Here is a 43,216-nt window from a genome sequence, read left to right on the forward strand (position 1 = left end):
CCCAACGTCTTCTTCCAGCGCACCCACGCCAACGGCAAGCTGGGCACGCCCAACCTGGAGAAGGAGGAGTTCGGCACCGCCACGGTGAAGGACCTCACCTGGAAGCAGGGCTTGGACCTCTACTCCTGCACCGAGTGCGGCCGCTGCCAGACGCACTGCCCCACGTACATCACCGGCAAGCCGCTCACGCACAAGGGCGTCAACCAGGACCTCAAGCACTGGATCTGGGACCACGAGCGCTGGGTGGAAGAGGGCTATGGCCCCAACGGCGTGAAGGAGGCCCTGCCCGAAATTGTCGGCAGCGCGCTGAAGGCCGAGACGGTGTGGGCGTGCACGAGCTGCGGCTGGTGCGAGACGGCCTGCCCGGTGTTCATCGAGAACATCCCGCGCCTCATCGACATGCGCCGCTACCAGGTGCAGGTGAAGGCGGAGTTCCCGCCGGAAATCCAGCGCGTCTTCGAGGGCATTGAGCGCCAGGGCAACCCCTGGGGCCTGGGCCAGGACCGGCGCGACGAGTGGGCGGAGGACCTGGCGCTGCCCACCTGGGGTGACGGCGGCGGCCCGTACGAGTACCTGTTCTTCGTGGGCTGCGCGGGCAGCTACGACGACAAGCAGAAGAAGGTGAGCCGCGCGCTGGTGAAAATCCTGCGCGAGGCCGGGGTGAGCTTCGCCACGCTGTCCAAGCAGGAAGTCTGCAACGGCGAGTCCGCGCGCCGCATGGGCAACGAGTACCTGTACCAGACGATGGCGAAGACGAACGTGGAGACGTGGAACGGGCTGGGGGTGAAGGCAGTGATTACCCAGTGCCCGCACTGCTTCAACACCATCAAGAACGAGTACCCGGAGTTCGGCGGGGACTACCGCGTCATCAACCACACGCAGCTCATCAACGACCTGCTGAACGAGAAGCGCATCAAGCTCTCGCAGGTGATGAACTCGAAGCTCACCTACCACGACCCCTGCTACCTGGGCCGCCACAACGGCGTGTACGACGCGCCGCGCGAGGTGCTCAAGGCCATCCCGGGCCTGGAGGTGGTGGAGATGCAGCGCAGCAAGCGCGAGGGCTTCTGCTGCGGCGCCGGTGGCGGACGCATGTGGATGGAGGAACACATCGGCACGCGCATCAACCACAACCGCATCAACGAGGTGGCGCTCACGCTGCAGCACGCCACGGACGCCTCCACGCCGTACCCGGACGCCACGGACAAGAAGAAGCCGGGCCAGGTGGGCGACTACAAGGAGAAGGGCGGCACGGGCGTGGTGGCCGTGGCGTGCCCGTTCTGCTCCACGATGCTCAAGGACGCGGTGAACGACACCGGCCGTGAGGAGAACATCCAGGTGAAGGACATCACCGAGCTGGTGGCGGACGCCATGGAGATCCGGCGAAGCCCCGCCACGGTGTCGCCCAGCGCCACGGTGAGCCCCAAGCCCGAGTAGCCGCGCGGGCAGGCTGAGAAACTCCAGGGGCCCGGCCGCTCGAAGGGAGCGCCGGGCCCTTCGTGTTTCCGGGGACAGGAGGGCGCCCTCCCTGCCAGTGTGCGGCGCTCACCCGCCGTGCCTGGAGAAGCCGATGCGCAAGCTCAAGTACCATGTGGCCACCACCGCCGATGGGCTCATCTCCCGGCGGGATGGGTCCTTCGACTTCTTCCCCACCGAGGGCGGCCACATCCCCGAGTTCATCGAGGCGATGCAGGGCTACGGCGCCGTGCTGATGGGGCGAAAAACCTACGAGGTGGGCCTGAAGCTGGGGGTGGGAGATCCCTATCCCCACCTGGACAGCTACGTCTTCTCACGCACGCTGAAGGAGAGCCCCCACCCCCGGGTGAAGCTCGTCGCGAGCGAGCCCGCCGCCACGGTCCGGACGCTGAAGGCGCAGGAGGGAAGGGATCTCTGGCTGTGCGGCGGCGGGGAGCTCGCCTCGGGGCTGTTCGCCGAGGGGCTCGTCGACGAGGTGCTCCTCAAGCTGAACCCCGTCCTGCTGGGCGAGGGCACCCCGCTCGTCTCCGTGCTGAAGGCGCCCTCGCGGCTGGAGCTGCTGTCCACCAAGGTGTACCGCGGGGGCGTGGTGCTGCTGCACTACCAGGTGCTGCGCTGACGCGGGGCTACTTGCGCCCCTTCTCCGAGCGGAACAGGCGCGCCAGCCGCTTCGTGGGCCCGTCATCGCCCAGCTTGTTCGCCACGTAGGCGCCCACCGAGGCGAGCTTGCGGCGCGAGTCGCTGGGCCCGGGGCCCTCGTCCGGAGGCGCCGGGGGCAGCTCCCCGGGGGGCCGGCCGCAATCCCTCAGCAGGCGCCGCGCCAGATCGCTGTCATCCTCGCTCGCGTGGGGCAGCAGCAGCTCACACACTTCGGCCTGGCCGTGGGCCGCGGCGATGAGCAGCGCCGTCTCGCCCAGCTCATCCGTGAGGAAGGGCTCGGCGCCCGCGGCCAGCAGCGCCCGGACCACCGCCACATGCCCGGCTTCTCCCGCCACCATGAGCGGGGTGCGGCCCCGCTCTCCCGGGAGGTTGGGGTCCTCGCCCTCGGCCAGCAACGCTTGTACGCGGGCCAGCTCACCCGCGCTCACGGCATTGAACAGGGACATCCGCTCTCCTTACTGAAGAAGGCAGCATCGCCGCTCCGGGCCCCCGGGCGCCAGCACCCCGCGGACCGGGCTGGCGGCCCACCGGCCGGCCGTCAGAGGCCTCCGTACGAGGGCTCGGCGGCCGTGGGGATGAGGAACGTGCCCGCGCCGGTCACGGCCCCCACGGTGATGCGGTAGATGCTCTGGGTGTTGCCCGCGTTGGAGAGGAAGCCCACCTGGTTGGCGCTCATCCAGCTCGGGTAGGTGTCCTGCGCGCGGGGCTCGCCCGGGTGGTCCGTCAGGCGGGTGGGCGTCCCGAACGAGGGGCGCAGCGAGGCCACGTAGATGCGGGAGCCCGAGACGGGGCCGCCATCGAACACCACCTGGGAGCCATCCGGCGACACCACCGCGCGGTTCACCACCTCGCTGTTGAGGTTGTCGGCGATGTTGGCAATCACGCCGTTGGCCAGGGTGACGCGCTTGAGCTGGTTGAGGTAGCCGCTGTTGAGGCCCGCGGGCACCAGCACGCTCAGCCCGTCCGGGTAGAAGGACGGCGCCCCGAAGGACACGGAGGTGTCGGGGGTGAGTTCCTGGAAGCCACTGCCGTCCACGTTCACCCGGCCGAGCGACAGCGCGCCCGTGCCATCATTGAACGAGAACACGATGACCCGGCCGTCCGGGCTGAACGTGGGGTAGCGGAACTGGGTGCAGGCGCGGCACGCCGTGTCCCCCGAGGCGATGACCGTGGAGGGCGCGCCCGTGCCCGCCGTGGGCACCGTGCGAATCTCGGAGGTGAAGTCCGAGGTCTGCTGCACGAAGACGGCGAGGCGGCCGGAGCGGTCCACCGAGGGGTGGGAGACGCCGCCCCCCGTGGTGAGCCGCTGGGGGTCATTCGCATCGCCCCGGTCGTCCACCACGTAGAGGTTGCGGTCCTCGCGCACGAAGACGAAGCCGCGGCTGAACAGCACGCTGCCGCCGCCACCACCGCCACCACCGTCACCGAACTGGAGGTCCTCGCACGCCGTCAGTGCCAGCGCGAGCACCAGCGCGCCGGCCTTCCATCCAAGTTGCTTCATGGGCTCCCCGCCTTTGCTGATCCGCGCGCCACTCTGGAGGGCACCGGGCGCGCCGTCAAACCTCCGGCGGGGCTTAGCGCTGAAGCTTGTTCAGCTCGTTGCGGCACGGGTTGCAGAGCGCCAGCTGCTTGCGGTCGACGTCCTGCGGCGTCTGCGCCAGCGACATGAGGCAGCGCGTGTCCTCGCAGAAGGACAGCCCCAGGAGGTGCCCCACCTGGTGGAGCGCCTCCACCTGCGCGCGGCGGCGCACCAGCTCGGGGCCCGCGCCCGCGCGCAGCCGGGCATCGCTCACCACGGCGCTCCGGGACTCGCGGTCCGCCTCGCCGAAGACGAAGGCCGTGTCCGGCACGAAGAGGTCCACGTCGGTGATGCCCAGCACCATCGCGTGCGAGGGCTCCTGGAGCGTCACCAGCCGGCGCAGGATGGCATTGCAGTGGTACTGGGACCGGCTCTTGTTGAAGGCATAGTCCGGCCGGGACAGGGCCGTCTTGCCCGCCACCGCCTGCACGCCCAGGTGCGTGGACAGCGGCTCTTCGAAGTCCTTGAGCAGGGAAGTGGCAGGCTGACCCACGGTGACCAGGAGGAGCACCTTCCGTGTCATCAACGCCACCGTCCTTTGCGCAGCTCCCAGGCTACCGGAGGCACTCCGCCCGGGAGAAAGGTGGCTGGGGCGCAAGGATTCGAACCTTGATAATCAGATTCAAAGTCTGACGTCCTGCCATTAGACGACGCCCCAGTAATCTCGCGCTGTCCGAGACCGGAGTGTAGGCCATCCCGGTCCTGGCGGAAACTTCTCTCGCATGGATCCCCGCAGGTTTCCAGCCCTCCGGTGGGGCCGCCGCCCCCCGGAGGCGTTCAGTGCGGAACATCTGCCCGCGCGCCGGGGGGAAAAGCAGGGGAGCCGTGCCCTGCTCAGGCGGTGTGCAGCGCGCCGTTGACCGGCTCGGCCTCCGCCGCGGCGATGGCCTCGGGCGAGGCGCCATCGGCGAACAGTTGCGCGCTGGCGCGGGCCTTCGGCGGACGGCCCCGGCGGCGCGGCGCGGCATCCTCTCCGGGCGCGGCGGCCTGCGTGTCCTGCACCAGCGTGCCCTCCACCCGGGACGCCTTGCGCACCGGCCGGGGCAGGCTGATGGTGTCCAGCTTCGCGCTCAGCTCCGCGTCCTCCTCGGCGAAGATGCGCGCGTAGGCCAGCGCCCGCTGCCCCTTCTGCAGGAGCGCCTCCTGGCCCTCGTACAGCGACTGGCGCGCCGCCTCGAGCGCCGCCTGCGCCTTGGCCACCTCGTCCGCCTTCTGCTTCACCCGCGCTGCCGCCTCTTCCAGCACCCCGCGGTCCACATCGGGGAACTTCACCGCGGCCAGCTCCTGGCCGAACAGCTTCAACAAGTCCTGCATCGAGGGAGAAATGGGATCATTTCCGGACGGATCGAACATGGTGGACCTCCGAGGTAGGCCCACCATCTGCACAGATGTTCAGCGCCTTTTCAAGGGCCCCGAATTTGGGGCCGAGAAATCGGCCCCGGCTGGATCCATTCCCGCGCCCGCCAGCGGCGCCTTCAGTCCACCCGCACCAGCACCACGTCCTTCACCCCCGCCGCCGGATCCACCTCCACCGCCAGGTAGTGCCGCCCCACCCCGTCGAAGCGCTCGGGGATGGCGCCGCCACCGCCCGAGATGAAGGCCGGGATGCCCGCGTTCGAGAAAGCGTAATACGAGTGCACGTGGCCATAGAGCGTCAGGTCCACCCCCGCCCGCGCCAGCTTGCCCACCAGACTGGCCGCTTCGTTGCGGCTGCTGAAGGAGCCGTTGCGCACCCCGATGGGCTCCAGCGGCGCGATGTGCATGCCCACCACGTGCACCGCGCCGCGCGCCGCCTCCAGCCACGAGTCGAGCTGCTCCTCCACGAGCGGATCCACCGTGCCGTCCGCCGAGTCCACCATGGTGAAGTGCACCCCCTGGAAGCCGAAGTGGTGGCTGGCCCGCCCCACCAGCGCCTGGTACGCCACGTCCCCCGTGCTGTAGGTCTCGTGGTTGCCCAGCGTGGCGAACAGCGGAATGCGGGACTCGGTGAGCCGCTCCTGGAACTCCTCCAGCTGCTCCCGGGTGCCCCGCTCCGTCAAATCCCCCGAGAAGAAGATGAAGCGCAGCGAAGGGTCCTCGTTCATGCGCGCGTAGATGTCCCCCACCTTGGGCAGCGCCTCCTGCACGTCCGCCAGCGCCGCGAACCGGAAGGGCCGCGCCTCGTTCCACCCCGGCGGCGCCACCGTGAGCCGCGCCGCCACGCCGGGCCGCAGCCGCACCCGCCACGTCTTCACCGTGGGCACCGGCGTGGGCCCGCCCTCCACCGGCAGCCGCTCGCCCGTGCCCTCCACCTCCGCCGTCAGCGCCGCGTCCGGCAGGGCGTTGCGCACCACCACCGTCCACCCCTCGGGCGCATCGGCCGCCGCCACCGCGCGCACGTGGAGCACGGGCGCGTTGCCCCACAGCGTCAGCGCCCCGGACTCCAGGCCCCGCACCGCCGCGAGCCCCTCCTCCACCCGCACGGACAGCCCGCCCGCCTCGGCGCGGCCGATCTCCAGATCCTTCTGCGCGCGCCCCTCCGCGGGCCGCACGCACCCGGCCAGCAGACACCCCAGCACGGCCCACCCCAAGCGTCTCACCGCTCACCTCCCAGCGCGTACACCGCCGCCACTCGCGCCACGTAGGCCGAGCCCGCCTGCATCTCCGCGGACACGCCCCACCGCTCGCTCCAGAACAGCCGGCCCCGCAGGCCGAAGAGGCCCAGCACCCCCACCGCCGCCTTCACGCCCCCGGCGAAGTCGTCCTTGCGGTGGTTGTAATAAAGGAGGGCCTCGCCCCGCACCGGTCCGCCCCGCCCCAGGTACACGCCATAGCCGAACGAGAAGAGGAGCTGCTCGTGCAGCGCGTCCTCGGACACCGGGCCGAAGTAGCTGTAGCCCTGGTAGGCGAAGCCCGCCCCCACCTCCGCGAACGAGCCCTCCAGCCGAGGGCTCAGCCGCGCCATGTCATACCGCCCGCGCAGGCCCGCCTCCGCCCCGCCCATCGCGAAGCCCTCCGGGCCAAAGCGGTGGAACACCACCCCGCCCTCCACATCCAGCGCCGTGCCCTCCGCGCCCGCCCGCGCCCCCTCGGGCGCCCCCAGCAGCCGGTACGCGCCGCCCAGCCGCACCCGGGTGTTGCCCTCGCCCGGCGCCACGTGCAGCGCGCCCTCCAGCCGCACCGCGTCCCGCCGCGCCGTGGCCCCCAGCGACAGGAAGTGCCGGTAATCGAAGGCCGGGTCGTACACGTGCTGGTAGCCCAGCTCCACCTCCACCGGGGGCAGGGCCCGCGCGGGCGCCCCCGGCGGGAACGCCGGAGACACCGCCGCGTACAGGTTCGCCGCGGCGGAAATGGACACGAGGCTCGCCCCCGTCAGGGCCACCGCGTACAGCGGGCCGATGGTGCGCCGCGAGGCCCCCGTGAGCGCGATGGGCACGCCCCCCACCGCCAGGAGCCCCAGCCCCGCGCCCTCCAGGGCGAACAGCCGCTTCGAGCTCCCCGTGTCCCCGGCCACCCACGTCCCCAGCCCATGAAACACGAGCCCCGGCACCACCGAGAGCGCCGCCGGCAGCGCCTGGAACGGGGGCCGCGGGGCCTCCGTTACCCCGGTGGCGAGCGGAGCCTCGGGGGGCGCGGGGGGCCCCTCCTCCCCGGCCCTGGCCCCCAGCGGCCAGGCCAGCAGCGCCAGCGCCACGCGCAGGGTGCGGGTCCAGCGGGACAGCGGTTGCGTCATCCGTTCACCTCGGCCCTCCCTCGCGGGGGCGGAGAGGTGCCTATGCGCTTTGTCCCCCCACGTCCACCGGGGCGCACCCGGGGGGGCCGGGAACTTTCGGTTTTTCGCACGGACCCGGGGTATGCTCCGCCCAGCTCACCCCTGCCCCCACTGCATCTTGGCGGACCACGGCCCCCTGGAATTCGGCAAATACGTCCTGCTGTCCAAGCTCGCGGCGGGCGGCATGGCGGTCACCTACCGTGCGCGCATGACGGGCGCCGCGGGGGTAACGAAGCCCTGCGTCATCAAGCAGATCCTCCCCCACTTCGCCGACGATGCGGACTTCGTCGAGATGTTCATCAGCGAGGCGCGGGTGGCCATGGGGCTGAGCCACGGCAACATCGCCCAGGTCTTCGACTTCGGCGAGGTGGACGGCCAGTACTTCATCGCCCTGGAGTTCGTGTACGGCCAGCCCCTCTCCAAGGTGCTGCGCCGCACGGCCAAGTCCGGCCTGGGCTTCCTGCCCATTCCGCTCGCCCTGCACGTGGTCAGCAAGCTGTGCGACGGGCTGGACTACGCGCACCGCCACGTAGGCGAGGACGGAGAGCCCCTGGGGCTGGTGCACCGGGACGTGTCCCCGGACAACGTGCTCCTCTCGTACGAGGGCGAAGTCAAAGTCATCGACTTCGGCATCGCCAAGGCCACGAGCATCGTCGAGTCCAAGACGTCGCCGGGCGTGGTGAAGGGCAAGTACCCCTACTTCTCCCCGGAGCAGGCGCAGGGGCGGCAGGACCTGGACTTGCGCACGGACGTGTACGCCGCGGGCGTGGTGCTCTACGAGGCGGTGTGCGGCCGGCGCCCCTACGAGGGCGAGTTCGTCACCGTGCTGCCCCGCATCCTCCGCGGCGACTACACCCCGCCCTCCGAGCTGAACCCGGCCATCTCCCCGGAGCTGGAGGACATCATCACCGGGGCCCTGGCGCTGGACCGGGACGAGCGCTACCCCACCGCCAAGGCGCTCAGCGACGCACTGGTGGAGCTGCTCTACCGCGAGAACCCGCGCTTCACCCCCACGCTGCTCTCCCAGTTCGTGGCGCACTTGTTCAGCGAGGAGCTCTCCGCCGATGGGCGCAAGGTGGAGGTGCCCGCCGCCTTCCGCGAGCAGCTCGCCTCCTGGCAGAAGATGGGGGTGGACCCGGCGCTCACGCGCGCGAAGACGCCCTCGGTGGGCAGCGCCCCGCGCAGCCGCTCCAACCCGGGCACCACCCGCGCGGCGGGCTCCGGCGCGCGGCAGGTGAGCTCCGGCGCGCGCTCCCCGAATGACAGCGGCCCCCGGCCCGCGAGCAACGGCTCACGCAAGAGCGACCCGCGGCGGTCCACCGGCCTGAACGTGCCCACCTCGGGCGTCCGCCGCGCGCTCGGCTCCGACCGGCCCGGCCCCTCCCTGCCCGACGCCAGCGATGAAGACGAGGTGACGCCCGCGCACCCCTCGCTCATGGCCCCGCTGGACGGGGGCACCCAGCCGGCCCAGGCCTCCCCCAGCAAGACGGTCATCCCCCCCACCCGCGGCGCCGACACCACCCTGGAGGTGGCGCGCGCGCTCAAGGCCCATGAGGAGCAGGAGCGGGCAGAGCAGCGGCAGACTCTGGTGCGGAAGATCAGCCTGGGCATGCTCGCCCTGGCCCTCGTCATCGGCGTCCTCTACGGCCTCAGCTCGTTCCTCACGAGGGACCCCAACGCCGGCCAGCCCCCCACGGCCACCGTCTGGGTCACCTCCACGCCCCCCGGGGCCGAGGTGGCGCTCAACGGCCGCATGGTGAAGGGCAAGACGCCGCTGTTCGTCAACGGCTTCGTCATCGACGAGGCGAACACCGTGGTGCTCACCCTGCCCGGGCGCCTGCCCTGGACGAAGCGCTTCACGCCCGATGGGCGGGATGATCCGCCCCTCCACGCGGAGCTCCAGAAGGACCCCAGCGCCGGGGAGCCCGCCCCCGCGCCCGCCGAGGGGACCCCGCCCGAGCCCGGGAAGGCCAGCCCCGCCGATGCGGGCGCGGCCGCCGTGGTGGAAGCGCCGCCCCCGCAGGCGCCGCCCCCGGAGGAGCCGCCCGCGCAGCCGGGGAGCGACCCGGAGCGGGAGTTCCAGGAGGTCCTCTACCCCACGCGGCTCCTGGTGCTGCGCACCCAGTACAACGCCCTGCCCGTGCCCGAGTACACGACGGCCAGCATCGAGCTGAACCCGGGCACCACTTACTCCCTGCACACCGAAGGGGGCGCGGCGTACACGGAAGGCAGCCCCACCTCCAACACCCTGGCGTACTTCCTGGAGGGGGACATGCCGGCCGATGACAGCTTCGGCCTGCTGTCGGGCGCCGCCCGCCCCATCAAGGGCGCCAAGCGCATCCACGTCTTCGCCCTGGACGAGACGGGCCTGGAGGACAACCGCGGCACCGTGCGCGTGCAGCTCTTCGAGTCCAAGTGGAAGCCGCCGCGCTACCTGCTCTTCGAGGCGCAGAAGCACGCCCTGCCCCTCAAGCCCGGGCACCAGATGGCCCTGCGCGGCCTCAACCCGAAGTCCACCTACCTGTTCACCGTGCGCGACGACTTCGCCGAGCTGCGCTCCGGCACCAAGGGCCGCGTGCGCCGCGTGCTGTGCATGGAGCGCGGCGCGGACGCGGAGAAGTCCCGCCGCACCTACCGCGTGCTGGAGGTGGGCAAGCGCTACCAGCTCGACGGCCTCGAGACGCTGCGCTGCACCTTCCCCGACACCCGCGTGGAGGACAACGCGGGCGCGCTCGCGGTGGACCTCGTGGACGTGACGAACATGACGCGCCGGGAGCGCGAGGAGTACATCCGCAACTCCCGCCGCACCCAGCGCTAGGCCCTCACCGGGCAGCAGGCAGCCAGCCGGGCCCCCGGCGTGTCCCCCGGACAGCAGCCTCTCTTCGCGCGGCGATCCACGAGAAGTGCGCGCAAGCGCTCCCCGCCAGGAACGCGATGCGTACCCTGAGGACATCCACAACTTACCTGGAGTCACTCAATGGTCCCTGTTCTCTCGTCGACCGGTCTCGTGCTGCACAACCTCGGCCTCGCGGCGGGCTTCGGCGGCTCGCTCTTCGGGAAGATCGCCCTCAACCCGGCGGTGAAGGTGATTTCCTCCACCGAGGAGCGCGGGCAAGTCACGAACCTGGCCTGGAACGGCTTCAACATCGTCAACGCCGCCTCCATCGGCACCGCGGCGCTCACCTGGCTCTTCGGCCGCTACAAGCTGTCGGGCAAGGAGATCGACACCACCACGCGCGCCCTGGTCATCGCCAAGGACGTGCTGCTGGGCGCCACCGTGGCGCTGGGCGCCGCCAACATCGCCAGCGGCAAGTACCTGGCCGCCCAGGCCCCCGAGGGCCGCGTGCCCTCCGAGACGGGCCTGACGCCCACCGAGGAGACGCCCGAGAACGCCGTCAAGGCCATGAAGGCCATCGACGTGATGGGCATCGTGAACCTGGCCTGCATGGCGGGCGTCATCGGCGTGACCGCGATCCTGAACATGCGCGCGGGCGCCTCCAACAAGTGGTCCGTCCTCGCTCGCTTCCTGCCGTAAGGGCTTTCAGGAGCCCCGGCTCCAGCTCAACAAGGACGGGAAAGGCGCGTGGGCGCGGTGCCGAGGATGGGCGCCGGGCCCACGGGTCTTTGCGGGGCTACACGCGTGCGGCGTTGATGCCTGACTCCACCGCCTGCAGCTCGTCTCCGAACGTCACCTCCACCTTCTCGCCCGTGGGCGGCTCGAAGGGCGCGCGCCCCACCTGCTTCGTGCCGAAGCGGGGGAAGAAGGGCGCCAGCACGTAGTTGCGCACGCAGAAGGCGAAGAAGCTGCGCGTGCGCAGCGCCGGATCAATCTCCGGGGCAAGCTTCCCGTGCGCCTCCCACAGCGTGCTCCAGTGCGCCCCCGGCATCTCGTGGTGCGCGGCGTGCAAGGCATTGTTGAAGAGCAGGTAGTTGATGGCCCGGCCCACGAAGCTGCGGCTGTGGTTGTGCTCGCTCCACGGGTCGGTGTGCACGTGCTGGATGTAATTGAAGAACATGATGGTCCACAGCGCGAACAGGGCGGGCAGCAGGAACGCGAGGCCCCACACCTTGGCGCCCAGCAGGGGCCCGTGCAGCGCGATGGCCAGCCCCAGCAGGGCCAGGTGCACGCCGGCCCACACCGCGTACTGGGTGACGATCTGCCGGAAGAGCGGGGGGTTGTTGGAGCGCGCCTTGCGGATGAAGGCCTTGATGGGATCGCTCTGGAAGTAGCTGGAGACGAAGAAGTACGAGAAGGCTACCCAGGGGGTGTGGCGGTTGGTGTAGCGCCAGGTGATGGTGGCGTCCCCCGCCTTGTTCACGAACTTGTGGTGGTTCAGGTTGTGCGTGGGAATCCACGCGAACGTCGGGTAGCCGTAGAAGATGGACAGCCACATGCCGAACGTGTTGTTGAGCGTGCGGTTCTTGAAGGTGGGGCAGTGGTTGTGGTTGTGGGCAATCACTCCCGCGGACAACGCCAGGTAGCACGCCAGCGGGCTCATCCAGGGAATCAGTGCCGGGTTCGCATACATCGACAGGGCCACGACGGGCATGGCTGCGCACCACAGCAGCGTCCGGCGATCGGCGGAGTATCGGAGCATGGGGCCTGCTGTACCCCACCTGGATGTTCACTGGCTACCATCAACCCAGGCCTTGCTGGCTGCTGAACATCCGATTTGGCGGGGGCCCGGCCAAAAACCGCTTACCCCCCTGGATTTTGCCCCTCAAAGGTGTCAGGAAATTTCCAACCCTCATCGGGTTGCGAGGGTCTTCCGGCGCCATTCCAGCGCACGGACGAACGAGGATGCGGAAATGGCTACTGGTGTCGTGAAGTGGTTCAATGATGCGAAGGGCTTCGGCTTCATCACCCAGGACGGCGGGGGCGATGACGTGTTCTGCCACCACACGGCCATCCAGGCCGATGGCTTCCGCAGCCTCGCCGAGGGGCAGCGGGTGGAGTTCGAGGTGAGCCGCGGCCCCAAGGGCCTGCAGGCGCAGAACGTCCGGCCCATCTGAACCGCTTCACCCCAGGCCCTCCGCGGCCTGTGGCTCAGGGCCTGTCCTTCGCTTGAAGGACGGGCCCTTTGTATTCCTACATCGTATTCCTACATCCTCCCTGCACCTACCCGGCTGAGAAGGTGAGAAAAAATGATCCAGGGGGAAGAAACTCGGAAAGCCCCGCGCGGATAATAGGGAGGTCTGGTGTACCTGTGGGTACGCCCCTTGCCCCCAGAGGCCTCATGGCTGGCATCAACCCGAACCGCCCGACGACGACCCCCACCACCCCCAACACCCAGAAGCCCGCGCAGCCCCCTGCGCAGCCGAAGAACCGGGTGGAAACCAACGTCGAGGGCAGCGCCCCGATTGCCCAGCGCCAGGTGAGCGGCGGCTACGAGTCGGGCTCGGCGTTCGAGGCGAGCACCTCCGGCACGCTGCCCGGCGGCGTCCAGGGCGAGGCCCACGTGTCCGGCCCGAGCTTCTCGGTGGAGGGCAACGCGGAGGCCAGCGTCGGCACCGGCGGCATCGACGTGAACCTGTCGGTGGACGTGAACGCCACCCTGGCCGAGGGCGGCGCCAGCGCGACGAAGACCTTCGAAGTGGAAGTGGCCGGCGAGAAGCTGGACATCACCGTGGACCTGAGCGCCGAGGGCGTGGTGGGTGCCGACGGCAGCCTGAACCTGGACATCCACATCGGCACCGACGGCCAGGTGTCCATCAACGCGGGCGCCGAGGGCTTCGCGGGCGCGCGCGCCTCGCTCACCGGTGGCGTGAAGGTGGAGCACGAGGGCCGGGAGCTGGCCAGCGGCAGCGTGGAGCTGAGCGCCACGGCGGGCGTGAGCGGCGATGCGCACGCGGACATCGAGCTGACGAGCGAGGGGCTGTCCTTCGACGTGGGCGCGGAGGCCTCGGCGGGCGTGGGCTTCGGCGTGGACGTGCAGGGCAACATCAACGCGGGCAACACGGTGCGCTTCGCGGGCGAGGTGCTGGGCGGCCTGGCCGAAGAGGGCGTGGAGTGGGCCGGCGAGCAGCTGGAGAACGTGGGCGAGTGGGCCGGGGACCGGCTCGAGGATGTGGGCGAGTTCATCGATGACCTCATCCCGGACATCGACCTGAACCCGTTCAACTGAGCCCGGCTTCCTTCCGGGGCCCTCTTTCTGATTGCATGCGGTGCACATGGCGACCGAGCGCACCGCGAAAGAGGGCTACAAGCTGATGAAGATGGGGCTGCTGCCAGCGGCAGCCCGTGAATTCCAGGGGGCTCTGGCCAAGAACCCCCAGGACACCGCGGCGCTGCTGGGCCTGGCGCGCCTGCACCTGGCGCAGCAGGAGTCCGAGCAGGCCCGGCCGCTGCTGGAGAAGGTGCTGGCGCTGGAGCCCGCCCACCCCGAGGCGCGGGGCTTCCTGGCCCGGATGAAGGCCGAAGGGCAGAAGGACGAGGCCGCGCTCGACGAGCTGCGCGAGCTGGCGAAGAACCCCGAAGCCGGCTTCCTCGAGTTCTACAACCTGGGACACGCGCTGCTGCTGTTGCCCGGCAAGGAAGCCGAGGCCGCGCAGGCGTTCGTCCAGGCCCTGAAAGTGGCTCCCAAGAACCCGCACGCCACCACGTACCTGGGGGTGGCGGTGTGGAAGCAGGGCCAACTGCCCCAGGCGCTCAAGTGCTTCAAGTACGCGGCCACGCTGGCGCCCCGCGAGTCGCTGCCGCTGCAGCTCGCCTCCAAGGTGCTGGTGCAGCTGGGGCAGGTGGGCAAGGCGCAGCTCGCGCTGCAGAAGGCCCTCCAGCGCGCCCCCCAGAAGCCCGAGCTGCACGAGGACTTCATCAAGCTGTGCGTCTTCGCCAACAAGCCGAAGCTGGCGCTCAAGTCCGTCATCGACTTCCGGCAGCTCGACCCGAAGAACCCCAACGGCCCCTACCTCCAGGGGTTGGTGATGCTCCTGTCGGGCAACCTGAGCGAGGCGCGCCGCACCTTCCGCGAGGCGGTGGCGCTGGCGCCCAAGGCCTGGGAGCCCAAGCTGGGCCTGGCGCGGGCGCTGCTCATCGGTGAGCAGAAGGAAGTGGCCGAGGCGCTCCAGCTCCTGGAGGAGGCCGTGGCGCTGGCCCCCACCGAGCCGGGCCCCTCGAACGAGCTGGCGGTGCACTACCTGGCCCGGCCGGAGACCACCGCCAAGGCCAAGGAGCTGCTCGCGCGCGTGCTCGCCGCGCACCCCGAGGAGCCGGGCGCGAACCTCAACATGGGGCTCGCCCTGGTGAAGACGGACAAGGCCGCCGCGGCCGGGCATGCGCACAAGGCGCTCAAGAGCACCGACCCCGCCGTGCGCGAGCAGGCCGAGCGGCTCCTGAAGCTCGTGTCCTGAGCGCTCACGGCCGCGAGAGCCGCCGGAGCACCTCCGCATGCTCCGGGTGGCGCGCCACGAGCGCCTCCCGGGAGGGCATCTCCCAGTCCGCGAAATCGAAGCCGGGCGCCACCGTGCAGCCCACGAGCGTGTAGGCCCCCTGGGGCACCGCCGCCTGGAGCACCCCGGCCGGGATGACCACCTGGGGCCGCTCCCCCCGCGCCACCTCGCGGCCGAGCACCACCTGCTCCAGCCCGCCGTCTCCCAGCAGGTAGAGCGTCAGCGGCTCCCCCTCGTAGAAGTGCCACACCTCGTCCGAGGCCAGCCGGTGCCACGCGGAGAACGTCCCGCGCGGCAGCAGGTAGTAGATGGCCGTGCCCGCCGGGCGCCTGCCCCGGGGCGTCTCCACCTGGGCCGTGGCCCGGTACATCTCCCGGTAATACCCACCCTCGGGATGGGGCTGGAGCCCCAGTGCCCGCACCAGCGCGTCACTCATGCGGCCCGAGCCTACCCCAGGAACCCATCCAACCCAGCACCTCCTCTGTCGGACGTGACCTGGTGGGTCACGTCTGTGCTTGAACGACCCTGCCTATCAGGTCATACTGGGTTCAGCCGTCCTCCTGGGTCACCTGTCCGTGCGTTCCCACCCCTTCCATCTTCAGCCGGACATGTGGGTCGGCCCCTGGCGCATCGTGTCCCGGCTGGGCTCGGGCGGATTCGGCGCCGTGTTCCGGGTGGAGGCGGGCGGGGAGTTCTTCGCCCTCAAGTTCGCCGTCCATGGCCCGGACAGCCCGGACCTCAACCGCACCGATGGCCGCGCCCGGCGCGAGCTGGCCTGTCTGGTGCTCACCAGCCACCCCCACGTCGTGCGCGTCTGGGGCCATGGCCGCTGGCCGCACCCGCGCACCGGCTACCACTACGTCGTCATGGACTACGTGGAGGGGCCCACGCTCACCGGCTGGGTGCGCCACCACCGCCCCACCCTGCGCGAGGTGCTCGTCCTGTTCGACACCCTGGCGCGCACCCTGGATGCGCTGCACGCCCAGGACATCCTCCATAGGGACTTGAAGGGCTCCAACATCCTCGTGCGCGCCGCGGACCGCGCGCCCCTGCTCGTGGACTTCGGCGCCGGGGACCATGCCGACTCCGTGCCCCTCACCGAGGGGCCCCTGCCCCCCGGCACCCCCCACCTGCGCACCCCCGAGGCCCTGCGCTTCCTGCGCCAGCAGTACAGCAACCCCCTGGCCCGCTACGCCTTCCGCCCCGGCGATGACCTCTACGCCCTGGGCGGCACCCTCTACGAGGCGCTCACCGGCGTGCCGCCCTTCCCCCCGAACCTGCCGCGCGAGGTGCTCGTCCACCGGATCGAAAACCAGATGCCGGTCCCACCCGAGGTGCTCCACCCGCTCATCCCCCCCGCCCTCTCGCAGCTCGTCCAGCGCCTGCTCGCGAAGGACCCCGCGGAGCGCCCCAGCAGCGGCTGGGCGCTCCATGAGCAGCTCGAGGCCCTGCTCCAGGATGAGCGCCTGGCGCTCGACATCCCCCTGGGCGTGGGCGCGGAGGCCGCCACGACCGAGGGCATGGAGGAGGCCCTCCTCATGGTGGGAGCGGATCCGCCCGAGGGCCGCCCGCCCCCGGTCCGCACCTCCCGGCCCCCCTGGTCCGAGCCCCAGGAGCCCCCCGCCGCGCCGCCGCCTCCCATGCCGCCCCCGCCGCGGCGGACGCGCAGCCCCGTGCTCCTGGGCGGGCTGGCGCTGCTGGCCGTGGGCGGTGTGGGCCTGGGCCTCTGGCACGCCGCGCGGCCCTCGGGAGCGCCCGCGCCGCCGTCCGCCGCCCCGGCGGGCCCCACGTTCGTCGAGGTGCCCTTCGCGCCCGCGGAGGCCTGGGATGCGGGGCCCATGCCCCCCGTGCTCCCGCCCGTGGGGGCGGAGCCTCCGCCCTTCGCCGCCGCGCCCCCGCCTCCCCCCGCCCCGAAAGGTCCCGCCATGCCGAACAAGAGCCCCGCGAATCCGTCCCCCGCTTCGCCCGCGCCCGGGGCGAGCAAGCGCCTGCCGCGGCTTGTCGGTGCCACCGTGGCCGCCTGCGCGCTGGCCGGAGGCTGTGCCAGCTCCGGCGGCGCGCTGCGCCTCTCCGTGCCCCGGGAGCCCTGCCCTCCGGGCTCGCGCGAGGCCATGGAGCCGTACCGGCTGAACAAGTGGCGCGACACCTTCTACGTCCGCCTCGGGGACACGGGCGACTACCACCACCCCTTCATCGCCCCCGCGCCCCCGGAGGGCCCCCTCGAGGCGCTGGTGGTCTGGCCCGGCAAGGAGGGCGCCCTGCCCATGCACACGGTGCTGGTGGGCCAGGCGTACCGGACCCAGCGCATCTTCATCGGCCGGTTCACCGAGGCGCGCCTGCCCGATGGGGAGCGCATCCCCGTGTGCTACCAGCTCTTCCACAGCCAGGACGTGGACCCGTACAACCCGAACTGGACGCCCGAGGGCTGGCTCTACGAGGAGCCCGTGGAGGCCCGGAAAATCGACATGGTGGGCCGGGCCTTCCGGGTGGAGAAGATGTTCGGGGACGCCAAGGACGTCTCCCGGATGCCCCCGCCCGGCAAGCTGCCCTGATTCGTCTCCCCGAGACTCCGTGCCATGTGCCCTGTTCTTCGCACCACCGTCCTGGGACTGGTGCTCGCCTGGGGGATGGCGGCCGCCGCGCGGCCCGCCCCGCCCCGGTGCGAGCCCGACGTGCGCCACCTCCGCCTGGAGCCCGGGGTGGCTCCCCCCGAGGTGTGCATCCAGGCGGGGAAGGCCACCACCCTGCTGTTCGACCGCGCCCTGCGCCCCGGCGAGCTCCACCTGGAGGACCGCTTCCGCTTCCGGCAGGTGGAGGCCATGGGCAGCCTCCTCGTGCTGGTGCCCGGCGAGACGCTCGCGCCCGGCATGCGCCTGCGCCTGGAGGTGCCCTTCCGCGAGCCGGGCGTCTCCGCCGCCTTCGTCCTCGTCGCCTCGTCCCTGGCCGAGCGGCAGGTGGAAGTCTCCCTGGCGAGCCGGCCCGCGGAGGGGCTCTCCGGCACGGCGCTCCGCGGCGAGCTGCGGCAGTGCCGCGAGCAGCTCGGCGTCTACGAGGCCTGGTGGCGCCGGGGGCGGAACCTGGCCGGCGCCATGGGGCACTTCTGGATGACCGACAGCCTCCGGGTGGTGGACTTGCGCTCGGAGGTGCGGGCGGACCCGGGGCCGGGGTTCCCCCGCATCGATGAGTTCCTGGCCTACCGCGCGAGCTCCCTGGAGCGCGCCTTGCGGATGAGCGTCTTTCCCCCTGCGGGGGCCCCGCCGTGGAAGCCCCTCCAGGCCACGCTGCAGGGCCACCCCGGCGAGCCCCCCCTGCCGCTGGAGCTGCTGGAGCCCCCCGTGCCCCGCGGACCGGGCCAGGAGCTGCTCCTGCACGTGCCCCCCTCGGGTGGCCTGGACGGCCTGGGGCCCTACACGCTCGTGCTCGTGGCGCAGGACACCGCGCCGTGGATCATCCAGAACGTGCGCTTCCCGTGAGCCGGCCTCGCCCCTACTTGCCGCGCGCCTTGCCCGGGCGGTTGCGGTTCGCCATGGCCCCGGCGATGAGGCTCAGCAGCTTCACCTGATGGGTGGTGAGCTTGCGGAGCCGGCGCAGCAGCCGCCGCAGGTCCGCGGTGTCGTCCGGCCGGGGGCGGAGCTCCTCCCCGCCTCCCGAGGCCGGCGTGCCCGCCAGCGCCTCCAGCCCGAGGAACTCGTGCGGCGCCACCTTGAGCACCAGGCACAGCCTTCGCAGGTTCTCCACCCGCGGCAGCATCTGCCCCCGCTCCATGCGCCCGTACACCTCCGAGGCCATGCCAATGCGCTCGGCCACGTCCTCCTGCGTCAATCCCGCACGGACCCGGGCGTTCCGCGCCGCGGTTCCCAGAATGCTCGCGAGAGGTTTTTCCATGGCTGCGGCAATCCAATCGATCGGGGGTTCGCCGGGCGGAGACGGCCAGGCGAGGTGACCCTCAGGGTTACTTCGGGCCATCATACCTCAAGCGTTCACCAAGGGGTGCAGGATGCTGCGGGTCCGCCTGCCGGAAGGCCCCGGGCGCGGGGGTGGCCAGCGCGCCCCCGGGCCGCGAGGAGGGGGGTGGCCATGCACGCCGCCGAGGCCGTGCGTTGCCTGCCGAGGGCGCAGCGCAGGGCTGAAAAACACATCGGGGAGGAGCCGCCCCCAGCAGCTCCTCCCCGACGTGTTTCCCCATCGCTCGCTTCCCCCATCCCCCCGTTCTGCCCCGTCCCCCTGAAATCTGTCTTGAATTGCGAAATCGAGTGCTGCCCCAACCCCAACCCGCCCAACCCCTTGCAGCCTTTAAGTCTCACCTGCGCACGAAATGACTCGCCCGTACCGCCCGCTGTCCTGTCCCGTCCCTCCGTCCTGCCCCGCCCGTCCTGCCCCGCCCCGCGCTCGACCCTGTCCTGCCCCGTCCCCGCCCGACCCCGTCCCGCGATTAACCGACCCCGTCCCGCCCCGTATTGACTGTCCTGCTCAACCCAACCCCGTCCCGCCCTGTACCGCCCGTCCTGCCCCGTACCGCTCAACCAGCCCGCCCTACCCGCCCTGCCCCGCCCTACCCCGTACCGCCCCGTCCTACCCGCCCTACCCCGTACCGCCCCGTCCTACCCGCCCTGCCCCGTACCACCCGTCCTGCTCCGTCCAACCCGCCCTACCCCGTACCGCCCCGTCCTACCCGCCCTGCCCCGTCCTACCCGTCCTACCCGTCCTGCTCCGCCCGACCCGCCCTACCCCGTCCTGCCCGTACCGCCCGACGCCCGACCCGCCCTGCCCCGTACCGCCCCGTCCTACCCGCCCTGCCCCGTACCACCCGTCCTGCTTCGCCCGACCCGTCCTGCCCCGTACCACCCGTCCTGCTCCGCCCCCCCCCCCCCAACCCCGCCCGGCCCCCCCCCCCCCCCCCCCCCCCCCCCCCGCCCCCCCCCCCCCCCCCCCCCCCCCCCCCCCCCCCCCCCCACCCCCCCCCCCCCCCCCCCCCCCGCCCGTCCTGCTCCGCCCGACCCGCCCAGCCCCGTCCCGCCCGTCCTGCTCCGCCCGACCCGCCCTGCCCCGTACCGCCCCGTCCTACCCGCCCCGCCCTGCCCCGTACCGCCCCGTCCTGCCCCTCGTTCGCTTCGGGAAAGAGTCTTAGCATCACGCGTGCCAGCAGGCCCCAGAGGGCCGGGTCTCGTGATTTCAACCACTTGCTGGGTGGATTGGGCTCGTGCTCGCCGCGACGGAGGGCAAAAGTTACAACTCGCCCCTCACGCTCTGCTGCAGATGCTGCCCTCGGCTACTGGATTGAAGTCCTAGCCCCCGGGTCTTGATAAGTAGGCACTGGTCCTACATTGGCGCCAGCGGGGGCCGGCGCTTTTTCGCCCCGTGCCACCTTCCGGACGGACCGCGCCCGGCCCCCGCCTCCCCACGCCGGGCGCAAGGGTTCACCGCCTCCGCTTTCCCTGGCGCTTTGCCCTTGAACCCAGCCGCGCGAGGGCCGCGCAATCCCAATCCCTGACGCGGTGCGCTCAGCGCGAATGGCTGTCAAAGCAGTTGCCCGGGGTATCCACGCACCCGACAATCCCCGGCCCCGTTGTCCGTACCTCTTCTGAGGAAATCCACCCCCCTTATGGCCCATCGCTTGCTGCTCCGTCTGGGGACGGCGTGCTCGCTGTCCCTGTCGCTCACTGCTGCCCAGGCTCAGCCCGCTCCCGCCGCCCAGGCCCAGGCGCCCCGCGCCACGCCTCCCGCCGCCCCTCAATTCCTCACCCAGGCCACCTCCGTGCGCGCCCTGGACGAGGGCCTGGAGGCCCGCGCCGGCGAGGCCACCCTGCGCATCAGCGCCCTGAGGGACGACGTGCTGCGCGTGCGCATCAGCCCCAGCGCCACGCTGCCCGAGGACGCCTCCTGGGCCGTGCTCCCCGAGGCCCGCACGCGCCGCATCAAGGTCTCCGCCCTGCCGGACACCGCGCAGGCCGCGGGCTTCCGGACGGCGGCCCTGGAGGTCCGGCTGGAGAAGAACCCGCTGCGGCTCGTCATCCTCGACCGGCAGGGCCAGGTGCTCTCCGCCGATGCCCTGCACCGCCCCACCCAGTTCGTGGGCGGCGGCTTCCAGGTCACCAAGGAGATGCCCCTGGACGAGCACTACTTCGGCCTCGGCGACAAGCCCGGCCCGCTCGACCGCCGGGACATGGCCTTCACCCTGTGGAACACCGACGCCTACCGCCACCAGGAGTCGACCGACCCCCTCTACAAGAGCATCCCGTTCTTCATGGCCGTGCGCGCCGGCCGCGCCCACGGAATCCTCCTCGACAACACCTGGCGCTCGAACTTCAACTTCGGCAAGCAGTGGCACGACGCCTACTCGTTCGGCTCCGACGGCGGCCCGCTGGACTACTACGTCCTCCACGGCCCCTCGCCGAAGAAGGTCCTGGAGGGCTACGCGTTCCTCACCGGCCCCTCGCCGCTGCCCCCGCTCTGGGCGCTGGGCTTCCAGCAGTCGCGCTTCAGCTACGAGCCCGAGTCCCAGGTGCGGGAGATTGCCTCGCGCCTGCGCTCGGACCGCATCCCCTCGGACGTGCTCTTCCTGGACATCGACTTCCAGGACCGGAAGCGGCCCTTCACCATCGACAAGGAGAAGTTCCCCAACTTCGCGGGCCTGGTGAAGGATCTCCACAAGCAGAACCTCCACGTCGTCACCGTCACGGACCTGCACGTGCCGGCGGTGCCCAACGCGGGCTATGCGCCGTACGACACGGGCGTGGCGGGCAACCACTTCATCCACAACCCGGACGGCAGCATCTTCACCGGCCCGGTGTGGCCGGGCCCCTCGGCCTTCCCGGACTTCACCCGGGCGGCGACGCGCGCCTGGTGGGGCGCGCTCCACCAGGACTTCGTGAAGCTGGGCGTGGACGGGTTCTGGAACGACATGAACGAGCCGTCCGTCTTCGAGACGCCCCTGAAGACGATGCCGCGCGAGTCCGTGCACCGCATCGAGGAGCCGGGCTTCGCCTCCCGCTCCGCCACGCACGCAGAGCTGCACAACGTACTGGGCACGCAGAACGCGCGCGCCACCTATGACGGCCTCTTGAAGCTCAAGCCCGGCGAGCGCCCCTTCGTGCTCACGCGCGCCACGTACGCAGGGGGGCAGCGCTACGCCATCACCTGGACGGGCGACAACAGCGCCACCTGGAACCACCTGCGCCTGAGCACGCCCATGCTGCTGAACCTGGGCCTGAGCGGCTTCTCGTTCGCGGGGGTGGACTCCGGCGGCTTCTCGGGCTCGCCCTCGCCGGAGCTGCTCACGCGCTGGACGCAGGTGGCGGCCTTCAACCCGCTGCACCGCAACCACTCCGAGAAGCACATGGCCCCCCACGAGGTGTGGGCCCACGGCCCCGGGCCCCTCGCCGTGCGCCGCAGCGCCATCGAGACGCGCTACCGGCTGATGCCCTACCTCTATACGTTGGCGGAGGAGACCTCGCGCACGGGCATTCCGATGATGCGGCCCCTGTTCCTGGAGTTCCCCGAGGCGGCGCCGGACAAGCACCCGTTGGACCTGTACGCGGGCAACCAGTTCCTGCTCGGCCGGAGCCTGATGGTGGTGCCGCCGCCCTACGCCGACGCGATGGATGCCTACCGGCCCACGCTGCCGCAGGTGGACTGGTTCGACTTCTGGACGGGCCAGAAGGTGGTGAAGGAGAAGGAGAACCCCACGGATCCGGACACGCGGCCGCTCGTGGCGCCGAAAATCACCCCCACGCTCGAGCTGCTGCCGGTGTTCGTGCGCGCGGGCAGCATCCTGCCCCTGCAGCCGCTCGTGCAGAGCACGAACGAGAAGCCGCAGGGCGCGCTGGAGCTGCGCGTCTACCCGGGCCCCGAGTGCCAGGGCAGCCTCTACCTCGATGACGGCCGCAGCTTTGACTACAAGAAGGGCGCCTACCTGCGGCAGGAGTTCACCTGCGAGGCCAGCGGGGACACGGTGCGCGTGAAGCTCGCCGCGCCCACCGGCAAATACCAGCCCTGGTGGAAGAGCATCGACGTGGTGGTCTACGGCTGGGAACAGCCGGGAGCCACGGCCACGCTGGCCTCGGGCGGCAAGCTCACCGCGCGGCATGACGCCGCCGCGCGCACGGTGCGCGTCACGATGCCCGCCAGCGCCCAGGGCGCGGAGCTGCGCCTGACGAAGGGCTCGCCGTAGAAAGCCTCACGGACGCGGAGGAAGGGGGAGCGCGAAATCCCGCGCGCTTCCTGCCTCCGGGCGTTCCGAAGCCTCTGCCCGCCGCGGCTTGACACCCGTGGAAGCAATCGCTTCTCGTGTCCGTCCCCGGACTACCGTGACAACGAGGCAGCGCGATGGGACTTTGGATCGGAATCCTGGAATTCAACACGATGAGTGAGCAGCAGGCTCCGCTCGCCTATCGCAAGGAGCTGCTCGAGCTCGCCGTCGACGCCCTGTCCAAGAAGCTCGTCTCGAACGACACGGGCGTGGCCCTCTTCCCGGAGTATTTCTTCGCCGAGCCGACGTCCACCACCCAAAACCACGGACGCGGAGACATCCGCTCGCTCGACGAGGACGAGAAGGACGACTTCTTCCGCTTCGTTCAGCAGGTCAGCGAAAAGTACCCGAAGGTCATCATCTTTCCCGGGACAATCGCCTGGCACAAAAGCTTCACCCGCCAGGGCACCCGGGCGCTCCACAGCCATGGTCCCCAGATTGGCACGCCCAAGGCCATCAGCCGCTACCACAAGGCGGCGGCCGCGCTGCAGACGAGCCACCAGCGTGCGTTCGGGGTCGCGTACAACCCGAACAGCGCGCTCGCGGGCAATCTGGACGCTTGGGATGGTGGCTACTTCCTTCCTGCCACCTCGTTCAACACCGCTTCCCTCGGGACGGTCTCCCCCACGCTCTCGGTCACCTTGAACCCGGGCACCGTCATGACCCGGTACGTGAACAAGTACTCCGACACCTATGGGAGCCGGGTCCACCAGGTCCAAACCTTCGAGAACACGCCCAGCGCCAAGCAACGGCTCGTCCGCAACACCGCGTATGTGTTCCAGGGCGGGTACTGCAAGTTCAAGTACAACAAGCAGGGGGACTTCCACGAGGTGCTGGGGGGCTCGAACCACTTCGCCTACGTGCCGGGCGTGGCCAACGGCGTGTTCAAGCTGGACAACATCACCTTCGGCGTCGAGGTCTGCCTCGACCATGCGATCGGGTTCCTGACCCGGAACTATCCGGGGACCGTGGACATCCACGTCGTGATGTCGGCGACGGTCCCCATCAACCTCGCGAACATCAAGGCTGGGAATGGGGGGCACATCATCCACGCGGATGCCGTGCCCACCAACTCGGGCGTCTGGAAGTTCCGCACCGCCGGTCCGGCCCGCCTCGACATCCCTGGCGGCAACCAGACCACCCTCACGTTCGTCAACTCGTTGGGGCACATGCGGGCGATGAAGGCCTTCCGCATCCTGCCCACCCATGCCGGAGGGGCGGGGCCGACCAGCGCCGACTCGATGCTCCAGAAGCTGGATGCCTTTCACCTGGAGCTGGCCATCGCCCCCGGCCAGCCCGGCGCCCTGGACTGGTCGGTCTGCCTGACCCGCATCAATGAAATCAACGAAGTCTGGGCCAAGCTGTTCAAGCACCGCTTCACGCCCACGGACGCCACCACCTTCCTCCAGGCGTCGAAGGACCTCCGGGCTGCCGTGGCCGCCCTCTTCTCCCCTCCGAGCCAGTACCCCCTCTCGGGCCTGTGGGCCTCGGTGAAGACGATCCGCGGCCTGGTCGACACGGCCGAGCCGAACAAGAAGTACGCGGCCGCGCTCAAGAAGGCCTGTGATGATTACGTGCCCCTCCGCCAGACGATGCCCGGCGCGGGAGGGGGCAACAAGTTCACGGTCTTGTTCACCTCCTCGCTCAAGGACTGTGTCTGCGTGGACTGTGGCCTGCGCCACGCCTGGACAGTGTCCACCGCCTACAGTGGGAACTGGCACCACTGCACCGCGTGCAAGTCGACCTACTGCCCCCCGTGTGGCAAGGCGCTGACCAGCGTCGGCAAGCTTTCCCGCGAGCGCACCTGCAGGAACTGCCAGGGGCGGACCACCCTCACCGCATGATCCGTACCCCTGGAGACCGGAGGTGCCCCGCGCCCTGGCCTACGGGCTCACGGGAACCGAGACGAGCGGCACCTGGCCCTGGGTGCCCACGGCCCGGTTCGGCGTGCTGAGCAGCACCGAACTGTGGACCCGGCCGCCGGACACCACGCGCTGGGCCACGGGCTCGGGCAGGCTCACCGGCGTCGAGACGGCCTGGAAGCGGGCGCGCGTCCCCTGCGCCGGGGAAAACCCCGCCGCGCAACTGGCCTTCCCGGTGACGAAGTCCGCCTGGTAGAGCCGGGAGGTGTACGCGGGAACGGCGCCGCCGTCCGTCCGGGCCTCCAGGGAGTTCCAGAGCACGCACCCGCCCACGGCCGTGGCCGCCGTGCTCGTCCGCTGGAAGTTCGTGGCATAGGGAAGGTACCAGCCCGCGCCCAGCGGGTGCGCCTGCCGCTCGCCGGCGGAGACAGCACCCGAGGCGTCGAACTGCCCCACGTTGAGCAGTTCCCAATCCGTCATCAACAGGCCGTCGAAGGCCTCCGCCTCCGTCTCGTCATTGAACGTGCGGGACGGGTGGCCTCCGTAGCTCCAGAGCCCATAGAAGCGCTCGGGATACATCGGCTGGCTCTGGACGGACTGGAAGGGGGCCCGGGTGTCCGTCTGAACGCGGCAGCGCCACGAGGACGGGCTCCCGTCACACCGGTAGTCGAGCACCTCGCTCCGGGCACTCGGGCACTGGGCCGTGGCGAACTGCTCCGAGGAGAGCTGGACCTGGGCGCTCTGGCAAGCGAGGCCCGGGGAGAACGTGCTCTGCCCGCCCAGGGCGTACGCGAAGGGGGCGTAGGTGGCCGAGGCCGCCCCCGCGGTGAGCTGGCCCCGGGACACCACCAGGGTGTTCCGGAACCCGCAGCCCTGCTCGGCGCAGGCGCGCGGGTTGCCCGGCCGGCACACCGAGGCCGCCTCGGAGAGGTTCTGCCGGTCGCCGGTGCCCACGAGCGTCCGCAGGAAGCCCATGCCGTGCTGCGGCAGATTCACCGCCATGGAGGCGAAGGGCGCCCGCAGCGCCTCGGGGCTCGACGTCTGGTCCGTCAGCTTCTCCACGCGGAAGGAGCGTGCCGCGTGCCAGTTGCTCACCCGCTGCGTGGCGGCGTCCCACACCCCGGGCCGCCAGAAGCGCAGCGTCCAGAGCTGGCCGCCGTAGTCGCCCACCGTCGCCGTATCGAAGAGCCCATCGGCCTCCAGCGCCGTGCCGTACGAGCTGCCCAGGTCCGTCAGCGCCAGGCCCGCCGTCACCGGGTAGTTCAGGTGCCCGGAGCGGCCCTGGCCATCTCCCAGGAAGAAGCTCCACACCGTGTGGCCGCTGGACAGGTCCACCATCGCCATGCCCCGGCCGCGCACCTGGTACGGGTCATACCCGCCGTTGAGCGCCACCACCCACCGCTCGCGGGCCAGCGCGCCGTCGATGTGCCACGGGGTCAGCGGGTTGTCTCCCCAGGAGCCCCCAAGGATGCGCAGGGCGTCATCCGCCTCGGGGGAGAGCGCCACCGGGCCCAGGGGCGGGCTCTGCGGCGAGAAGTGGCTGATGCTCTGGCCCACCTGCAGCGCCAAGGCATCGCACGGCTGCGGCCACATCCACAGGAACGCCCCCGCGGAGTTGGGCACCCGGGGCTGGCCCACCAGGTCCACCGCCAGCAGGTCCGTCAAATCCAGGGCGAAGTGGTGCACCCCACCCCGGCCCGTGCCCACCACCGCCACCGTGCGGAACTCCGTCCACTGCTTCATGCCCTCCTTCTGGGCGTCCGCGCCCACCCCGTCCAGCCACACCTCGCGGACCATGGGGGTGCCATCCACGAAGTAGGCATGCTTGCCCAGGTGGGAGCGCAGCTTCGGCAGCAGGTCCGGCGGCACGAAGGCCCACAGCTCCTGGCCCGTGCCCGCGTCGTACAGGCCGAGCCCCGTGCCCGCATCCGTGGAGACGCGCCGCCCGGCGTGGAAGGCGTGCAGCATGCCGCCGTTGGAGCCCACCAGAACCACCTTGTCCCGGGCACCCGACTCGAACACGTACTTGTCATAGGCATCCACCTGCGCCTGGCCCGGAATGCTGTACGAGTCCTGCAGCGGCGTAGCCCCCGAGTAGAGCGCGGGCGTGCACTGCGGCGAGGTGCCGCACAGGGACCTGGGCAGCGGCGGCTCCACGGTGATGGGCGTGGAGTGGAAGAGATCCTGCAGCAGGAAGGGCCGGTCATACCCGCGCTGGGCCGGATCCGCGTGGAGGGCATCCGCCCCGCGATACCAGCGGATGACGAGCCTCGCGCACTCGGTGGGCGTCAGGCTGGAGAGCCCCAGCTGGACCCGCAGGTCCTCGCACTCAGCAGGGTTCTGGCTGATGCCCAGCGAGTCCATGAGGAGTCCGGCGTTCGCCTCGGAGAACTCCACCGGCGCGTCCCAGTGGTCGAGCTTGCCGTCGGCGTTGCCATCGACGAGGGTGAAGATCCGCCGGTTCATCCACTGGGCAGACGGCGCCATGGAAGGCTTCAACACCGCCCCCGCCTCCCAGAACGGCCGGGCCTTGACCTCCGGGGTGCCCTGCTTCACGAACGTGCCGTCGAAGGTCTCCTCGACCCGGTCTCCGTCCACGTCCAGCAGGTGCGTGTCGTCGCAATCCCCATCGCCGTTGAGGTCCCCGAACCAGGGGTTCACCGGGTCACATCCCAGGCCCTTCTCCGGGGTGAGCTGGAACCGGTAGAGGAATCCCTGCCGTGGGGCCTTCATATCGACTGCGGCCAGGAGGCGCGGGACGACGGCGGCCCCCTGTCCGTTCACCAGCAGGGGCTCGACAGAAGGCGCGGCCAGGGCCGTGACGCGCATCTGTGCCGTCTTCTCCTGGAAGAGCGCATCCTGGATGGCCTGCTTGAGGCTGGCCGCATCCGTGGCGGTGAAGGCCTGCCCTCCGCCCACAGCCGCAGCGTTCTTGAGCAGGTTGCTGTTGATGCCAAAACCCACGGTGTACAACCGCAACTGCTGTAAGCCCGAGGTGTCCAGGTCTCCCACGACGGGGGGCGTGCTGCGCTGCAGATCCTGGGTGAACAGCAGCTTCGCCACATCATCGAGCATGTAGTTGGCGTCGTTGCTCTCGTCCGGGCACGGCGCGGAGGCCGGGCAGTTGACCTTGCCGCCATTGAGTTCCCGGATCTTCGTCACGACCGTACCGCCCAGCGTGTCGTTGTTGGGCTCGCCATCCGAGATCAAGATAACTGCAGAGTTTTGATTGCCCCAGCACACGGTGCGGTTCTCCGAGGTCAGGGCCTCATTCTTGAAATCGCTCGGGTATGCGTAGCCGAGTGGAGACGAGGAACCGAAGCCAAAAGCGTCCCTGTAGATGTCCAGGCCCGAGCTGAAGTAGTAGCCCGCGTTGAGCAGCGAGCGCGCCAGGGGCGTAGAGGTGTTGAAGGCGAGCGAATTGATCCGCGCGATGACCTCGCTGCGGTAGCTGGAGAAGGCCTCGGGGTTCGCGAGGATTTCATGGCAGGCGGGCCGCATCTTCTGCACGTTCGAGGACGTCGCGGTGAAGGTGCTGATGCCCACCCGCGCCCCCTTCAGATCCTTGATGACCTGCTTGAGCACCGCCTTGGCGGCCACGTACTTGGGCGGGTTGAAGTTGAGGAAGCGGCCCCAGAGGCTGAAGTTGATGTTCGCCTCGTCATTCGAGGTGGTGTTGAACACCTTGAAGTAACCCTTGGTGCTCAAGCACTGCAGGCACCGGGCGTACTGGGCCGAGCCCGAGGGTTTGTTCCAGGTGTCGCCAATCTGCTTCTGGCAGGCCTCCTCCTTGGAGCCCCACTGAGGGGTGGGGCTGGACGACGAGCCCCACACGCCCATCGCGTAGTACTTGCTGTCCTGGAACAGGTTGGGGAACCCCAGGTCCGAGCCAAGGCCCGTGCCCGGGTCCGGCACAGGGTACGGGAAGGAGGGATTCCAACCGCGGCTATCGGAGAACGCCTGCAGGGCAGGATTCTCGCACCCGTTCACGGTGGCGTCGTAGAACGCTCGGTACTGGCTGTTGTTGATCTGCGGCAGTTCCCGCATGGAGCCCGAGACATCCACGATGAAGTGAATGTTGGGCGGCAGGCCCCCAGACATGTGCGGTTTTAGAAACCGCTCATCGCTCGGCGGCTCGGTGTTGAGCACATCCTGGATGAGCGACGTGGTGAGCTGGCAACAGGCCGGACTGGTGCTGGAAGAGCCGAGCTGCGCGGACGCCGCTCCCGCGGCCCCCACCAGCAGCAGGGCCAGGCAAAATCTTTTCATGGCGGAACCCCCTGGAAAGCAAGCGCCGCCGAATATCCTGTTTGCCCTGTGGCCAACAAGCCCCCCCGGGAACTGCGGGGGTCAACGCTGTCCGAGACGAGGAGGACCGCGTTGCGCGGCTCTCCCAAACACACGGAGCGCTGCTCCGAGGTGGGCGCCGCGCTCGCGAAGCCGATGGGGTTAGCCGCGCGCCACAGGACCTGCCAGTGCCTTTTCTTTCTCAGACATGGTCAGGCTCCTCTGGCTGGGCCGCCGTTCCCGTGACAGCCGCTCCAGCATCGCCACGCCCTCCGCCATTCCTGGCAAGGCCTGGGTTTCGGCCTGGAAGCGCCGGGCGCGCTCGCGGTACGCGCCATCCCGCATCATCTCCCGCACCTGCTGGCGGAGCAGCTCCGGGGTGAGCGTGTCTGGATTGACGCGCCGCCCCACCCCCAATCGCTCACAGGACTGCGCGTTCACCGGTTGATCCGCCGCCAGCGGAACAATCAACACCGGCAACCCCACGTGTAACGCACTCATCACACTGTTGTAGCCCCCGTGCAAAATGGCCAGCTCACACCGGGGCAATACCAATGATTGTGGAATGTATCGCTCCACGTAGACATTGGACGGCTGTGGCCCCAGCCGCGCCGGATCCATGTCCCGGCCCACCGTGACGATGAGGTCCACGGGCTCGTCCCGGAGCGCCTCGATGATGGTGCGCAGGTGGTGGGTGAGCTTGTTGAACACCGTGCCCAGCGTGGCGTAGATGACCGGCCGGTCTCCCAGCGAAGCCATCCAGTCCGGCAATCGCTCCTCGCCGGATTGGTCAAACACTTCCAGCCTTAAATACTGCGTGTTGGGCGGAAGCGAGCCGCCAAAATAGGCGGCGGGCATGAAGGACAGGTGCAGGTAGCGGTAGAGCGCCCGCAGCCCGGGATCCGCCGGCAGGCCGTGCTCCGCGCGGAGGCCATCCAGGCGCCGGGCGAAGAGGCCCGTGCCGCCGTCATCGGAGAATCCCACCCCTCCCACTTGAATGGTGGCGTGGGGCAGGCCCAGCCGCTCGGCCACCACCGGGCCCGCGAACTCCGCCGACTCGCTGATGAGCAGGTCCGGCCGCCAGCGCCGGCACAGCGGCACCAGCGCTCGCGCCATGGGGCGGGCCAGCCGGTCCACGAAGAGCTCCAGCACCCGGTCCAGCCCCGCGGGGACTTCCATCCTCGGCGGGGCCTGCACGTGAGACTTCAGCTCCTGCGCCAGGGACTCGAAGTCCACCCCCGCCGGGAAGACGGGAAAGCCGCTCGCCTCCACCTGGGCGTGGAACGACCCGGCGGCGGCGAAGGCCACCTCGTGGCCCGCCCGCTGGAGCGCCTGGGCCGTGGGAACCAATGGGTGAAAGTGCCCGGTCCCCGGTGTGGTGGTGAAAAGAACGCGCATGCCTCAAGCCCCCCTCAAAGTCCGTGAAGGCTGCGACGGTACTCCCGGGGCGCGCCCGCCCAAGCTCCTGAAGTCCGGGGCAACGGCGCCTCTGTTCACGGGCAGCGCACACGGGGTGCCCCGGTGTTGGGCCCCGGAAGGAGCAACCGTCCCCGGGGCGGAAGCGCGCTGTCCGCCCGCCCCGCGTTGACCGGCGGGAGCTTCCCTGGAACCATCCTCCCGTGCAGAGCGAACGGACAGTGCCGCTGTTCCCCGCGTGGAGCTGGCGCCGCGGGGCCCTCATCTTCGCCGGGTGGACCCTCGTCGGGACGATGGGCTCGTCGTACGCGTGGTTCTCCTCCGTGATGGGCAGCCGCCCCCCGCCCACGTTCCGCTCGCTGCTGGACGGCTTCGTCTGCGTGTGGCTCTGGGCGTTGATGACGCCCTTCATCTTCGCCTGGTGCGAGCGCTACCCGCTCGTGCGCCCCCTCGTGGCCCGCAGTGGGGCGGCCCACCTGGCGCTGTTCCTGCTGTTCTGGGCAGGGGAGGTGGCACTGGGCTCGCTGGCCGCCCCGTGGCTGGCGCCTCCCGGGCGCACCCTGCCGCTGTACATGGCCCAGTGCGCGCTGCTGGGCATCTACAGCTACGGGGGCATGGCGGCCATCGGCCACGCGCTGCGCTTCTACCGCCTGTACCTGGATCGGCGGGTGCGGACCTCGGAGCTGGAGACGCAGCTGGTGCGCACCCAGCTCCGGGCGCTCCAGATGCAGCTGCGCCCCCACTTCCTCTTCAACGCCCTCAACACCATCACCGGCCTCATCCGCACCGGGGACTCGAAGGGCGCGGTGCAGATGACGGTGGGGCTGGCGGATCTGCTGCGCGCGGTGCTCCGTGAGGACGGCGCCCAGGAGGTGCCCCTCCAGCAGGAGCTGGACTTCGTGGAGCGCTACCTGCGGATTGAACAGCTGCGCTTCCAGGAGCGGCTGCACACGCACATCCACGTGGACCCCGAGGCGCGCGACGCGCTGGTGCCCCACCTGCTGCTCCAGCCCCTGGTGGAGAACGCCGTGCGCCACGGCGCGAGCACCGAGGCGCAGAACCGGGTGGACATCCACATCACCCGCGAGTCGGACATGCTCTGGCTGCGCGTGCGGGACACGGGCCAGGGGCCCCGCCCCGCCGTGCCCGCCCCGTCCGAGCCCGGCGTGCCCCGGGAGGGCGGCATCGGGCTGAGCAACACCCGCGCCCGGCTGCGCCACCTCTATGGGGAGGAGCACCGGCTGGAGCTGCTGCTCGCCGACGGCGGCGGCGCGGTGGCCGAGGTGGCCATTCCCTACCGCCGCGCGGTGGCGAGGGCCTCGGCATGATGCCGGGGGAGGTGGCCGCCCCGGTGCGCGTGCTGGTGGTGGACGACGAGCGCATCGCCCGGCAGGGCCTCCTGGCGCTGCTCGCGGCGGATGCCGAAGTCCAGGTGGTGGGCGAGTGCGCCAGCGGCCCCCAGGCGGTGGAGGCCCTGCGCCAGCACCCGGTGGACGTGCTCTTCCTGGACGTGGAGATGGCGGGCATGGACGGCTTCCAGGTGCTGCGCCAGGTGGGGGACCCCCTCACCGCCGCCATCATCTTCGTCACCGCGTACGACACCTATGCCCTCAAGGCCTTCGAGGTGCACGCGCTCGACTACCTCCTCAAGCCGTTCGATGACGAGCGCTTCGCCCGGGTGCTCTCCCGCGCCAAGGCGCACGTGCGCAACGGGCGGATCCAGACCGTGGCGCGGCAGCTCGCGGGGCTGCTGGGCACCGCGCCCGCACCCGCGCCGGTGGCCGCCCCGCCCCCGCCCGCGCCGGTGCGCTACCTGGAGCGGCTGGTGCTCAAGGACGTGGGCCGGGTGGCCTTCCTGGACGTGGAGAAGGTGGACTGGCTGGAGGCCGAGGACTACTACATCCAGATCCACGCCGCCGGGCAGACGCACCTGTTGCGCCAGCCCCTGCGCGAGCTGGAGGCGCAGTTGGATCCGCGCCGGTTCGTGCGCATCCACCGCTCCACCATCGTCAACGTGGAGCGGGTGAAGGAGCTGCGGCCCCTGTTCCACGGCGAGTACCACGTCATCCTTCAGGACGGGCACCAGCTCAAGCTCAGCCGCGGCTACCGCGCGCGGCTGGATGCGCTGCTCGGCAAGGCCTGAGCTAACGGATGGGGCGCATGGGCTCGGCGCGAATCACCCGCGCCGTGGGCTCCCCGGGCCCCTCCACGTAGGCCACGCGCACCTCGGTGCCCTCGCTCAAGGACTCGGGCGCCATCGCCCGGCGGGCCTCGACCGCGCAGGTGACGGTGTCGGTGAGCAGCTTCACCGCCCCCTTGCCCGGCACCTCCACGGTGACGAGCCCGTTCGAGGTGAAGTTGAGCACGCCGGAGACCACCGTCACCGGCTCGCGGGCGTTGAGCGCCGCGGCGCACAGGTGCTTCTCCTCGCCTGCGCTGCCCGAGCCGCCCAGGCCCTCGCCCTCCAGGCGCGGGGCCGCGCCGCGGGAGAGGCCCAGCTCGCGGGCCACCTGCGCGTAGAGCTCGCCCTGGGCCCCCGCGGGCTCCTCGGCCGCCACGGCCTCGCCCGGGAAGGTGCCCGTGTCCACCGTGGCCGCGCCGCCGCCGCCGGAGCTCGCCGTGGCCGGCGGGGGCTCCTGCGCCGCGCCCATGGGCACCGGGGCCCTCGCCATCTGGCTGCCACACGCCATCACGCCCAGGCCCAGCACCGTGCATCCCATCCGCATCCAGCGTCCCGTCCAGCGTCCCATGGTCCCCTCCTCTGCCTCTGCCGTGAGCCCCGTGTCCCCGGAGGGCCTCAGCGGGGCGTGCGCTCCTCGAACGCGCGCTGCTCGAACTGCGCCAGGGCCACCCGCCGCCGCTCCGCCCCGGCGAACAGCAGCCCCAGGGGCAGCCCGTAAAAGACCGCGTGCAACACCATCTGGAAGAACTGGGGCGTGCCCAGGAACCACGGGTAGTAGCCCCGCGAGATGAACTGGAAGGTCACCACCCACACGCCCACCGCGAAGAGCATGCCCATGGCGGACTGGTGCGCGGCCTGGGGCCGCAGGTCCACCGCCATGCGCGCGTCCACCAGCGAGTAGGCCAGGCCGAAGAACGCGGACAAGAGCAGGTGCACGCCCAGCCCGGCGAAGGCCGTGAGCAGGAGCGGCGTGTCCATGAGCGCGCGCGAGCCCAGCAGCACGCTGGCCGCGTAGCGCAGGGGCTCCAGCAGCCCGTGGCCGGCGAACAGCGAGGCCAGGCACTCCGCCAGGCCGAACACGAGCCCCGCCACGAGGCCGAACCCCAGCCCGTTCTTCGCCGACCAAGGGGTCTTGGACCAGGCCATGCCGTGCCTCCGCGTGAAGGGAGCGTCCCCAGTGACGCCGCCGGGGCCCCGCCGCCGGGCCCACCTCCAGAAGGGTTGTCATCTCCCGCGGGAAGGGCAGACGTCTCGGCGCCGGCCCCTGGCCCCTTGCCCGCCCTCCGTTCACCCCGCCGGGCGCTGGAGATCCCGCCCCGGCTGCGAATACAAGGGTTTCACCGGTTCCCCGAGTGTCCCAGGCAGTACACTCCACCGCCCAGCGGTCCCCTTTCCACCCTCAGGCGCCCATGCAGGACAAGCCCTTCACCGACGTCTCCACCGCGGCCACCCCGCGGCGCTCCCGCGAGGAGTCCACGCGCCCCGCCTTCGTGCTCACCGTCGTCTCCCACCCCACCCCCCGCCGCGCCGGGGAGCGGCTGGTGCTGGGGGCACTCTCGGCCGGCCTGCCCGTGTCCGTCTCCCGCGTGGGCCCGGACTTCGTGCTGCCCGGCGCCACCCTGGGCATGCCCCTGGCGGACACCTTCATCAGCCGCAAGCCGCTCGTCTTCGAGCCCGCGGGCCCCGACCGGGTGCGGCTGCGCGTGGAGGAGGGGGGCACGCCGGTGCGCGTGGGCACCGAGCCCGTCACCAGCCCCCGGGAGTTCGGCCCCGAGGCGCTGCGCGAGGGGGTGCCGCTGGTGCTCGCCGACCGGGTCGTCCTCTTGCTGCACCAGGCCCTGCCCTTCGAGGCCCCCACCGCCGATGGGCTGGGCATGGTTGGCCATGGCCAGGGCACCCGGCGCGTGCGCGAGGACATCATCCGCGTGGCGGACCTGAAGGTCCCCGTGCTCATCCGCGGGGAGACGGGCTCCGGCAAGGAGCTGGTGGCGCGCGCCATCCACCAGCGCAGCCCCCGGCGAAACGGGCCCTTCGTCAGCGTGAACCTGGGCGCCATCCCCAAGGAGCTGGCCGCCGCGGAGCTGTTCGGCGCGAGGAAGGGCGCCTACACGGGCGCGCACCAGGAGCGCGAGGGCTTCTTCCGCGCCGCCCACGGGGGCACGCTCTTCCTGGACGAGGTGGGCGAGGCGCCCCCCGAGGTGCAGGTCATGCTGCTCCGTGCCCTGGAGACGGGCGAGGTGTACCCCGTGGGCGGCAGCGCGCCCGTGGCCGTGGACACCCGGCTCATCACCGCCACGGACGCGGACCTGGAGGCGCGCATCGTCCAGGGCTCCTTCAAGGCCCCGCTGCTGCACCGGCTCGCGGGCTATGACATCCAGGTGCCCCCCTTGCGCGAGCGGCGCGAGGACATCGGCGTGCTCTTCCTGCACTTCGCCCGCGAGGAGCTCGCCTCGCTGGGCGAGGGCCCCGGGCTGGAGGCGATGGCCTCCCAGGAGACTCCCTGGCTGCCCGCCTCGCTCGCCGTGCGCCTGGTGTCCTTCGCCTGGCCCGGCAACGTGCGCCAGCTGCGCAACTTCACCCGGCAGATCGTCATCGGCAGCCGGGGCCAGGGCTCGCTCCAGGCCAGCCCCCGCCTGGAGCAGGAGCTGGAGGCCTCCGCCGCGCCCGCGGCCCGCCCGGCCCCCACCCCCGTGCCCGTGGCGCCGTCCGCCGAGGAGCCCGAGCTGGCCCGCCGCAAGCCCTCCGAGGTGAGCGACGCGGAGCTCCTGGAGGCCCTGCGCGCCAGCGCGTGGGACCTCAAGGCCGCCGCCCAGCGCCTGGGCATCACCCGCCCCTCGCTCTACGTGCTCATCGAGAAGAGCCCCAGCCTGCGGACCGCGGGGGATTTGAGCGTCGAGGAGATCTCCCGCTGCTACCAGGAGTGCCAGGGGGACCTGGACACCATGGCGCGGCGCCTCGAGGTGTCCAAGCGTGGCCTCCAGCGCCGCGTCCGGGAGCTGGGGCTCGGCCCCGCCTGAGCCCGCCGTGCCGGCGCGCGTGTTGACACGTCCAAACATGTCAACATGTGACAAACCCCAGGCCTGGCGGCGGCCGTCCCCCCGGGGGCGCCCCCTCGGGAGTACCCTGGTACGGCGGCTGCACGGAGACACCGGCAGCCTGATTGTCAGGATGACCCACAAGGAGAACATGTCTTCATGGCCGATTTGACCGTCACCGTGAGCGCCGGCACCACCCCCACCTATTCCCCGCCCGGCAGCACCGGCACCAACCCCCTGCGCGGCATCATCCGGCAGGGCGGCACCGTCGAGTTCGTCTTCGCGGGCACCACCCCCATCACCGTGACGTTCCCCAACGGCTCGCCCTTCTCCCAGACGGCCCCCATCCAGCTCGGCGGGCCCTCTCAGCTGGGGACCCAGGACAAGACGGTCGCCTCCCAGGCCACGCCCAACATCTACAAGTTCGACGTGACGCCCCAGCCGGGCGGTGAGAAGCCGGGTCCGCCCTCGACGGTCTCCGGAGACCTGGAAGTCACCCCGGACTACTGAGCCTGTGCGGAAGGCCAGGGGCCCCTCAGGGCTCCTCGGCCATGCCCAGGTGGGGGTTGAGCGCCAGGGCCTGCTCCAGCACCTTGCGCGCCTCGCCCCGCCAGGCCGTCCGCTGCGCGGCGGGGCCCGGCGTCTCCGAGAGCATCACCAGGAGCCGCGCCCGGGCCGCCAGCCCCTGGGCCCACCGGGGCCGGGCCTTGAGCGCCGTGTCCACCTGCGCGAGCCCCTCCTGGAGCACCGCGGTGGGGTCCTGCCCCGTCTGCGCCAGCCAGGAGGCCCAGCCCAGGTGCAGCCGCCCCAGGGCCACGCGGTAGTCCTGCCACTCGGGGTCCGCCGCGAGGGCCTGCCGGAGGAGGCCCGCGGCCCGCTCGAAGTCGTCCCCCCGCGCCTGCCCCCGCTGGGCCAGCCAGCGGGCGCGCACGCCCTGCACCTCGCCCGCGTAGCGCAGCGCGAAGCCAAGCTGGGGGTTGAGCGCGAGCGCCTCGCGCAGCGCCGCCTCGGCCTGCTCCAGCCGTGGGATGGGGTCCCGGCCTCGCCGCAGCTCCCAGAGCGCCAGCGTGTAGTGGGCCTTGGCCACGTTGGCCTGGAACTGCGCCTGCCTTGGAATGCGCGCGAGCGCCTCGCGGAAGGCCTCCTGCGCCACGCGGATGCTCGGGGTGGGGTCCTCGCCGCGCTGGCTCAGGTACAGGCCGCGCGCGGCATGCACCTCGCCCAGGTTGTTGTAGGCAAAGCCCTGCTTGGGCGCCACGTCCCGGGCCTGTTCGAAGGAGGCCTGCGCCACGTCCAGCCGCGCGAAGGGGTCCTCCCCCTCCTCCCACGCCAGCTCCGCGCGCCACAGGAGCGCCCCGCCCAGGGCGTTGTGGAACTGGGGCAGCTTCGCGTTGATGGCGAGCCCCTGGCGGTACAGGGCGATGGCCTGCTCCAAGTCCCTCGCCGCCGCGCCCCCGCGGTTGTACAGCCGCCGGGCCCGCCACTCGTGCACCTGGGCCCCGTAGTAGTAGGGCACGTAGTTGCCCGGGTCGATGCCGCGCGCCCGCTCCAGCGCCTCGCGCGCCCGCTCCAGGTCCGCGTCCGCGTCCACCGCGCGCGGGTGCGAGGCCCGCTTGAAGTACGCCGTGCCCAGGTTCACCCAGCCATCCAGCGGCTTCGGGTCGAGCGCGATGGCCGCCTGGTACGCCGCGATGGCCTGGTCCCGGTGCGGCAGCGAGTCCCCGCCACCCTGGTCCTCGTGGTCCGCCCAGATCTTGAAGCTCAAGCCCCGCTCGATGTGGAACCCGTAGTCCCGGCGGCTCGGCGGCACGCGCTCGAAGGACTGCACCGCCTGGCTCAGCTGCTCGCTGGGGTCCTCGCCGTGCTCCTGCCGGTAGCGCGCCCACAGGCGAAGCACCTGGGCCAGCTCCTGGTGGGGCTGCGGCTCCTCGGGCGCGAGCGCCTGGGCGGCCCGCGCGGCGGCCAGGGCCTTCTCCACCAGGGGCAGCACCTCGCCCCCCTGCGGCACGCGGAACTCGGCCAGCCGCCGGTGGAACTTGGACTCCAACACCCGGAGCTTGAAGGACTCCGGCGCGGCGGTGAGCGCGCGCCCGAGCGCCTCCAGGCCCCGCTCGTAGTGGGGCTGCACCTCTCCCTGGCCGTAGAGTTCCAGCTGCAGCGAGGCCAGGTGCAGCGAGGCGAGGGCCGCGTGCACCGCGGGCTCGCTCTCGCCGATGCGGGCCGCCTCGGAGTACGCCTGGCGCGCCGCCTCGATGTCTGCGAGCGCCCCGGGCCGGTCCCCCTGGTGGCGGCGCTGGTAGGCGCGGGCCTGGTAGATGTCACCGCGCAACAGGGGCCCCTCGTGGAACCACGGGTAGGTGGTGCCCATGGCATCCAGCTCGCCCAGCGCCTCGGCGTGGCGCCCCTCGTAGAAGGCCAGCAGCGCGGCCACATAGTGCGGGGAGGGGGCATCGGCGCCCTCGCTCTGGCGCAGGTAGGTGAGGGCGGGGTCGCGGTAGCGCTGCTCCAGCGCCTGGCGGCGGGCGTCGCGCTGCGCGGTGTCCCGGATGCGCTCCACCTCCAGGAGTTGCTCCTGGTAGAGCTGCCCGAGCGCGAGCGCCAGCGCATAGGCCACGCGCGCGCCGTGGTAGCCGCCGCGCCAGGCGGCCTCGAGCTGGGCCAGGGCGCCCTCCGCGTCCCCGAGCACGAGCCGCGCGCGCCCCAGGGCGTAGTGGCCGGGCCCCTGGGCGGGCTCGCCGCCCTGGCGGACCTCCGCCTCCAGCGCGGCCATGGCCTCCTGGAGGGCCCGGTGGTCCGCGCGCGTGTCGTGCAGCGGCGCCAGGGAGGAGTAGCGGGCCTGCGCCTCCATGCGCTCCACGCGCTCGGTGAAGCGGCGGGCGAGGCTCTCGCGCAACGTGACTTGGCGCTGGGTGAGCGCCGCCTGGCCCAGGGCGAGCAGCACGCCCACGAGCGCCGTGGAGCCCAGCCCCACCACGAGCCGGTGCTTGCGCAGCTTCTTGCGCAGCCGGTAGCCGGCGCCCGCCCGGCGCGCGCGCACGGGCTCGCCGGCGAGGAAGCGCTCCAGGTCCTCGGACAGCTCGCGCGCCGAGGCGTAGCGGGCGGTGCGGTCCTTCTCCAGGCACTTGAGGACGATGGCCTCCACGTCCACGGGCAGGCCGGGGACGCGCTCGCGCAAGGGGCGGGGCTCCTCGGACTGGATGCGCTGGAGCAGCTCCAGGGCGTTGTCGGCGAGGAAGGGCGGCACGCCGGCGAGCACCTGGTAGAGCGTGGCGCCGAGGCTGTAGACGTCCACGCGGAGATCCATGGCCTCGCCGCGGGCCTGCTCGGGGGCCATGTAGTGGGGGGTGCCCAGCACCGAGCCCGTGGCGGTGTGCTCGTCGTGCCAGTCGCGCGCGAGGCCGAAGTCCATGACGTAGGGCTTGAGGGCCCCGTCCTCGGCGCGCTCGATGAGGATGTTGGAGGGCTTGAGGTCGCGGTGGATGAGGCCCGCGCGGTGGGCGGCGTGAACGCCTTCGGCCACGTCCCGGAGCACGCGCAGCTTCTGCTCCAGGGTCAGCTCCTGGGCGAGCTGGCCCAGGTGCCGCCCGTTCACGTACTGCATGGCGATGAAGGCGCGGCCGTCGACTTCGCCGACCTCGTACATCTCGCACACGCGCTCGTGGAGCACGCGGGCCTGGGCGCGGGCCTCGGACAGGAAGCGCTGGGCGAGCTCGGGGGCCCCATCGCGCACGAACTTGAGGGCCACATTGCGGCGCAGGCGCGGGTCGTACGCGAGGAACACCTGGCCCATGCCGCCCTGGCCGAGGAAGCGCACGGGCTGGTAGCGGTCCCAGTGGGGCAGCGGGAAGGCGGGCTCCGAGGACGAGGCTGGGGCGGGGACGCCGGGCTGGCGGGTGGGCGGGGCCTCGAAGGGGGTGGCGGGAGCAGGGGTGTCCGAGGGCTCGGCCCGGTTCTGCCTCAGGACGGAGAGGGTCTGCGGGGAGAGCTGGCCGCGCTCCAGGAGGAGTTCCAGGGGACTGCGTTGCAGGCGCTGGGCCTCGGCGCGCAGGGCCTCCACCTCACCCCGGGACAAGACGCCCTCGACCATCGCGGAGCGAAGTTCATCCTCGTACTCCGTCCGCCACGTGCCAGGTGGGCTCACCCCTACGAGCATACAATGCGGATGGGAGGCACACGACTCCTACGGGAAGGAGAGCAGGAGAACCCGTCGTCACGCGATGTAGCAGGCAAGCGTCTGAGATGGCTGCTCCCCATCGCTCAGAACGCGCTTTGCTTGACGGTACCAAGTGTGTGTGGTCGGGTCCCAAGGCCCCACAGCTTCTACGGGGCTCCTCCATGGGACCCAACGATGGCCAAGCTCACGAAGTTGTCGATCAAGACATTCCGGAACGTCGCGCCTACGACCCTGGAGTTCCGTCCTGGCGTCAACATCGTTCTAGGCAAGAATGCGGCAGGGAAAACGACGCTCCTTCGGTTGTTGTCAACCATTACAGGAGCAACTGAAGAAGGTCTTCCAAACGACGTGCTAGAGGTAAATTACAGCGCATCAGGTGGTCCCCTCGACCTCGACCATAGCATCCTAAGAACTCGGGTTGAGAAATCGGCTGCCCTCTTCAATGAGTCGAACTATCTCCGCCTTGAAGCCCCAAACGACCTTCATCAAGTCGATTCATTCGTTTTCAAGAACGCTGGGACTATTTTCGCACAGGGCCAAGTGCTTCCCAACGAAGTCACATTTACAAGCAAAGAGAAGCAGTTAAAATCCAACAGACTTCCCCGAATATCGCCCCCAATAGCGTTAGCATTCGCTCTCGCCGAGGCAACCCAAGAATCTGGGCTCGATCCATCAACGGCCATTACCATCTTTAAGGCTTTCCTCCTTGGCACAGGGCGAATGGATGAGAGCCTCGAATACTGGAAAACACTACTAAGTCTCAGCATCAAGATTGATGATACGAACTTCGACTCCACCTTACGTTTTTACGAATACCCTTCGGCCTTCACAAAAAGCCTCCCAAAGCCATCATTTTCTGGAAGTTCAGTAACACTCTCGCTCGAATTCCTAACTCGTGTTGCGCGCATTCTTGGCTATGATTCTGCGACAGCACGCTTTGACGTTGAACATCTCAATATTGGGACGGAGCAGCAGGCAATTCGACTGAGTAACCTCCGATTCTTCTTCAAGCGCCTTGGGGAAGAAATTTCTCATAGCTTTCTAAGCTACGGCCAGAAGAGGCTTCTTTCTTTCTTTGCTTACGCAGCATCATCCCCCATAGTTCTCATCGCGGACGAACTGGTAAACGGATTGCATCACGAGTGGATCTCCGCATGTCTCACTGAGATAGGCGATCGGCAGGCCTTTCTCACGAGCCAGAATCCACTGTTGCTCGACTTCCTGCGGTTCGACAGTGCCGAGGAAGTTCGCCGTGCTTTCATTCTCTGCGAAAGAACTAGCAATGAAGCTGGATCTCAGCTCATCTGGCGCAATCCCTCTGAAGAAGAAGCAGACTCATTCTTCTCGGCATACCAAACGGGGATCCAACGCGTCTCGGACATCTTGTTCACCAAGGGGCTCTGGTGACTCGCCATGACTGTCCGTGCGCGCATCATGCTCTTGACCGAGGACTCTGGAAAGCAAGGGCAGCCAACAGTTCACAAGCTTCTAAAAGAAGCTTTTAAGGTCTTGGTGCAAGGCGTCGACTTGAATCCTAGGAGGATTCAGATTGAACCCTTGCCTGAAAATGACCGTGCCCGAAAAGCCGTTCGTGCTACCGACTGGAAGACGCAGCCTCCTCCCCGGGAAGTCCCCGTCCTGCTTGAAGCCATCGCGGCACGGTTGCTGGAACCAGGCTTCGTCATCTTCCACTTTGATACAGACCGCGTGTGGTCCGAACGCCACACAAGTGAGAATCGCAAGAAATTCGAGTCCATCCTCCGAAGAGGCGTGCGCCGTATTCTGCGCGGAGAGGTCCCCCTGCCGATTCGTCCAGGTCCGCCTCCCCCTCAGCGGACACCTGACCAGATCGAAGCTGCGCTTGGGCGCCTCCTGGTCTTATCGCCCTGTTACAGCATCGAGTCTTGGCTCTACCAGTCAACCACCAAGATCCGAGACCACTGTCAGGCCAAACATGCATCAGGAGAACATGGCAAGCTCATCGATTCCTGGGCGGCGGACACGCGAGTTCTAGATGAAGTGTATCGTCCCAAAGACGATGCATTGCCCTGCGTGAGGGATCACCACAATGAACAGCTCGCGCAGGCGTTCCCGGCCCAAGAGGTATGGCTTGCCCAGCGTTCTTTCTATGAGTTCGTCGAAACTCTTCGTGCCTGCGCCCCACTCATGAATGCCCTTAGCCATGAGGAAGCAGTGTAAAGCTGTCGTGGACTCAAGCAGAGAGCGTGAGCCACCGCATCGGGGCAAGCCCACCGCGCAGGATGAGCGGAAAGCGCACAACCTCAGAGTCAAGATTGTTCGCTGGACGACGGGCTCCTGTTAGCGTGGCCAGCCCTGCGCACCTCGGCGGCTCTATCTTGAAATCCATGAAATTGCCAAGTGGCGCCCGGGCTCTTTTCTTGCCGGTCCTGCTCACGATGCTGACGGGAGGCTGTTCCACGGGCTCCCACACCCCTGCTGTCCGTGCGCTCGCGCCGCTTTCCGTGACGGCCCCGAACTTGCGCGCCACGGCCGCCCCGAGCCCACCTTCCGCAGTGGCTCAGTCTGCCGGAGCCTGCTGGAACTCGATGAGCTGCTGTATCCAGAAACACCCCCTGACCCCGGTGCAGAGTTGCGGTGCTGCTCCTCTGGAAGCGGCGGAGACCCTCGAAGCCCTCGGGCAATTTGCAGCCGCCGCAAAGGTCTTGGAAGCGGCGGGGCGTCTCCCGAAGTGGAAGAAGGAGTGCATGAACAAGTACACCCAGTGCATGGAAGAGGACTGGGTGGGGACTTGGACCTGCGTTGACTGCCTCCGGTACTGTGAAGGCCAGCAAGGCAAGTGGCCGGGGGATCGATGCTTCAAGGACACGAACTAGGGGACTGCCATCATGGCCGCTGAGCTTGACTGGGAACCCATTCGCGCACTGGGGCAGCGTGTCATCGAGCGCGGCGAACCGCTCGAACTCTCGGACGAGGTACGCGCGCTCTTGCAGCGTTCCGCAGAAGAGGTCGCGCTCTCTCCAGAAGACACGGCGAGCGCTCTCCGCAGTGCGCCCACGGCCACAACGCTGCTTGGAGAGATCACGCGCCGCATCGATGACGGCTCGCATCGGCTTGGACGGGCTCAAACCCGCGCGTATCGCCTGCGGGATGCGGGAGACCTGGACGGCGCGTGCAG

At 70.2% G+C, this 43,216-nt stretch carries 32 protein-coding genes and 1 tRNA gene (1 of these 33 running past the window's edge); 18 read left to right on the forward strand and 15 right to left on the reverse strand.

Going from position 1 to position 43,216, the window contains the following annotated elements:
• Positions 1–1,437: the 3' portion of a (Fe-S)-binding protein gene (locus KY661_RS31475; RefSeq protein ID WP_225413726.1), read on the forward strand. It extends 723 nt beyond the left edge of the window; only the last 1,437 of its 2,160 coding nucleotides appear in the window; its start codon lies off the left edge, out of view; it ends in the stop codon at positions 1,435–1,437.
• 133 nt (positions 1,438–1,570) lie between these two features.
• Positions 1,571–2,095: a dihydrofolate reductase family protein gene (locus tag KY661_RS31480; protein WP_225413727.1), complete on the forward strand. Its 525-nt coding sequence runs from the start codon at positions 1,571–1,573 to the stop codon at positions 2,093–2,095.
• A 7-nt stretch (positions 2,096–2,102) separates the two neighbouring features.
• Here KY661_RS31480 and KY661_RS31485 read toward each other — a convergent pair whose 3' ends face one another.
• The 7 genes from KY661_RS31485 to KY661_RS31515 all read right to left on the reverse strand — a co-directional run bounded on the left by KY661_RS31485 (position 2,103) and on the right by KY661_RS31515 (position 7,427).
• A complete protein-coding gene (locus tag KY661_RS31485) occupies positions 2,103–2,582 on the reverse strand; it encodes an ankyrin repeat domain-containing protein (protein WP_225413728.1) in 480 nt (159 codons plus the stop codon).
• 92 nt (positions 2,583–2,674) lie between these two features.
• On the reverse strand, positions 2,675–3,637 hold the full coding sequence (locus KY661_RS31490; RefSeq protein ID WP_225413729.1) for a TolB family protein: 963 nt from the start codon (positions 3,635–3,637) through the stop codon (positions 2,675–2,677).
• A 73-nt stretch (positions 3,638–3,710) separates the two neighbouring features.
• Entirely contained in the window at positions 3,711–4,238 is a 528-nt protein-coding gene (locus tag KY661_RS31495; RefSeq protein WP_075010633.1) for a non-proteolytic archaemetzincin-like protein, read from the reverse strand.
• A 61-nt stretch (positions 4,239–4,299) separates the two neighbouring features.
• A tRNA-Gln gene (locus KY661_RS31500) sits at positions 4,300–4,373 on the reverse strand.
• A 176-nt stretch (positions 4,374–4,549) separates the two neighbouring features.
• Positions 4,550–5,068: a hypothetical protein gene (locus tag KY661_RS31505; RefSeq protein WP_225413730.1), complete on the reverse strand. Its 519-nt coding sequence runs from the start codon at positions 5,066–5,068 to the stop codon at positions 4,550–4,552.
• 122 nt (positions 5,069–5,190) lie between these two features.
• The gene (locus KY661_RS31510) at positions 5,191–6,294 is read right to left on the reverse strand and encodes a metallophosphoesterase family protein (protein WP_225413731.1); all 1,104 of its coding nucleotides are present in this window, start codon (positions 6,292–6,294) and stop codon (positions 5,191–5,193) included.
• Positions 6,291–7,427: a hypothetical protein gene (locus KY661_RS31515; RefSeq protein ID WP_225413732.1), complete on the reverse strand. Its 1,137-nt coding sequence runs from the start codon at positions 7,425–7,427 to the stop codon at positions 6,291–6,293. Before KY661_RS31515 ends, KY661_RS31510 begins: the two co-directional genes overlap by 4 nt.
• Before the next feature lie 121 nt (positions 7,428–7,548).
• Here KY661_RS31515 and KY661_RS31520 point away from each other — a divergent pair, with 121 nt between their 5' ends.
• Both KY661_RS31520 and KY661_RS31525 read left to right on the forward strand, forming a co-directional pair.
• The gene (locus tag KY661_RS31520) at positions 7,549–10,284 is read left to right on the forward strand and encodes a serine/threonine-protein kinase (RefSeq protein ID WP_225413733.1); all 2,736 of its coding nucleotides are present in this window, start codon (positions 7,549–7,551) and stop codon (positions 10,282–10,284) included.
• Between the two features lie 159 nt (positions 10,285–10,443).
• The gene (locus KY661_RS31525) at positions 10,444–11,001 is read left to right on the forward strand and encodes a hypothetical protein (RefSeq protein ID WP_225413734.1); all 558 of its coding nucleotides are present in this window, start codon (positions 10,444–10,446) and stop codon (positions 10,999–11,001) included.
• A 97-nt stretch (positions 11,002–11,098) separates the two neighbouring features.
• On the opposite strand, the gene KY661_RS31530 is transcribed toward KY661_RS31525, so the two are convergent.
• On the reverse strand, positions 11,099–12,064 hold the full coding sequence (locus KY661_RS31530) for a fatty acid desaturase (protein WP_225413735.1): 966 nt from the start codon (positions 12,062–12,064) through the stop codon (positions 11,099–11,101).
• 211 nt (positions 12,065–12,275) lie between these two features.
• On the opposite strand from KY661_RS31530, the gene KY661_RS31535 reads away from it, so the two are divergent.
• From KY661_RS31535 to KY661_RS31545, 3 genes are all read left to right on the forward strand, one after another.
• Complete coding sequence (locus KY661_RS31535) at positions 12,276–12,479, forward strand: cold-shock protein (RefSeq protein WP_075010627.1); 204 nt, start codon at positions 12,276–12,278, stop codon at positions 12,477–12,479.
• A gap of 224 nt (positions 12,480–12,703) precedes the next feature.
• The gene (locus KY661_RS31540; protein WP_225413736.1) at positions 12,704–13,591 is read left to right on the forward strand and encodes a transporter; all 888 of its coding nucleotides are present in this window, start codon (positions 12,704–12,706) and stop codon (positions 13,589–13,591) included.
• A gap of 46 nt (positions 13,592–13,637) precedes the next feature.
• Positions 13,638–14,816, forward strand: coding sequence for a tetratricopeptide repeat protein (locus tag KY661_RS31545; RefSeq protein ID WP_225413737.1), 1,179 nt, complete (start codon positions 13,638–13,640; stop codon positions 14,814–14,816).
• Positions 14,817–14,820: 4 nt separating this feature from the next.
• Here the strand turns inward: KY661_RS31545 and KY661_RS31550 are convergent, their stop codons facing one another.
• Entirely contained in the window at positions 14,821–15,291 is a 471-nt protein-coding gene (locus tag KY661_RS31550) for a cupin domain-containing protein (protein ID WP_093524677.1), read from the reverse strand.
• Positions 15,292–15,430: 139 nt separating this feature from the next.
• On the opposite strand from KY661_RS31550, the gene KY661_RS31555 reads away from it, so the two are divergent.
• Positions 15,431–17,407: a serine/threonine protein kinase gene (locus tag KY661_RS31555; protein WP_225413738.1), complete on the forward strand. Its 1,977-nt coding sequence runs from the start codon at positions 15,431–15,433 to the stop codon at positions 17,405–17,407.
• A gap of 24 nt (positions 17,408–17,431) precedes the next feature.
• Positions 17,432–18,328: a DUF2381 family protein gene (locus KY661_RS31560; RefSeq protein WP_225413739.1), complete on the forward strand. Its 897-nt coding sequence runs from the start codon at positions 17,432–17,434 to the stop codon at positions 18,326–18,328.
• A gap of 13 nt (positions 18,329–18,341) precedes the next feature.
• Here KY661_RS31560 and KY661_RS31565 read toward each other — a convergent pair whose 3' ends face one another.
• A complete protein-coding gene (locus tag KY661_RS31565; protein WP_225413740.1) occupies positions 18,342–18,740 on the reverse strand; it encodes a helix-turn-helix domain-containing protein in 399 nt (132 codons plus the stop codon).
• Positions 18,741–20,457: 1,717 nt separating this feature from the next.
• Here KY661_RS31565 and KY661_RS31570 point away from each other — a divergent pair.
• Positions 20,458–23,025, forward strand: coding sequence for a glycoside hydrolase family 31 protein (locus KY661_RS31570; RefSeq protein WP_225413741.1), 2,568 nt, complete (start codon positions 20,458–20,460; stop codon positions 23,023–23,025).
• Between the two features lie 191 nt (positions 23,026–23,216).
• Complete coding sequence (locus tag KY661_RS31575) at positions 23,217–24,947, forward strand: FYVE zinc finger domain-containing protein (protein WP_225413742.1); 1,731 nt, start codon at positions 23,217–23,219, stop codon at positions 24,945–24,947.
• 39 nt (positions 24,948–24,986) lie between these two features.
• On the opposite strand, the gene KY661_RS31580 is transcribed toward KY661_RS31575, so the two are convergent.
• Both KY661_RS31580 and KY661_RS31585 read right to left on the reverse strand, forming a co-directional pair.
• Positions 24,987–29,234 carry a pilus assembly protein gene (locus KY661_RS31580; protein ID WP_225413743.1) on the reverse strand — a complete coding sequence of 1,416 codons (4,248 nt, stop codon included), beginning with the start codon at positions 29,232–29,234 and terminating at the stop codon, positions 24,987–24,989.
• A gap of 180 nt (positions 29,235–29,414) precedes the next feature.
• Entirely contained in the window at positions 29,415–30,650 is a 1,236-nt protein-coding gene (locus tag KY661_RS31585) for a glycosyltransferase (protein WP_225413744.1), read from the reverse strand.
• Between the two features lie 221 nt (positions 30,651–30,871).
• Here KY661_RS31585 and KY661_RS31590 point away from each other — a divergent pair, with 221 nt between their 5' ends.
• Entirely contained in the window at positions 30,872–31,996 is a 1,125-nt protein-coding gene (locus tag KY661_RS31590; protein ID WP_225413745.1) for a sensor histidine kinase, read from the forward strand.
• Positions 31,993–32,811 (forward strand): LytR/AlgR family response regulator transcription factor, encoded by an 819-nt coding sequence (locus KY661_RS31595; protein WP_225413746.1) that lies wholly within the window; start codon positions 31,993–31,995, stop codon positions 32,809–32,811. The genes KY661_RS31590 and KY661_RS31595 overlap by 4 nt, the downstream gene beginning before the upstream one ends.
• A gap of 1 nt (position 32,812) precedes the next feature.
• Here KY661_RS31595 and KY661_RS31600 read toward each other — a convergent pair whose 3' ends face one another.
• Both KY661_RS31600 and KY661_RS31605 read right to left on the reverse strand, forming a co-directional pair.
• The gene (locus KY661_RS31600; protein WP_225413747.1) at positions 32,813–33,418 is read right to left on the reverse strand and encodes a hypothetical protein; all 606 of its coding nucleotides are present in this window, start codon (positions 33,416–33,418) and stop codon (positions 32,813–32,815) included.
• Positions 33,419–33,465: 47 nt separating this feature from the next.
• Positions 33,466–33,996 (reverse strand): hypothetical protein, encoded by a 531-nt coding sequence (locus KY661_RS31605; protein WP_225413748.1) that lies wholly within the window; start codon positions 33,994–33,996, stop codon positions 33,466–33,468.
• A 263-nt stretch (positions 33,997–34,259) separates the two neighbouring features.
• On the opposite strand from KY661_RS31605, the gene KY661_RS31610 reads away from it, so the two are divergent.
• Complete coding sequence (locus KY661_RS31610; RefSeq protein WP_225413749.1) at positions 34,260–35,867, forward strand: sigma 54-interacting transcriptional regulator; 1,608 nt, start codon at positions 34,260–34,262, stop codon at positions 35,865–35,867.
• Between the two features lie 177 nt (positions 35,868–36,044).
• Positions 36,045–36,395, forward strand: a complete 351-nt coding sequence (locus KY661_RS31615; RefSeq protein ID WP_225413750.1) for a hypothetical protein — start codon at positions 36,045–36,047, stop codon at positions 36,393–36,395.
• A gap of 25 nt (positions 36,396–36,420) precedes the next feature.
• Here the strand turns inward: KY661_RS31615 and KY661_RS31620 are convergent, their stop codons facing one another.
• A complete protein-coding gene (locus KY661_RS31620; protein ID WP_225413751.1) occupies positions 36,421–39,972 on the reverse strand; it encodes a serine/threonine-protein kinase in 3,552 nt (1,183 codons plus the stop codon).
• A gap of 261 nt (positions 39,973–40,233) precedes the next feature.
• Between KY661_RS31620 and KY661_RS31625 the strand changes: the two genes are divergently transcribed.
• From KY661_RS31625 to KY661_RS31635, 3 genes are all read left to right on the forward strand, one after another.
• The gene (locus KY661_RS31625) at positions 40,234–41,466 is read left to right on the forward strand and encodes an AAA family ATPase (RefSeq protein WP_225413752.1); all 1,233 of its coding nucleotides are present in this window, start codon (positions 40,234–40,236) and stop codon (positions 41,464–41,466) included.
• A gap of 6 nt (positions 41,467–41,472) precedes the next feature.
• Positions 41,473–42,258 (forward strand): hypothetical protein, encoded by a 786-nt coding sequence (locus KY661_RS31630; RefSeq protein WP_225413753.1) that lies wholly within the window; start codon positions 41,473–41,475, stop codon positions 42,256–42,258.
• A gap of 668 nt (positions 42,259–42,926) precedes the next feature.
• Positions 42,927–43,216 (forward strand): DUSAM domain-containing protein (locus KY661_RS31635; RefSeq protein ID WP_225413754.1); only part of this gene is annotated, 290 nt, incomplete at its 3' end.

The organism is Allostigmatella hybrida (genome assembly GCF_020103775.1).
Taxonomy (GTDB): domain Bacteria; phylum Myxococcota; class Myxococcia; order Myxococcales; family Myxococcaceae; genus Hyalangium; species Hyalangium aurantiaca.

Coding starts and splice junctions, on each gene's coding strand:
- KY661_RS31480 (WP_225413727.1), top strand. CDS start 1,571: ATGCGCAAGCTCAAGTACCATGTGGCCACCACCGCCGATGGGCTCATC.
- KY661_RS31485 (WP_225413728.1), bottom strand. CDS start 2,582: ATGTCCCTGTTCAATGCCGTGAGCGCGGGTGAGCTGGCCCGCGTACAA.
- KY661_RS31490 (WP_225413729.1), bottom strand. CDS start 3,637: ATGAAGCAACTTGGATGGAAGGCCGGCGCGCTGGTGCTCGCGCTGGCA.
- KY661_RS31495 (WP_075010633.1), bottom strand. CDS start 4,238: ATGACACGGAAGGTGCTCCTCCTGGTCACCGTGGGTCAGCCTGCCACT.
- KY661_RS31505 (WP_225413730.1), bottom strand. CDS start 5,068: ATGTTCGATCCGTCCGGAAATGATCCCATTTCTCCCTCGATGCAGGAC.
- KY661_RS31515 (WP_225413732.1), bottom strand. CDS start 7,427: ATGACGCAACCGCTGTCCCGCTGGACCCGCACCCTGCGCGTGGCGCTG.
- KY661_RS31520 (WP_225413733.1), top strand. CDS start 7,549: ATGCTCCGCCCAGCTCACCCCTGCCCCCACTGCATCTTGGCGGACCAC.
- KY661_RS31525 (WP_225413734.1), top strand. CDS start 10,444: ATGGTCCCTGTTCTCTCGTCGACCGGTCTCGTGCTGCACAACCTCGGC.
- KY661_RS31530 (WP_225413735.1), bottom strand. CDS start 12,064: ATGCTCCGATACTCCGCCGATCGCCGGACGCTGCTGTGGTGCGCAGCC.
- KY661_RS31535 (WP_075010627.1), top strand. CDS start 12,276: ATGGCTACTGGTGTCGTGAAGTGGTTCAATGATGCGAAGGGCTTCGGC.
- KY661_RS31540 (WP_225413736.1), top strand. CDS start 12,704: ATGGCTGGCATCAACCCGAACCGCCCGACGACGACCCCCACCACCCCC.
- KY661_RS31545 (WP_225413737.1), top strand. CDS start 13,638: ATGGCGACCGAGCGCACCGCGAAAGAGGGCTACAAGCTGATGAAGATG.
- KY661_RS31550 (WP_093524677.1), bottom strand. CDS start 15,291: ATGAGTGACGCGCTGGTGCGGGCACTGGGGCTCCAGCCCCATCCCGAG.
- KY661_RS31560 (WP_225413739.1), top strand. CDS start 17,432: ATGTGCCCTGTTCTTCGCACCACCGTCCTGGGACTGGTGCTCGCCTGG.
- KY661_RS31565 (WP_225413740.1), bottom strand. CDS start 18,740: ATGGAAAAACCTCTCGCGAGCATTCTGGGAACCGCGGCGCGGAACGCC.
- KY661_RS31570 (WP_225413741.1), top strand. CDS start 20,458: ATGGCCCATCGCTTGCTGCTCCGTCTGGGGACGGCGTGCTCGCTGTCC.
- KY661_RS31575 (WP_225413742.1), top strand. CDS start 23,217: ATGAGTGAGCAGCAGGCTCCGCTCGCCTATCGCAAGGAGCTGCTCGAG.
- KY661_RS31580 (WP_225413743.1), bottom strand. CDS start 29,234: ATGAAAAGATTTTGCCTGGCCCTGCTGCTGGTGGGGGCCGCGGGAGCG.
- KY661_RS31585 (WP_225413744.1), bottom strand. CDS start 30,650: ATGCGCGTTCTTTTCACCACCACACCGGGGACCGGGCACTTTCACCCA.
- KY661_RS31595 (WP_225413746.1), top strand. CDS start 31,993: ATGATGCCGGGGGAGGTGGCCGCCCCGGTGCGCGTGCTGGTGGTGGAC.
- KY661_RS31600 (WP_225413747.1), bottom strand. CDS start 33,418: ATGGGACGCTGGACGGGACGCTGGATGCGGATGGGATGCACGGTGCTG.
- KY661_RS31605 (WP_225413748.1), bottom strand. CDS start 33,996: ATGGCCTGGTCCAAGACCCCTTGGTCGGCGAAGAACGGGCTGGGGTTC.
- KY661_RS31610 (WP_225413749.1), top strand. CDS start 34,260: ATGCAGGACAAGCCCTTCACCGACGTCTCCACCGCGGCCACCCCGCGG.
- KY661_RS31615 (WP_225413750.1), top strand. CDS start 36,045: ATGGCCGATTTGACCGTCACCGTGAGCGCCGGCACCACCCCCACCTAT.
- KY661_RS31620 (WP_225413751.1), bottom strand. CDS start 39,972: ATGGTCGAGGGCGTCTTGTCCCGGGGTGAGGTGGAGGCCCTGCGCGCC.
- KY661_RS31625 (WP_225413752.1), top strand. CDS start 40,234: ATGGCCAAGCTCACGAAGTTGTCGATCAAGACATTCCGGAACGTCGCG.
- KY661_RS31630 (WP_225413753.1), top strand. CDS start 41,473: ATGACTGTCCGTGCGCGCATCATGCTCTTGACCGAGGACTCTGGAAAG.